The organism is Leifsonia sp. NPDC058292 (assembly GCF_042880955.1).
Classification (GTDB): Bacteria; Actinomycetota; Actinomycetes; order Actinomycetales; family Microbacteriaceae; genus Leifsonia.
Genome location: NZ_JBHVYL010000001.1, coordinates 54994 through 112220, shown reverse-complemented (window position 1 = coordinate 112220; position 57227 = coordinate 54994). Strand labels below are relative to the sequence as shown.

General features: G+C 68.1%; 52 protein-coding genes (2 of these 52 only partly in view). 24 read left to right on the top strand and 28 right to left on the bottom strand.

The window, feature by feature from the left end; all coding sequences use genetic code 11:
* Positions 1-162: the 3' portion of a Dabb family protein gene (locus tag ACFVWR_RS00535; protein WP_387207090.1), read on the top strand. It extends 141 nt beyond the left edge of the window; only the last 162 of its 303 coding nucleotides appear in the window; its start codon lies off the left edge, out of view; the stop codon is at positions 160-162.
* 94 nt (positions 163-256) lie between these two features.
* Here the strand turns inward: ACFVWR_RS00535 and ACFVWR_RS00530 are convergent, their stop codons facing one another.
* From ACFVWR_RS00530 to ACFVWR_RS00520, 3 genes are all read right to left on the bottom strand, one after another.
* On the bottom strand, positions 257-958 hold the full coding sequence (locus ACFVWR_RS00530; protein ID WP_387207089.1) for a GntR family transcriptional regulator: 702 nt from the start codon (positions 956-958) through the stop codon (positions 257-259).
* The gene (locus tag ACFVWR_RS00525; protein WP_387207088.1) at positions 958-1635 is read right to left on the bottom strand and encodes a GntR family transcriptional regulator; all 678 of its coding nucleotides are present in this window, start codon (positions 1633-1635) and stop codon (positions 958-960) included. Before ACFVWR_RS00525 ends, ACFVWR_RS00530 begins: the two co-directional genes overlap by 1 nt.
* A 166-nt stretch (positions 1636-1801) precedes the next feature.
* Positions 1802-2194, bottom strand: a complete 393-nt coding sequence (locus ACFVWR_RS00520) for a PLDc N-terminal domain-containing protein (RefSeq protein WP_387207087.1) — start codon at positions 2192-2194, stop codon at positions 1802-1804.
* A 125-nt stretch (positions 2195-2319) separates the two neighbouring features.
* Between ACFVWR_RS00520 and ACFVWR_RS00515 the strand changes: the two genes are divergently transcribed.
* Entirely contained in the window at positions 2320-4272 is a 1953-nt protein-coding gene (locus ACFVWR_RS00515; RefSeq protein WP_387207086.1) for a thioesterase domain-containing protein, read from the top strand.
* Between the two features lie 27 nt (positions 4273-4299).
* Positions 4300-5154: a polyphosphate kinase 2 family protein gene (locus tag ACFVWR_RS00510; protein ID WP_387207084.1), complete on the top strand. Its 855-nt coding sequence runs from the start codon at positions 4300-4302 to the stop codon at positions 5152-5154.
* Between the two features lie 9 nt (positions 5155-5163).
* Here the strand turns inward: ACFVWR_RS00510 and ACFVWR_RS00505 are convergent, their stop codons facing one another.
* Positions 5164-6474: an isochorismate synthase MenF gene (locus ACFVWR_RS00505; RefSeq protein ID WP_387207083.1), complete on the bottom strand. Its 1311-nt coding sequence runs from the start codon at positions 6472-6474 to the stop codon at positions 5164-5166.
* A 90-nt stretch (positions 6475-6564) separates the two neighbouring features.
* Between ACFVWR_RS00505 and ubiE the strand changes: the two genes are divergently transcribed.
* Genes ubiE through ACFVWR_RS00485 form a run of 4 tightly spaced genes read left to right on the top strand, consistent with a single transcriptional unit; the run spans position 6565 to position 10794 of the window.
* The gene (ubiE, locus tag ACFVWR_RS00500; protein WP_387207081.1) at positions 6565-7311 is read left to right on the top strand and encodes a bifunctional demethylmenaquinone methyltransferase/2-methoxy-6-polyprenyl-1,4-benzoquinol methylase UbiE; all 747 of its coding nucleotides are present in this window, start codon (positions 6565-6567) and stop codon (positions 7309-7311) included.
* Positions 7311-8390 (top strand): polyprenyl synthetase family protein, encoded by a 1080-nt coding sequence (locus tag ACFVWR_RS00495; protein ID WP_387207079.1) that lies wholly within the window; start codon positions 7311-7313, stop codon positions 8388-8390. Before ubiE ends, ACFVWR_RS00495 begins: the two co-directional genes overlap by 1 nt.
* Positions 8391-8409: 19 nt before the next feature.
* Positions 8410-9768 carry an FAD-dependent oxidoreductase gene (locus tag ACFVWR_RS00490; protein ID WP_387207078.1) on the top strand — a complete coding sequence of 453 codons (1359 nt, stop codon included), beginning with the start codon at positions 8410-8412 and terminating at the stop codon, positions 9766-9768.
* Between the two features lie 24 nt (positions 9769-9792).
* The gene (locus tag ACFVWR_RS00485) at positions 9793-10794 is read left to right on the top strand and encodes an alpha/beta hydrolase (RefSeq protein ID WP_387207077.1); all 1002 of its coding nucleotides are present in this window, start codon (positions 9793-9795) and stop codon (positions 10792-10794) included.
* Here the strand turns inward: ACFVWR_RS00485 and ACFVWR_RS00480 are convergent.
* On the bottom strand, positions 10782-11108 hold the full coding sequence (locus ACFVWR_RS00480) for a helix-turn-helix transcriptional regulator (protein ID WP_387207076.1): 327 nt from the start codon (positions 11106-11108) through the stop codon (positions 10782-10784). The genes ACFVWR_RS00485 and ACFVWR_RS00480 overlap by 13 nt on opposite strands.
* Before the next feature lie 133 nt (positions 11109-11241).
* On the opposite strand from ACFVWR_RS00480, the gene ACFVWR_RS00475 reads away from it, so the two are divergent.
* Both ACFVWR_RS00475 and ACFVWR_RS00470 read left to right on the top strand, forming a co-directional pair.
* Complete coding sequence (locus ACFVWR_RS00475; protein WP_387207075.1) at positions 11242-11688, top strand: Hsp20/alpha crystallin family protein; 447 nt, start codon at positions 11242-11244, stop codon at positions 11686-11688.
* Between the two features lie 99 nt (positions 11689-11787).
* Positions 11788-12093, top strand: coding sequence for a hypothetical protein (locus ACFVWR_RS00470; protein ID WP_387207074.1), 306 nt, complete (start codon positions 11788-11790; stop codon positions 12091-12093).
* A gap of 79 nt (positions 12094-12172) precedes the next feature.
* Here the strand turns inward: ACFVWR_RS00470 and ACFVWR_RS00465 are convergent, their stop codons facing one another.
* Positions 12173-12661, bottom strand: a complete 489-nt coding sequence (locus ACFVWR_RS00465; RefSeq protein WP_387207072.1) for a YajQ family cyclic di-GMP-binding protein — start codon at positions 12659-12661, stop codon at positions 12173-12175.
* 296 nt (positions 12662-12957) lie between these two features.
* Between ACFVWR_RS00465 and ACFVWR_RS00460 the strand changes: the two genes are divergently transcribed.
* From ACFVWR_RS00460 to ACFVWR_RS00425, 8 genes are all read left to right on the top strand, one after another.
* Entirely contained in the window at positions 12958-13899 is a 942-nt protein-coding gene (locus ACFVWR_RS00460; RefSeq protein WP_387207071.1) for a hypothetical protein, read from the top strand.
* Positions 13900-14030: 131 nt separating this feature from the next.
* Positions 14031-16040, top strand: coding sequence for a cell wall-binding repeat-containing protein (locus ACFVWR_RS00455; protein WP_387207070.1), 2010 nt, complete (start codon positions 14031-14033; stop codon positions 16038-16040).
* 124 nt (positions 16041-16164) lie between these two features.
* On the top strand, positions 16165-17190 hold the full coding sequence (locus ACFVWR_RS00450) for a LacI family DNA-binding transcriptional regulator (RefSeq protein WP_387207069.1): 1026 nt from the start codon (positions 16165-16167) through the stop codon (positions 17188-17190).
* Positions 17191-17351: 161 nt separating this feature from the next.
* Entirely contained in the window at positions 17352-18683 is a 1332-nt protein-coding gene (locus ACFVWR_RS00445) for an ABC transporter substrate-binding protein (RefSeq protein WP_387207068.1), read from the top strand.
* A 59-nt stretch (positions 18684-18742) separates the two neighbouring features.
* Positions 18743-19654 (top strand): carbohydrate ABC transporter permease, encoded by a 912-nt coding sequence (locus ACFVWR_RS00440; protein WP_387207067.1) that lies wholly within the window; start codon positions 18743-18745, stop codon positions 19652-19654.
* Positions 19651-20550 (top strand): carbohydrate ABC transporter permease, encoded by a 900-nt coding sequence (locus ACFVWR_RS00435; protein WP_387207066.1) that lies wholly within the window; start codon positions 19651-19653, stop codon positions 20548-20550. Before ACFVWR_RS00440 ends, ACFVWR_RS00435 begins: the two co-directional genes overlap by 4 nt.
* A 41-nt stretch (positions 20551-20591) precedes the next feature.
* On the top strand, positions 20592-21686 hold the full coding sequence (locus tag ACFVWR_RS00430) for a glycosidase (protein WP_387207065.1): 1095 nt from the start codon (positions 20592-20594) through the stop codon (positions 21684-21686).
* Positions 21687-21717: 31 nt separating this feature from the next.
* On the top strand, positions 21718-26079 hold the full coding sequence (locus ACFVWR_RS00425) for a polysaccharide lyase family 8 super-sandwich domain-containing protein (RefSeq protein WP_387207064.1): 4362 nt from the start codon (positions 21718-21720) through the stop codon (positions 26077-26079).
* 55 nt (positions 26080-26134) lie between these two features.
* Here the strand turns inward: ACFVWR_RS00425 and ACFVWR_RS00420 are convergent, their stop codons facing one another.
* Together ACFVWR_RS00420 and ACFVWR_RS00415 are read right to left on the bottom strand one after the other, a co-directional pair.
* Positions 26135-26698 (bottom strand): VanZ family protein, encoded by a 564-nt coding sequence (locus tag ACFVWR_RS00420; RefSeq protein ID WP_387207063.1) that lies wholly within the window; start codon positions 26696-26698, stop codon positions 26135-26137.
* 7 nt (positions 26699-26705) lie between these two features.
* Positions 26706-28514 carry a DUF4012 domain-containing protein gene (locus ACFVWR_RS00415; RefSeq protein ID WP_387207061.1) on the bottom strand — a complete coding sequence of 603 codons (1809 nt, stop codon included), beginning with the start codon at positions 28512-28514 and terminating at the stop codon, positions 26706-26708.
* Between the two features lie 141 nt (positions 28515-28655).
* Here ACFVWR_RS00415 and ACFVWR_RS00410 point away from each other — a divergent pair, with 141 nt between their 5' ends.
* Positions 28656-29927, top strand: a complete 1272-nt coding sequence (locus tag ACFVWR_RS00410) for a nucleotide sugar dehydrogenase (RefSeq protein WP_387207060.1) — start codon at positions 28656-28658, stop codon at positions 29925-29927.
* Between the two features lie 13 nt (positions 29928-29940).
* Here the strand turns inward: ACFVWR_RS00410 and ACFVWR_RS00405 are convergent, their stop codons facing one another.
* The 20 genes from ACFVWR_RS00405 to ACFVWR_RS00310 form a co-directional block, all read right to left on the bottom strand.
* Positions 29941-31104, bottom strand: a complete 1164-nt coding sequence (locus tag ACFVWR_RS00405; RefSeq protein WP_387207059.1) for a glycosyltransferase — start codon at positions 31102-31104, stop codon at positions 29941-29943.
* Positions 31104-32447 (bottom strand): O-antigen ligase family protein, encoded by a 1344-nt coding sequence (locus ACFVWR_RS00400; protein WP_387207058.1) that lies wholly within the window; start codon positions 32445-32447, stop codon positions 31104-31106. Before ACFVWR_RS00400 ends, ACFVWR_RS00405 begins: the two co-directional genes overlap by 1 nt.
* Positions 32440-33558 carry a glycosyltransferase family 4 protein gene (locus tag ACFVWR_RS00395; RefSeq protein WP_387207057.1) on the bottom strand — a complete coding sequence of 373 codons (1119 nt, stop codon included), beginning with the start codon at positions 33556-33558 and terminating at the stop codon, positions 32440-32442. Before ACFVWR_RS00395 ends, ACFVWR_RS00400 begins: the two co-directional genes overlap by 8 nt.
* Entirely contained in the window at positions 33542-34891 is a 1350-nt protein-coding gene (locus tag ACFVWR_RS00390; protein ID WP_387207056.1) for a lipopolysaccharide biosynthesis protein, read from the bottom strand. Before ACFVWR_RS00390 ends, ACFVWR_RS00395 begins: the two co-directional genes overlap by 17 nt.
* Positions 34884-35411 carry an acyltransferase gene (locus ACFVWR_RS00385; protein WP_387207054.1) on the bottom strand — a complete coding sequence of 176 codons (528 nt, stop codon included), beginning with the start codon at positions 35409-35411 and terminating at the stop codon, positions 34884-34886. Before ACFVWR_RS00385 ends, ACFVWR_RS00390 begins: the two co-directional genes overlap by 8 nt.
* Positions 35401-36552, bottom strand: coding sequence for a non-hydrolyzing UDP-N-acetylglucosamine 2-epimerase (wecB, locus tag ACFVWR_RS00380; RefSeq protein WP_387207053.1), 1152 nt, complete (start codon positions 36550-36552; stop codon positions 35401-35403). Before wecB ends, ACFVWR_RS00385 begins: the two co-directional genes overlap by 11 nt.
* Positions 36549-37643: an NAD-dependent epimerase/dehydratase family protein gene (locus ACFVWR_RS00375; protein ID WP_387207052.1), complete on the bottom strand. Its 1095-nt coding sequence runs from the start codon at positions 37641-37643 to the stop codon at positions 36549-36551. Before ACFVWR_RS00375 ends, wecB begins: the two co-directional genes overlap by 4 nt.
* Positions 37640-38689, bottom strand: a complete 1050-nt coding sequence (locus ACFVWR_RS00370; protein WP_387207051.1) for an SDR family NAD(P)-dependent oxidoreductase — start codon at positions 38687-38689, stop codon at positions 37640-37642. Before ACFVWR_RS00370 ends, ACFVWR_RS00375 begins: the two co-directional genes overlap by 4 nt.
* Positions 38686-39912, bottom strand: coding sequence for a glycosyltransferase family 4 protein (locus ACFVWR_RS00365; RefSeq protein ID WP_387207050.1), 1227 nt, complete (start codon positions 39910-39912; stop codon positions 38686-38688). The genes ACFVWR_RS00370 and ACFVWR_RS00365 overlap by 4 nt, the downstream gene beginning before the upstream one ends.
* Positions 39909-40469 (bottom strand): GNAT family N-acetyltransferase, encoded by a 561-nt coding sequence (locus ACFVWR_RS00360; RefSeq protein ID WP_387207049.1) that lies wholly within the window; start codon positions 40467-40469, stop codon positions 39909-39911. The genes ACFVWR_RS00365 and ACFVWR_RS00360 overlap by 4 nt, the downstream gene beginning before the upstream one ends.
* Positions 40466-41107 (bottom strand): sugar transferase, encoded by a 642-nt coding sequence (locus ACFVWR_RS00355; protein WP_387207047.1) that lies wholly within the window; start codon positions 41105-41107, stop codon positions 40466-40468. Before ACFVWR_RS00355 ends, ACFVWR_RS00360 begins: the two co-directional genes overlap by 4 nt.
* Positions 41104-42144 (bottom strand): GNAT family N-acetyltransferase, encoded by a 1041-nt coding sequence (locus ACFVWR_RS00350; protein ID WP_387207046.1) that lies wholly within the window; start codon positions 42142-42144, stop codon positions 41104-41106. The genes ACFVWR_RS00355 and ACFVWR_RS00350 overlap by 4 nt, the downstream gene beginning before the upstream one ends.
* A complete protein-coding gene (locus ACFVWR_RS00345; protein WP_387207045.1) occupies positions 42141-43178 on the bottom strand; it encodes a hypothetical protein in 1038 nt (345 codons plus the stop codon). The genes ACFVWR_RS00350 and ACFVWR_RS00345 overlap by 4 nt, the downstream gene beginning before the upstream one ends.
* 25 nt (positions 43179-43203) lie before the next feature.
* Complete coding sequence (locus ACFVWR_RS00340; RefSeq protein WP_387207044.1) at positions 43204-44340, bottom strand: DegT/DnrJ/EryC1/StrS family aminotransferase; 1137 nt, start codon at positions 44338-44340, stop codon at positions 43204-43206.
* Positions 44337-46208, bottom strand: coding sequence for a polysaccharide biosynthesis protein (locus ACFVWR_RS00335; RefSeq protein ID WP_387207043.1), 1872 nt, complete (start codon positions 46206-46208; stop codon positions 44337-44339). Before ACFVWR_RS00335 ends, ACFVWR_RS00340 begins: the two co-directional genes overlap by 4 nt.
* Positions 46199-47137, bottom strand: coding sequence for a hypothetical protein (locus tag ACFVWR_RS00330; RefSeq protein WP_387207042.1), 939 nt, complete (start codon positions 47135-47137; stop codon positions 46199-46201). The genes ACFVWR_RS00335 and ACFVWR_RS00330 overlap by 10 nt, the downstream gene beginning before the upstream one ends.
* A 42-nt stretch (positions 47138-47179) precedes the next feature.
* Positions 47180-47773, bottom strand: coding sequence for a low molecular weight phosphatase family protein (locus ACFVWR_RS00325; protein ID WP_387207041.1), 594 nt, complete (start codon positions 47771-47773; stop codon positions 47180-47182).
* Positions 47774-47839: 66 nt separating this feature from the next.
* Complete coding sequence (locus ACFVWR_RS00320; protein ID WP_387207040.1) at positions 47840-49183, bottom strand: polysaccharide biosynthesis tyrosine autokinase; 1344 nt, start codon at positions 49181-49183, stop codon at positions 47840-47842.
* A gap of 76 nt (positions 49184-49259) precedes the next feature.
* Positions 49260-50678 carry a polysaccharide biosynthesis tyrosine autokinase gene (locus ACFVWR_RS00315; RefSeq protein ID WP_387207038.1) on the bottom strand — a complete coding sequence of 473 codons (1419 nt, stop codon included), beginning with the start codon at positions 50676-50678 and terminating at the stop codon, positions 49260-49262.
* Between the two features lie 145 nt (positions 50679-50823).
* A complete protein-coding gene (locus ACFVWR_RS00310) occupies positions 50824-50967 on the bottom strand; it encodes a hypothetical protein (RefSeq protein ID WP_387207037.1) in 144 nt (47 codons plus the stop codon).
* 193 nt (positions 50968-51160) lie between these two features.
* Between ACFVWR_RS00310 and phoA the strand changes: the two genes are divergently transcribed.
* From phoA to ACFVWR_RS00280, 6 genes are all read left to right on the top strand, one after another.
* A complete protein-coding gene (gene phoA / locus ACFVWR_RS00305) occupies positions 51161-53080 on the top strand; it encodes an alkaline phosphatase (protein ID WP_387207036.1) in 1920 nt (639 codons plus the stop codon).
* 140 nt (positions 53081-53220) lie between these two features.
* A complete protein-coding gene (locus ACFVWR_RS00300) occupies positions 53221-53475 on the top strand; it encodes a DUF2283 domain-containing protein (RefSeq protein WP_387207035.1) in 255 nt (84 codons plus the stop codon).
* Positions 53476-53553: 78 nt separating this feature from the next.
* Complete coding sequence (locus ACFVWR_RS00295) at positions 53554-54180, top strand: DedA family protein (RefSeq protein ID WP_387207034.1); 627 nt, start codon at positions 53554-53556, stop codon at positions 54178-54180.
* A complete protein-coding gene (locus ACFVWR_RS00290; protein ID WP_387207033.1) occupies positions 54180-55415 on the top strand; it encodes a sensor histidine kinase in 1236 nt (411 codons plus the stop codon). The genes ACFVWR_RS00295 and ACFVWR_RS00290 overlap by 1 nt, the downstream gene beginning before the upstream one ends.
* Positions 55412-56083, top strand: coding sequence for a response regulator (locus ACFVWR_RS00285; protein WP_387207032.1), 672 nt, complete (start codon positions 55412-55414; stop codon positions 56081-56083). Before ACFVWR_RS00290 ends, ACFVWR_RS00285 begins: the two co-directional genes overlap by 4 nt.
* 113 nt (positions 56084-56196) lie before the next feature.
* Positions 56197-57227: the 5' portion of an acyltransferase gene (locus ACFVWR_RS00280; RefSeq protein WP_387207031.1), read on the top strand. The gene runs 265 nt beyond the window's last position; 1031 of the gene's 1296 nt are visible here — the first part of the coding sequence; the start codon lies at positions 56197-56199; its stop codon lies off the right edge, out of view.

Here is a 57227-nt window from a genome sequence, read left to right as displayed (position 1 = left end):
AACGCGCTCAGCCCTGAGGCGAACTTCGACGTGGTGCTGATCAGCGACTTCGACGACGCGGATGCGATCGCGCGCTACGTCGAGCATCCGGAGCACGAGAAGGTCGCGTCGTACATCCGCTCGGTCGTGCAGGCGCGCTCGGCTGTCGACTTCCAGGTCTGAGCCGAACGCGCCGGCCGAGCAGGCCCGCCGTGGCTGACCACGGCGGACGAGCCCGGCGTGGCTTACCACGGCGGGCGAGCCCGGCCGGTCTCGCTCAGACGATCGGGTTGGCGTCGATCTCGGCGTCGGTTCGCCGGTACTCCTCGAGGAACTGACGGCGTGCGGGCTCGTAGAGGGCGCGGATGTGCTCCGCAGCCTTCTCTCCGTCTTTCGCCTTCACCGCGTCGGTGATCTCCGCGATCTTGCCGGGGATGTCCGCGGTGTCGAACGGGAGCTGCCAGACCGAGATGTAGCGCAGCAGCTGCGGGCTGAGCCCTTCCGTGACGCCGAGGAGCACCGCATTGTCGACGGCGCGCTCGAACTCGAGGAAGTACTCGTTGAGCGAGCCCCCGAGTGCCGGGAGGTCTTTGCTCTTCGCATGCTTCTTGATGTCTTTGGTCGCTTTGTCAAGGCGGGAGACCGCCGAGGCGCTCATCGTGGGCACGCCCACCCGGGCGGCGTGCTCGTGCAGGATGCCCGTGGTGTAGATGGACTCGTCGATCGCGCGCATATCGATCGGGGCGACACGCGTGTAGCGGTTAGCCGCCATCTCGACGAGGCCGATATCGGCGAGCTTCATGAGCGCTTCGCGAACCGGGGTGCGGGAGACGCCGAGCCAGGCGGTGAGCTTCTCGTCGAGCAGGGTCTCGCCCGGTTCGAGGGTGCCGTCGATGATGCCCTGGTAGAGCCGGGTGTAGACGACGTCGCGCAGAAGCTGACGCTCGACAGGCTGAGTGTCTTTGACGGGCAGGGGCATCAGTTGTCCTTCTTCTCGGCGGTGAACGCGTCAACGAGCTCCGTGACGGCTGCCTTCGTGTAGTCGCCGACAGCCGCGGCAGCCGCTCGGGCGTCGCCACCGACCGACGCCTTCACCGCGGCGAGGATGAACGGAAGGCTGCTCTCGTGCACCTTGTCGGTGGGAGCGGCCTTGAGCGCCCGGCGTAATTCGGGGAGGTGCCGGGAGGCGACGCGAGCGACGGTCTTGTTGTCGAGGCGCCGGATGTAGACGTTGACGAAGCCTTCGGTGAGGAGGTTGTTGCGCACGAGCTGGTCGATGTCGTCGTCGGCGAAGCTGGCGGCGAACGCTTGCAGCGCCTCTTTGTCGCCGTCGGTGAGCAGCGGCGTCGTGTCGCGCACGATCCCCTGGAGCAGCGGGCCCAGGGTTTCGAGCAGGCCGCGCAGACGCACGGGGTCGATGGGGGTCACCCGGGTGCGCTTCTGCGGCAGGATCTCGACGAGACCCATCGCCGCCAGCTGGTTGAGCGCTTCTCGTACGGGGGTGCGCGAGACGCCCACCCATTTCTCGATCTCGGCGTCGTAGAGTTGCTCGCCGGGGAGCAGGTCGCCGTCGACGATGGCGTCGAGCAGACGCAGGAAGACTTCATCTCGAATCAGCCGTCGCGGGTTCACGGCCTCGGTCACGGGTACAGGCATAAATGAATATTACATCTGCCTGCCAGCTACTCAGCGCTGACATGCTTCGACACGACGTTTAGTATCCAAGACCCTGTGATCAGCAAAAAGGCCGAGGCCACCCGGCGTTCCGGATGGCCTCGACCCGGCACAGGCCGAGTGGCTCAGGCCCTGAGTGCTAGAGCGGTCAGAACTTGTGGCCGAGGGCTTTGGCCTTGAGCGCGTCGAACTCGCCGGCCGAGATCACGCCCTGGTCGAGAAGCTGCTTGGCCTTGGCGATGTCGTCTGCGGGCGACGACGACGCGGCAGTCTGACGGATGTAGTCGTCAGCCTGCTGCTGCGCCTGCTGCACGTCCCTCGACTGGCGCTCGGCCATCCCTCGTCCGCGGGCGATCAGGTACACGAGCGCGGTGAGGAAGGGCAGGAAGATCAGGAAGATGATCCAGAGCGCCTTCCACCAGCCGTTCAGCTCACGGTCGCGGAACAGGTCGCCGATGATGGCGAACAGGGCGAAGAGGTAGGAGATGAGCGCGAAGGCCCAGAACATGAGCCAGATGATGTTCCAGAAGTTGTTCCACATGCCGGGTGCTTCCCTTCGGTCGACCGTCGTGCCTCCCGTGGCCCGGCGCTTGAGCACAACGTAGCGTTCACACGGGCGCGCGCACTAGTGCCGGCGGCGCCGGGGGTCGGGGTTAGGCTGACGCCATGTTGCCCCAGCTCCGCCCGCAGACGTGGCGCGGACGTGGTGGCGGCGGCACTCTCGCCTTCGCTCTCGCTCTCGTCGTCGGCGCCCCGATCATGCTCGCCGTCGGTCTTCTGCTGCTCGTGCTCGCAGTGGTGGTGTGGGTCGTCGCGCTGGTGGTGTGGCTGGTCGGGGTGCTGGCCGCTTGGGTCTGGTTCGGAATTCAGAGGATGCGCCGCATCCCTTACCCGTTCCGGTTGCCGCCACCGATCGGTCGGCGCCGGCGCACGCTGAGTCTGAGCTCGCTCTATCTCGCGTCGGCACCCCGCGTGGTCGGTGCCGCGGCCCGGCTCACCGGGTTTCTGCTGGGGCCGCTCGCGCTGCTCGTCTCCCTGGTGGGTGCTGTCGCGCCGCCGTGGCGGGCCCGACCGTACGTCGCGGTCTTCACGCTGAGCGGAATCTTGCGCAAAGCGGTCAACCTCGGTCGGCGCCGCGGGCTGCTGCTCGACGGGGACGAGGTTCGCGTCTTGCTCTACGACGACTTCCTCGAAGAGAAGTTTCCGCACATCCGCGACTTCCTCACCTGGTGGCGCGATCCGGATGCGCCGCACGACTACCGGCCGTCGCCCGGGATCGTCGACGTGCCGCTCGACCTCCTCGGTCTCGGCCTCGAGCCGTACCCCGACCCGCTCGGCTATCCCGGGCTCGCCGCGGGCGCTCTCCGCCGGCGGCAGATCACCGGGCTGCGCGACCTGTTCGTCAGCCAGCGGGAGATCGACGACCTGTGCGATCCCGATCTGGACGACCGGGCCGATGTCGCGATGATCCGGGTCGGTTCGCGGCAGGATGCGCACGGGCTCAAGCACTGGATCGTGCAGTTTCCGAGCACCAAGTCGTGGCACCCGCGAGCCGGCGCCGCCCCGAACGACCTGACGGCCGACCTGGTGATCGGCGCCGACGGCGAGGCGACCGCCACGAGGGCCGCGCTCGCCGCGATGCGCGCCGCCGGCATCCGGGAGGGCGAGCCGGTTCTGCTCGCCGGGTTCAGCCTGGGCGGCATGGTCGCCGCGCAGGTGGCCGAACGTGCGGCGCAGAACGGGTTCACACCGACGCACCTGGTGGTCGGCGGTGCGCCGCTCGGCCGCGCGACGATCCCCGGCGACATCCGCGTGCTGGCCATCGAGCACGTTCTCGACCTGGTTCCCCGCATCGATGGGCGCGAGAATCCCGTCGCCGGCCGCTCCGGCAGCGCCGTCTCCGTCTCCGGGAGGCCGGGCTACCTGACCGTCAAAGCGGGTCCGCCGCTTCCGGCGGGCTTCCGGCTCGGCGTGCTGCACCAGTCGACCGCATACGCCGACACGGCCGCGCTGCTGGAGAGCGACCCTCCCGACGAGGCGGTGGCGGCGCTCGTGCACGAACTCGGCGTGTTCTTCGCGCCGGGTCAGCGCCTCGTCGACCACGCCGCGCTCCGGCGCAGCACGTCGGTCTCGCAGCCGTCGGTGCCGTTCTATCTGCACAGCACCGTTCAGGAGGGCATCACCCGCGGCACGCTGCGCCAGACTCTGCGCCGCATCCCGGATGTGATCGCGGTCGACGTGTACCAGTCGAGGGCGGGCTTCGCCACGACCATCCTCTGGAACGCCGACGTGCTGGTGCGCAGCCTGCGGCCGTGGTTCACGACGGTCGAGCGGATGACGGTCTACCGCGGCCTGCTCTCGCTGCTGAAGCGGCGGCGCGCGGTCGGCATCCACTTCCGGTTGCGGGCCAAGGAGTCGCCCGGCGTGACCTGGGAGGCGACGGTGCAGCGAATGGCCGACGGCCGCTGGCGCGAGACGCTCGACCTCACGTTCGAGGATGCGGCCGCCGAGGAGGAGTTCGGTTCGCTGCTGAGGCCGCCGGGCTCCGGGTCGGCGGTCACCTACTACCCGCCCGACGCTTTCGAGCCGGTGCTGGATGCGGGCGGGACCGTACTATGAACACCAGCTGCGAACGAGGAGGTTGCCGTGGGACGTGAAAGCTTCTGGAAGACGGATCCCACCGACGAGCTGCGGGTCGGTGACGGCTTCGTGCTCGCGGATCGGCCGACCGACGCGCGCATCGGTTTCGACGGTGGCAAGAGCGACGGTGCGAAGGCGCTCGCGGAAGGCGCGGCGATTCTGAACGACCTCCAGGAGAGGCTCTACGCCGCGGGCATCGCGGGGGACAGGCGCCGCGTGCTGCTTGTTCTGCAGGCCATGGACACCGCGGGCAAGGGCGGCATCGTCTCCCACGTGGTCGGCGCCGTGAACCCGGCCGGGGTGCACTACAAGGCCTTCAAGAAGCCGACGGAGGAGGAGCTCGCCCACGATTTCCTCTGGCGCGTCGAACGGGAGGAGCCCGCCGCCGGCCAGATCGGCGTCTTCGACCGCTCCCACTACGAAGACGTGCTGATCGGCCGGGTGCGCAAGCTCGCCCCTGACGACGAGATCGAGCGCAGGTACGGCGCGATCGTCGACTACGAGAAGAAGCTCGCGTTCGCCGGAACCACCATCGTCAAGGTGATGCTGCACATCAGCCGCGACGAGCAGAAGGCCAGACTGGCGGAACGCCTGGATCGGCCCGAGAAGCACTGGAAGTACAACCCCGGCGACGTGGATGAGCGGCTGCTGTGGGATCACTACCAGGAGGCGTATCAGGTGGCGTTCGACCGCACGTCGACCGACTACGCGCCGTGGTACGTGGTGCCGGCCGACCGCAAATGGTACGCGCGGCTGGCCGTGCAGCACCTGCTCGTGCAGGCGCTCGAAGGTCTCGACCTCGGGTGGCCGGAGGCCGACTTCGACGTCGATGTCGAGAAGGCGCGGCTCGCCGCGTCCTGACCGCCGGCTCTAGCCGAACGCCTCGACGATCGGCCGGAACTTCATGGTGGTCTCGGCGAGTTCGCGGTCGGGTTCCGAATCGGCGACGATGCCGCATCCGGCATACGCCGTGAGATCGCCGTTCTCGCTCACCTGGGCGCAGCGCAGAGCGATGGCCCATTCGCCGTCGCCGTCTGCTCCGACCCAGCCGACGGGGCCGGCATAGCGACCGCGGTCGAACGGTTCGAGCTCGCGGATGAGGTCGACAGCATCCGCCGTCGGCGCGCCCGCAACCGCGGCGGTCGGGTGCAGGGCGTCGATGAGGTCGAGCGAGGTCGACCCATCGCTCAGGGCGCCTTCGACGTCGGTCGCAAGATGCCACAGGTTCGGCAGTTTGAGCGTGAACGGGATATCGCTCGCCGCCAGGCCCGAGTTGTGCGGCGCGAGGGCGGCGATCACGCTCTCCACCGCGTAGCGGTGCTCGTCCTGGTCTTTGGTGCTGGTCGCGAGGGAGACCGCGGCGTCGTGGTCGGCCTCCGCATCCGCCCCCCGGGACACGGTGCCGGCGAGCACGCGGGCGCTGACCGAACCGTGGTCGACGCGCACGAGGGTTTCGGGCGACGAGCCGACCAGGCCGTCGACGGCGAACGTCCAGCATTCCGGGTAGCCGAGGGCGAGCTCGACGAGCGCACGGCGAAGATCGGATTCGAGAGGCAGGTGGCCCACGAGGTCGCGAGCGAGCACCACCTTGCTGAGGTCGTGCTCACGGATGCGCTCGACGGCTGCGGCAACGGCCTCGCGATAGCCGTCCTTCTTGAGCGAACCGGGCAGAAGGGAGAGGCGGTATTCGTCGCCGAACGGCGTCGGCTGCGGCATCGCCGGCGCCGTGACGGCCGCCGAGCCGGTGCGGCCATCGGCATCCGTGGAGTCGTCGGCAGGCTCGTCGGCCACGCGGATGCGGGTGATCCAGCTCTGACCGTCGCGGCGGCCGATCACGACCTCGGGCACGATGAGCACGCTCGGCAGCTCGCTGTCGTCGGCGAACGCGAAGGTTCCGAACGCCATGAGCCCGGTTCCGGGCCGGCCGATCGGGTCGATGACGGATGACCGCGACACGATCTCGCTCCAAGCCGTCGCCGCGGCGCGCATCCTGTCGGCGCCGGAGAACTCCAGCCGCAGGGCCGTTCCGAGCCCGGCCATGCCCTGGCCCTTGCGCAGCCAGAGCAGCGGGTGTCGTGCGTCGAGGAAGGGGAGGAGCTGGCGCACATCGTCGAGAGGGGTCGTCTCGACGACAAGCGCCGTAGCGCGCAGGGCGCGGGGCGTGGTCGCGGTAGCTGTCACCAGAACAGCCTAAGCCCGCCATGCTGGGCGCCGGATGCACGTGCGCTGGGCGTTTGAGCGACGTGCCCGGCCGCCGCCTAAGCTAGTGGGGTGAGTAAGGCCGACCTCGATAAGCAGCCCGACCAGGTCGCTGCCATGTTCGACGAAGTGTCGACCCACTACGACAGGACGAACAACATCCTCTCGGTGGGGAACGCGGCGCTCTGGCGTGTGGCGACGACGAAGGCGGTCGACCCCCGCGCCGGTGAGCGCATCCTCGATGTCGCAGCGGGCACGGGCACGTCGAGCGCATCCCTCGCCCGCAACGGTGCCCGGGTGGTGGCTGCCGACTTCTCGGCGGGCATGATCGAGGTGGGTCGTGAGCGTCAGGCCGCGAACCCCTTCATCGAGTTCGTGCAGGCCGACGCCACGAAGCTCCCGTTCCGCGACGCCGAGTTCGACGCCGTGACCATCTCGTTCGGGCTGCGCAACATCGTCGACCCGAAGAAGGCGCTCGCCGAGTTCTACCGCGTGACCAAGCCGGGTGGCCGCGTCGTCATCTGCGAGTTCTCGCGCCCTCCGGTCTCGCTCATCCGCTCGGGATACTCCGCCTACCTGCGCTACGGGATGCCCGTGCTCGCCCGCATCGCGAGCTCGAACCCCGCGGCCTACGAATACCTCATGGACTCGATCGAAGCCTGGCCGAGCCAGCCCGTGCTCGCCGGCTGGTTGCGCGAGGCCGGCTACGAGAACGTTGCCTACCGCAACCTCACCGCCGGGATCGTCGCGCTGCACCGCGGGCGCAAACCGGCACTGCACGAATCCACCGTCCCGCCCGTCCCACCCAAGGGGGAGTAGTGCCCGCAAGCGTTCCGGCTGTGCGACGCCCCGCGTCGCTGTCGAGCCAGATCGGCCTGACCGAGAAGATCTTCGCATCCGGTCAGGACAAGCAGCTCGCCGCCGCGGTCGACGCCGGATTGGCGCTCGTCGAAGAAGGCCTCCACGCGGAGATGCGGTTCGCCGACAAACTCGCGGATGTGACGGCCCGCTACCTGCTGGAGGCCGGCGGCAAGCGCGTGCGCCCCATGCTCACCCTGCTCACGGCGCAACTCGGCAAGGGCAACACCGCCGAGGTGCTCTCGTCGGCCGAGGCGATCGAGATCACCCACCTGGCTTCGCTCTACCACGACGACGTCATGGACGAGGCGCAGATGCGTCGCGGGGTGCCGAGCGCGCAGTCCGTCTGGGGCAACTCGGTGGCCGTGCTCACCGGAGACCTGCTCTTCGCCCGCGCCAGCAAGATGGTCGCCGCCCTCGGCGAGCGTGCCATCAAGCTGCAGGCCGACACGTTCGAGCGGCTCTGCCTGGGGCAGCTGCACGAGACCATCGGCCCGCAGGAGGGCGAAGACCCGGTCGAGCACTACATCCAGGTGCTCGCAGACAAGACCGGTTCGCTCATCGCGGCTGCCGCGCAGATGGGCGTCGTCTTCTCGAAGGCTCCGGTCGAGTACGAGGAGCCCGTCGTGGTCTTCGGCGAGAAGATCGGCGTCGCGTTCCAACTGATCGACGACGTGATCGACCTGTCGGCCGAGGGCGTGAAAGAGACCGGCAAGACGCCAGGCAACGACCTGCGCGCCGGAGTCGCGACCCTTCCGCTGCTGAGGTTGCGCGAGCGTGCCGAGAGCGATCAGGGCGCCCGCGAGCTGCTCGAACGCCTCGAACGCGACGTGATCGGAACCGTCGACGACGGTGCGATCACCCCCGAAGCCACCGCGGCGATCGCCGCCCTTCGCGACCACGACGTCACGGCGCAGACCCTCGCCGAGGCGCACCAGTGGGCGCGCGAAGCCATCGATGCTCTGGCGCCCCTGCCTGACGGACCCGTCAAGAAGGCGCTGACCCGGTTCGCCGACACGATCGTCGAACGCTCGAGCTGAACGAGGAAGAAACTAACGAATGACCAAATTGCGACTGGCCATCGTCGGAGCCGGCCCCGCCGGAATCTACGCAGCGGACATCCTGCTCAAAGCGGAGAGGAACTTCGACGTCTCCATCGACCTGTTCGAGCAGCTGCCCGCGCCTTACGGACTCGTGCGCTACGGCGTGGCCCCCGACCACCCGCGCATCAAAGGCATCATCACCGCGCTCCGCGAGGTGCTCGACAGCGGTGACATCCGGCTGTTCGGCAACGTGAGCTACGGGGTCGACATCACCCTCGACGACCTCAAGCGGCACTACAACGCGGTCATCTTCGCGACGGGTGCTGTGCGTGACGCCGACCTCGACATCCCCGGCATCGACCTGAAGGGCTCCTACGGCGCCGCCGACTTCGTGAGCTGGTTCGACGGCCACCCGGATGTGCCGCGCACCTGGCCGCTCGAGGCCCAGTCCGTCGCCGTGATCGGCAACGGGAACGTCGCGCTCGACGTCTCCCGCATCCTCGCCAAGCACGCCGACGACCTGCTGCCGACCGAGATCCCCGACAACGTCTACGAGATCCTCAAGGCGTCGCCGGTCACCGACGTGCACGTGTTCGGCCGTCGCGGCCCGGCACAGGTCAAGTTCACCCCGCTGGAGCTGCGCGAGCTGGGCGAGCTGAACGACGTCGACATGATCCTCTACGACGAGGACTTCGACTACGACGAAGGCTCCAAGGCCGCAATCGCCAGCAACAAGCAGGTCATGGTGATCGACCGGGTGCTGCAGAAGTGGCGCGCACGCGAGGTGGGGGCTGCATCCCGTCGCCTGCACCTGCACTTCTATGCGAAGCCGCTCGAGATCGTCTCCGACGGCGAGGGGCGCGTCGCCGCCATCCGGTACGAGCGCACGGCGCCCGACAGCGAGGGGGGCGTGCGCGGCACCGGCGAGATCCGTGAGATCCCGATTCAGGCCATCTACCGGGCGGTCGGGTACTTCGGTTCGCCGCTCGACGGCATCCCGTTCGACCGTAAGCACGGTGTGGTGCCGAACCACGAGGGCCAGGTGCTGCGCAAGGGAGACAACGAGCGCTTCTACGGCGTGTACGCGACCGGCTGGATCAAGCGCGGCCCGGTCGGTCTCATCGGTCACACCAAGTCGGATGCGATGGAGACGATCAAGCACCTCATCAACGATCAGGGCAATTGGTGGGTGCCGACCGATCCGTCGGAGGAGTCGGTCGTCGAACTGCTCGAATCGCGGAACGTCGAATACACGAACCTCGACGGCTGGCACAACCTCGACGAGCACGAGCTCGCGCTCGGTCAGGCGCGCGGCCGCGTTCGCGTGAAAGTCGTTCCTCGTGACGAGATGGTGCGCGTCTCCAACGACAAATAGGGCGGAACCCGCCAGTCTGGGGTCATGAACCGCGACGCGAGGTGGCAGCCCGATGTGCTGGGCGACGGGTTCGAGCAGACGACGCTGCCTCTCGCGCCCGACGGTGAAGGCGATGTCGTCGCGACGCTCGTGCGATATGCGCCGGCGCCGCGGTTGTCCGACCTGCACCTGGGTCGCGAAGCGGCGGAGAACACCGACGTGCTCTACGTGCACGGCTGGTCGGACTACTTCTTCCAGCGGGAGCTCGCCGACTTCTGGCACGGGCACGGCGCCCGGTTCTTCGCGCTCGACCTGCGCAAATACGGCCGGAGTCTCAGGCCGGGGCAGACGCCCGGTTATGTTGACGACCTGTCGACGTACGACGAGGAGATCGACGCGGCCCTCGCCGTGATGGGCCATGGCGAGGGCGCGACGGGACGCCCCCGCCGACTCGTGCTGCTCGGCCACTCGACCGGCGGCCTCACGCTCAGCCTGTGGGCGAACAGGCACCCCGGGCGGGCGGATGCGCTCGTACTGAACAGCCCGTGGCTCGAGTTCCAGGCGCACTCGGTCGGGCGGGCCGCCCTCAGCCCCATCATCGGCTTTCAGGCGCGCCTCGAACCGCGGGCCCAACTGCCGAACGTCGACCTCGGCTTCTACACCCGCTCTGTCTCGGCGACCATGGACGGCGAATGGGACTACGACCCGGCGTGGCGGCCGGCGCGGGGGTTCGCCGTGCATCCGGGCTGGCTGAACGCCGTGCTCGCCGGGCACGCGCAGGTCGCGGCTGGGCTGTCGATCGACGCACCCGTGCTCACGATGCTCTCGGCCCGGTCGACGATCCTTCCGCGGTGGACACCGGACATGATGAGCTCCGACATCGTGCTGGTGGTCGACGACATCGCCCAGCGAGCGATCCGGCTCGCGCCGACCGTCACACTCGCGCGGGTCGACGGTGCGCTGCACGACATCTTCCTGTCGAAGAAGCCGGTGCGGGAGGCTGCATACGCCGAGCTCGCCCGCTGGCTGAGGGGCTACTTGCGCTGATCCGTCGCCTTGCGCTTATCCGACGCCGGGTCAGGCCGATTCTCGTCGAGCTCCCGTCGCAACGCGGCGTTCTCGCCTTCGAGATCGAGCACCCTGCCGATGCCGGCCAGGTTCACGCCGTCGTCTTGCAGATCGGAGACGCGCCGCATCCGTTCGATGTCGCCGGCGCTGTAGCGGCGCGTTCCACCGTCGGTGCGCGCCGGCGTGAGAAGCCCCTTGCGCTCGTAGAGGCGCAGGGTCGCCGGAGGGAGGCCGACCAGTTCTGCGGCCACGGCCATGCTGTACAGAGGCTGGCTTTCCGGGGTGTCCACCACTCTTGAATCCTGGGCGAGAATGCCCCGTTCTGTCAAACCTCGCTGTAGAAAATCTACGGGAATTGATGTAGATTATCTGCAGTGAAACGGAGAGCCTCGCGAAGCGGGGCCCGAGACGAAAGGAGAATCTCACATGTCCATGTCATTTGATCCTTTCAGCCAGTTGGACAGGATCGCGCAGAGCATCTTCGACACGAGTCGGCAGCCGCGCACGATGCCGGTCGACCTCTTTCGCGAGGGTGACCGGTATGTGCTGAACGCCGACCTCCCCGGCGTCGATCCCGGAACGGTCGACGTGGATGTCGACGGTCACCTGCTGACCATCCGCGCGCAGCGGTCGGCCGCGAACCGCGAGAACTCGCGTTGGCTCGCCCAGGAGCGTCCGTTCGGCGCTTACATGCGCCAGTTCTCCATCGGCGACGACGTGAACGCCGACGGCATCAGCGCCAGCTACGACAACGGAGTGCTCAGCGTGGTCATCCCCATCGCCGAGCGGGCCAAGCCGCGCAAGATCCAGGTCGAATCCGCGAGCGAGTACGGCCAGGGTGCGCAGAGCGACCAGAAGGCGGTCTCCGCCTGACCCCGACCGCGCCGGTGGCTGTCGCCCTTCGGGGTGTCAGCCGCCGGCGCGCATCCCCAGCCCAACGCCACTGCCACCGACCAGGGAGCTGCACAGACCATGACCACAGCAGACCTTCTGCCCTCGCGGATGCGCGACGGGCTGCGTCGTCTTCAGCCGGCCGTCACGCGCTCGCGCCGACAGGCTTACCGGATGCGCCGCCGAGTGCGCTCCTGGGCGGAGAACGCCGCCGAGCAACTGCGGCCGGCGAGCCTCGACTCCCGTGACCTCGGCCGTCTCGTCGCGGCCATGACCTTCTCGAGCGCCGCCCTCGCGCTTCTGTTCCTGCTCGCGGCGACCTTGGTGGCCGTGCTCTACGCACCGGTCGCCCGCGACGCGCTGCGCGCGATGGGCTTCGACGTTTAGGAGCGCCGACCTGCCAGTACCTGCAACAATTCGGGGCGAAAAGCTGCAGTTACTGGCATCTCGAGGTCGTTCGGCCGCGTCAGCGGAAGTTGACGAACTGGACCGCCACATCCAGCTCGGCGCCCTTGAGCAGTGCCATGGTCGCCTGAAGGTCGTCGCGGCTCTTGGAACTGACCCGCAGCTCGTCTCCCTGAATCTGCGACTTGACGCTCTTCGGAGCCTCGTCGCGGATGAGCTTGGAGATCTTCTTCGCGTCATCCTGCTCGATGCCGTTCTTGATGCTCGCCTCGATGCGGTACTCCTTGCCAGACGCGAACGGCTCGCCGGTGTCGAGCGACCGGAGTGAGATGCCGCGCTTGATCAGCTTCGACTCGAACACCTCGAGCACGGCCTTGACGCGTTCCTCGGTGTTGGCCTTCATCAGAACCTTCTCGCCGCTCCACTCGATCGACGCGCCGACGCCTTTGAAGTCGTACCGCTGGTCGATCTCTTTGCGGGCCTGGTTGAGGGCGTTGTCGGCCTCCATCTTGTCGACCTTGCTGACCACATCGAACGATGAATCTGCCACGATAATGAACCTTTCCCTCGTGCGAAGCTTGCCGGACCAGTTTAGGGCTTGCTCCACTTTCGGGGGCCTTGACAGCGGATGGCGCGGCTGAGAGCGTTCACCAGGATCGAATCGAGGGAGTGCTGGTGGTTGTCGCGTCAGGCCGAGCAAGGCTCGCAACCCGGTGGAGCCGACGCTCGACGATCGTGGTCGCCCTTGCCTCGAGCATCGCTGTCGCAGCCGCATCCTGGGGCGTGGTCTCGGTCGTGACGACGGTCGATCACGCGAACGCAGACGCCGCGTATCAGCGCGCCCGCGTGAAGCTCGCGCCGATCGGGCACGAATTGGAGAAAGCGCGCGCTGAATTCACCGCGGTCCAGGGCTCCGTGCGTGATCTGGGCGGCCAGATCGCCGAGATCCAGAAGGCGACCGGTGACTTTCTCGACGTCGGACAGCGCGGACAACTCGCGGCGACGGCATCCGACATCGCGACGTCGTTGCAGCTGACGGAGGGCGAGGCCCCTTCGAGACAAGAAGCGGTCGGATCACCGTCGTCATCGACCGAGGAACTGAAAGCAGACACCGCGACACTCCTCACCCAGACGTCTCGAGAGACGTCCTGGCTGCAACTGACGCGGCGTTCTGTTCAGGGGCTCTCCGCTCGCGAGAAGCTGAGCACGTCGCTGTTGGATCAGATCGTCGCGGGCGTTCCCAAGCGGCAGGGTGCAGCCGCTGTCGCCGGGCTCGACGCAGAAGCCCAAGCGGTCGTGGCATCGTTCTCGCGCGCAGAGCAACCGGCGAAGGATGCCTTGATCAGCTCGGCCGCAGCCGCACTGGCCGGAGTGGCCGCGCACCGGGCGCCAGGGCCACTGCTGCTCGACTACCTTCGGAAGGCCGGGGCCGTGCGCGACTCGCAAGCGGCCGTCGATGCCGCCGCCGCGGCAGCCGCGGCAGCCGCGGCTGCAGCAGCCGAAGCCGCCCGGCAGGCGGCGGCAGCGGCAGAGCATTCCGCCACTGGGTCGGGCGGTGGTGCCGGCAGCGGGCCGCCCTACGCGATTCCCCCTCCGAATTGGGACACCCACTACCCGATACTGCTGGTGCTCGGCGATTATCAACCCGGCTGTGCGGGCACCTTCATGTACGAATACGTCGCGCCGACCCAATATGCCGGTACGACGCTCGATCCTCCCTACCCGTACAGCTACACCACATTCCCGACCGATAACGCCTGGGGCGTGCGCGTCTACGCCTGCAACTGACCTCTCCCGCCCCGCGGAGCAGGAGGAACGTCGAGAAGAACCAACCGGTATGCATGTATACGGGATCCTCGGCTAGAGTCTTCGCGCGGGGCGCGATCGGTATCCCGACATCGTTGGAGGATCGTTCACCCATGCAGAGCCGCAGGCTACTCGCCGTCACCATCACCGCTGCTCTCCTGCTACCCCTCGGGTTCAGCGTGCAGGGGATCGCGAACGCCGAGCGCGCGGCGGCCGCATCGCAGCCGGCGATCACGTCGTTCCCTGCCGGTGTCAGCCGTCTGAGCGGTGTCACGCGCTATGACACAGCGGTCGCGATCTCGCAGCGCTATCAGCCCGGTGTCGATGCCGCGTTCGTGGCGACCGGCGCAGACTTCCCCGATGCGCTCTCAGCCGCAGCGGCAGCCGCAGAACTCCGCGCCCCACTCCTCCTGACCCAGCCGTCGCAATTGCCGGCCGCCGTGGGAGCCGAGCTCGCGCGCCTTCAGCCGGACATCATCTACCTGGTGGGCGGCACCGGCGTCGTCAGCGCCGGGGTCGAGGAGGCTCTGTCGAAGATCGCCGACGTCAAGCGCCTCGGCGGGCCTGACCGGTATGACACAGCGGATGCGATCATCCGTACCGCCTTCGACGAAACCCACACCGACCACGCGATCATCGCGACCGGTCGCACCTTCCCAGACGCGCTCGCAGCGACCGGAGCGGCAGGAGCCCGGCACGCCCCGATCGTGCTCGTGGATGGCATGAAGCCGGCGTTGACGTCGAAGGAGCTGCTGCTGCTGTCTGACCTCGGCGTGACGACCGCGAGTCTGACCGGCGGCGACGCCGTCGTCTCCGCGGGCATCAAAGCCCAGCTCGCGAAAGCTGGAATCGCCGTCACCCGTTATGGCGGCGCCGACCGCTACGGCACCGCCGCGCTCCTCAACCAGGCGTACTTCTCTGCAGGCTCGTCGACGAGCGCCTTCCTCGCCACCGGACTCGATTTTCCGGATGCGCTGGCTGCCGGCGCGCTCGCCGGCGGCCTGGCCGCGCCGCTCGAACTGAGCACGCGCACGTGCGTCGAGCCGGCCGTGGGCGACCAGCTGACCGCACTCGGCGCCGCCAGCACCGTGGTGCTCGGCGGTGAGGCGGTCGTCTCCGCGTCGGCGGCGAACGCAGCGCGCTGCGTGCACCCGACAGTGACCGAACCGCTTGTGAACTGGGCGACCTCGAACTGGAACGTCGCCACCGGCGTCGCCGCACCGTACTCCGACCGCCCTCCGGTCGACGTGAACAGCTCGACGATCAAACTCGACTCCACCGGTCTGCTGATCTACACCCGCGCCGACACGCACACGCGAGCCGACCACCCGGTCGCCTACGCCCAGTACGGAATCTCCGCCCTGCTCGAATACCAGCGCACAGGGCAGAAACTGTGGCTCGACCGGGCGATCCGCCAGGGCGATCGCCTGATCGCGACCCGCACCGACAGCGGTGGCGCCTGGTGGTATCCGTACACCTTCCCGTGGACGTACTACCAGCGCACGTTGACGGCGCCGTGGTGGTCGGGCATGGCCCAGGGCGAGGCGTTGTCTCTCTTCACCCGGCTCGCCGAGGCCACTCACGACAGCCGGTGGGACACCGCCGCCGATCACACGTTCGCGAGCTTCACCCGACCGCATTCGACGACCGCTCCGTGGTCGAGCCTCGTCATCGACAAGCACCTCTACTTCGAGGAGTACGCAGGCGACCAGCCGCCCCTCCTGGTTCTGAACGGCCACGTGTTCGCGCTGTTCGGCCTGTACGACTATTGGAAACACACCGGGAATGCAACGGCGGCGCGCTACTTCGACGGGGGAGCGACGACCGTGCTCGAGCGGATGATGCCGCTCGTGCGCGTCGAGGGCGGCGTCTCGTACTACTGCGTGCAGGCCGACTATTGCCAGTCACCGCTGTGGCAGAACAAGAACTATCACCCCATCCACTCGTGGCAGCTGGACACTCTGGCCAGGCTCACGGGCGACAGCCGTTTCACGACGTGGTCCGACCAGTTGCGAAGCGACTGGGTGCTGCCGCTCACCTCGCGGTCGCAGCCGCTGTTCCCCGGTGACGGGTCGGTGGACTCGTCGCATCCGGAAAGCGCGCCGGATCTCGGAGGCTGGTAGCCGCCGGCCGGGGCCGCGAGCACCCTTGATGTACGGGCGGTCTGTGTCGCCCTTGGCTTCTCGGGCCCGCATTTCGGCATAGGATGTCGGTCGCTCGGCGACGGGCGGAGAACGAGGTGGATCGGTGACCGATGAGCGCGTGACCATCGTCGACGTCGCCAACAAGGCGGGCGTCGCGATCAGTTCTGTCTCGAGTGCCCTCAACGGGCGTCCGGGCGTCTCCGACGTCACGCGTGAGCGCATCATCCGGATCGCAGCCGAGCTCGGCTTCGTGCCCTCCCTTCGCGGTAAGAGCCTCTCGGGGCGCCGCGCGTACACCGTCGGTCTCGTGCTGCACCGCGACCCGGATGTGCTGGAGCTCGACCCGTTCTTCGGCGGCTTCATCGGCGGCATCGAAGACGCGATCGACGCTCGCGGATACGCGCTCGTGCTACAGATCACCGCCGAGTCCGACCAGGTGCTGCAGCGCTACGAGAAGTTCGCCGCGGACCGTCGCGTCGATGGCGTGCTCGTCAACGACCTGGAGATCGACGACCCACGCATCCCGCTCATCGGAAAGCTGGGGCTGCCGGCCGTGGCGATCAATCCGGGCGCCGACTTTCCCATCCCTGCGGTTCGGCAGGACCCGGATGCGGGGATCAGGGCGACCGTGCGGCACCTGGTGGAGCACGGTCATCGTCGCGTCGCCTACGTCACCGGTCGCCCCGACATGATCCACTCGGCGCAGCGCGAGAACGCGTGGCTGTCCGCCATGCGGGAGTTCGGGCTGGCGCCCGGCCCGATCGTTCCGGGCGACTTCACGTATCTCGCGGGCACGTCGGCCGCGACGTCGCTGCTGGCGCTGAGCGAGCCGCCGACGGCGGTGGTGTGCGCAAACGACCTGTCTGCCATCGGCCTCATCGCCCAGGCGCAGCACTTGGGTGTGGATGTTCCCGGCGAGCTGTCCGTCGCAGGTTTCGACGACATCCGGCTCGGAACCTACGTGCGGCCGTCGCTCACGACGGTGCACACGAGTCCTCGCGAGCTGGGCCGCGAGTCGGGCCGGATGCTCATCGATCTGATCGACGACGGCGCGGTCGACGACGTCCGCATCTCCGATGCGGGCTTCATCGCGCGCGATTCCACCGGCCCTGCTCCCGCCGTGCGCTGACCAGACGAACCTGACCCCCGAATGGGGGTTGTCTTCGCAGAAGGAGCCGTGCAACCATAAGTCACCGAAACGTTTCGGTAAACCCGCATCATCTGACCCGAAACGTTTTGGTTCCCAGCCCCACCGGCTACACATTCCCGAACTCGATGAGGAGAAAACACATGGCGACGAAGAGGTTGCTCGGCACGACACTCGGCCGGCGGATCATCGCCGGCTTCGTCGCCGCGGCCACGATCGGTGGGCTGGCGGCCTGCTCCAGTGGCAGCGGCGACACGGGCGGCGGAGAGCCCAGCGGAAAGCTCCAGATCCTCGTCTCGAGCAGCGACGCCACCGATGCCGGCTTCCGCGCGGTCAACGACGCGTTCGAGAAGCGGTACCCGAAGGTCGATGTGGTCTTCTCGACGGTCTCGAACGACAACTACCCGGCCACCAAGTCGTCGCGGCTGACCGCAGGAAACCTCGACCTGTTCGTGGTGAAAGGCCTGATGGAGACGCCGTCGTACGCGAAAGACGCCGCCACCGACGACGCCCGGCTGGCGAAAGCGGGCGCTCTGGTCGATCTCACCGACGAGCCGTTCCTCAAGAAGTACACGCCGAGCCTGCTCGACTCGCAGGCCATCGGCGGCAAGCAGTACGCGGTGCCGACCGGCGTCAGCTACTACACGGGCGTCTTCTACAACAAGAAGATCTTCGCCGACAACGGCCTGAAGATCCCCACAACCTGGGGCGAATTCACCGCCGTCGTCGACGCTCTCAAGGCCAAGGGTGTCACGCCGTTCGGCATGGGCGGCAAGGACAGCTGGCCCGCCGGCCTCCCGATGCTCGCTTCCGCGGCGTCGCTCTACCCCACGGTCGCCGACAAGCAGAAGCTGGCGAAGGAGCTCTGGACGAACAAGGCGAAGCTCACCGACCCGACCGAGGTCAAGGTGCTGCAGCAGACCGAGTACGTGCTCCAGAACTCGCAGCAGGGCGCAGCGGGCGCCGACTATGCCTCGATCCCCGCGGGCTTCGCCGCCGGCGACTTCGCGATGACCGTCGACGGCACCTGGGACCAGCCGACCCTCGACGCGGCCGTCGCCCAATCGTTCGACTACGGATACTTCCCCTTCCCGGGGTCGGACGACGCGGCCGACAACGCCCTGCTCAACGGCAAGACGGAGCTCCAGCTCGCCGTCCCGACCTCGGCGAAGAACAAGACGGCGGCACTGGCCTGGCTGAAGTTCTTCTCCGACACGAAGAACTACGAGGTGTTCCTGCAGAAGTCGGGCTTCTCATCCGCTCAGCCCGGCGTCTCGGCCAGCGAGTTCCTCCAGTCGATCGGCGACTACACGAAGTCGTACGAACCGGCCTGGGACCAGGTCTGGTTCGCCAACAACAAGGCCGGTCAGGATGCGGTCTTCCCGTTCAACTACCCGGCCCTGAACCCGCTCGGTTCCGCCACGCCTGAGCAGGCCGCCGAGGCCGCTCAGAAGGCATGGTCGGCGGCCGGTTGACCCTGCCGAGCAGGGTGGTCCGCTCCCCGCGGGCCACCCTCTCGAGAGTCGAGAGACACATGACTGAATCGTTCCCCTTCCCCCGCAGAACACCCGTGCGGATCACCTTCGGGCTCGGGATGCTGCTGCTCGGCATCTTCGGTTTCGCTCCGGCGATCGGCGTGCTGGTCGCATCCTTCACCGACCTCCGGGGCCTCCCCGGCCTTCCGATCAACTTCGTCGGCGTGCAGAACTACGTCGACTTCTTCTCGCCCGCCAAATGGGCGGACAGCGCGAACGCGCTGAGGAACACGATCATCTTCGCCGTGGCGAGCACCGTGGTGCAGATCGTCGTCGCGCTGGCCATCGCCGTGCTGCTGAACCGCCGGCTGAAGGGCCGCAACTTCTACCGCGCCGTGGTGTTCATGCCCACGATCCTGGGCGTCACCGTGACCGGGCTCGTCTGGTCGCTGATCTTCAACGTCAGCGGCGGCCCGGCCGCATCCCTGCTCGACCTCTTCGGCGGCAAGTCCGCCTTCTTCGGCGACCCGCACCTCGCGCTGACTCTTGTGATCGTGGTGCAGGTGTGGATGGTGCTCGGCGTCTCGGTCATCATCTTCCTGTCGGGGCTCCAGGCCGTTCCCGAGGAGTTGCACGAGGCGGCGGAGATCGACGGGGCGAGCGCGTGGCAACGGTTCCGCAGCGTCACCGTGCCGCTGCTGGCGCCGTCGATCACGGCGAACGTGCTGCTCGGCATCGTCAACGCGCTGCAGAGCTACCAGCTGATCTACGTGCTCAGCGGCCCCAACAACCGCTCCACCCAGGTGCTGTCGCTGCTCGTCTATGTGCAGGGCTTCGGAGGCGCCTCCGGCACGACGCTGTCGCAGTCGCAGGGTTATGCGTCCGCGGTCTCGATGGTGCAGTTCGTGCTGGTGGCGGTCGTCTCGATCATCGCCCTGACCATCCTGCGCCGACGAGAGGCGAAACTGTGACCGCGACCGCCAGCACCACCACGACCACCAGCCCCGAGCCGCTGCCGACGGCGCCGGAACGCCCCCGCGAGACCACGGTACGGCGCCGTCGACGCCGTATGCCGATCGGTGCATACGTGTGCGCGCTCATCCTGATGATCGTCTTCCTGTTCCCGCTGCTCTACCTGCTCAACACCGCACTGAAATCGCAGGCGGAGTTCGTGGCGAACCCCGTCGGCCTGGTGTCCGACCCGCAGTGGGGCAACTTCCTCACAGCGTGGGAGAAGGGCGACTTCGGCTCCTACATCCTGAACAGCGTGATCTACACGGCCGTGGGATCGGCCATCGGCACCCTGCTCACACTGGTGCTGTCGTTCCCGGTCGCGCGCGGTTACGTGCGCGGCTCCAAATACTGGTCCATCGTCTTCGTGCTCGTGCTGTTCCTGCCGAACGCCCTGATCACCCAGTTCCAGTTGCTGCTGCGCCTCGGCCTGTACGACACCCAGCTCGGCTACATCCTGCTGGTCGGTGTCGGTGTGGGCGTCGGCCCGCTGCTGCTGAGCGGGTTCGTGCGCTCGATCCCGCGCGAGTTGGACGAGGCCGCCGCGATGGACGGGGTGGGCTACTGGCGCTACCTTTTCACGTTCATCCTGCCGCTGGCGCGGCCCGCGCTCGTGACCGTGTTCATCCTGCAGGCGGTGTGGATCTGGAACGAGATCATCCTCGCGACGGTGCTCCTCGCCGACCCGACCAAGTTCCCGGTCACCGTCGGGCTCTACGCCTTCAAGGGAACGTACGGCAACCAGTGGCCGCTGCTGGCCGCCGCGACCTTCATCGTTGCGGCACCGCTGATCGTCGGCTACATCTTCATCCAGCGCTACCTGGTGAACGGAGTCGTCGGCGCCGTCAAGGGCTGACCATCCGTTCCCGCTCATCCACCATCAGCAAGAGAGGCCTCGTGTCCACCACCATCTCCGCCAGCGCCACCGCCGTCGCCATTCCGTACGCCCTGGAGCGCCTCGGTATCGTCATGGAGCCCGACCCGGCCGACTCCCGTCAGGTCGAGGGTGTGCTGAACCCCGCGACCGTCCAGAGCGCCGACGGCACCGTGCACCTGTTCCCCCGGATGGTGGCGGAGCGCAACGTCTCGCGCATCGGCCGCGCACGGATCGTGGTGACGGATGGCGTGCCGTCGGGAGTCGACGGGCTGGAGATCGCCCTGGAGGCGGAGCGCGGGTGGGAGCACGGAACCGATCACGGCGGCGTCGAAGACCCGCGCATCACGCCGCTGAAAGACCTCGGCATCCACGTCATGTCGTACGTGGCCTTCGGCCCGCTCGGACCGAAACCCGCGCTCGCCGTCTCGACCGACGGCGCGAGCTGGCGCCGGCTCGGCCCGGTCCAGTTCGGCTACGACGACTCGCTCGACACCGACCTCAACCTCTTCCCGAACAAAGACGTGGTCTTCTTCCCCGAGGTCGTCCCCGATCCGAAGGGTCGTCCCAGCTTCGCCATGCTGCATCGGCCGATGTACGACTTCGGCTTCGTGCGCCCCGACGAGCAGCCGCCGCTGCCCGCGGGCGTGACCGACCCGCGGGCCAGCATCTGGATCTCCTACGTTCCCGTCGACGACGCCGTTCATGACCTCACCGCGCTCACTCGGCCAGGCGGTCACCGTCTCGTCGCCGCTCCCGAGTTCGACTGGGAGGCGCTGAAGATCGGCGCGGGCCCCGCCCCGCTGCGTGTACCGGAGGGCTGGCTGCTGCTGCACCACGGCGTCACAGGGTCGCTGCCCGGGGGGTCGTTCGTGCCGCAGGCGTTCACCGTGCGCTACGTCGTGGGCGCGATGCTGCTCGACGCCGGCGACCCGTCACGCGTGATCGCCCGCTCGAGCGAGCCGCTGATGGAACCCGAGACAGAGGATGAGACAGCGGGAACGGTGGCCAATGTGCTGTTCCCCACGGCGATCGAGAAGATCGGCGATGAGCACTTCGTCTTCTACGGCGCGGCCGACACCCGGATCTCGGTCGCCCGCCTCGTCCGCACCTGCTGACACACCCGAAACGAACAAGGAGTTCTGCGCAATGATGCGTCACCCCGAAGAACCGAACGCTCCACGTCGCTCACTCGTCCGGCGCTCGCGCCTGTCGGCGGCCGTCGCCGTGCTCGTCGTCGCCGTGCTGACGGCGGTCGGTCTGTCCGCACCCGCGCAGGCGGCCGACCTGAAGACCGATGTCGCCACGATCGTGACCCGGCTGCAGGACTACTACCTCAGCCAGGGCGACGAGGTGCAGATCGCGAACGGCATCTATCTCGCGCAGACCTCCGACGCGCTCGACTACGTCACCTCCCAGAAGGCCGATGGTTCCTGGTCGGACGTGAACTACCAGGACACGACGAGCTCGGCGAACGGCAAGACCTGGGACGCCTACAAGGCGCTTTACCGGATGGTCGCCATCGCCCAGGCGTACCGCGACAAGACCGCGAAGGGGTACCAGGATGCGCGCCTGATCGCCGCCGAGGAACGTGCGCTCGCGTACTGGGACCAGGTGAACCCGGGCAACACGAACTGGTGGGAGACCGAGATCGGCGAGTCGATCGCCATGGGTCGCATCTCGATCTTCCTCGGCGACGCGCTGAGCCCGGATGCCGCCGCTCTCGCCATCAAGCACAACCAGGGCAAACTCGACCCGGCCGGCGCGAACGGCGCGTGGCGCACCTCCGACTATCTCTACAAAGCGATCGCCACGCGTGACGCCGACCAGATCGCGGCCGGCTTCGCGACGATGGTGCAGACCGTCGCCGTCGACGACTCCGGAACTGTTCAGGAGGCCGTTCAGCCGGACGCGACGTTCTGGGCGCACGGAGCCCAGCTGTACAGCGAGGGCTACGGCATGGCGCTCTTCACCATGGTGGCGATGTGGGCCGACGCCGCCCGCGGCACCAGCCTGGCCTTCACCAGGGCCCAGCTCGACACGATCGCCTTCTACATCATCGACGGCACCCGGTGGCTGATCCGCGGCGAGATCGAGATGCTCTACCTGCTGTACCGCCCGGCGACGACCGTCGACGGTGTGACCAGCTACGCCGCCGTGTTCCTCGATCCGCTCGACCGGATGGCACGCACCGACCCCCTCTATGCGACGGACTACCGTGAGCTGGCCGACAACATCCGCGGCTCGACGCCCAGCAACGGGGAGGTCGGCGACAAGTACTTCTGGCGCTCCGAGTTCTCCTCCCACCAGCGAGCGGACTACGGGATCGTGACCGGCCTCAACTCGAACCGCACCGTCGGCAGCGAGTACCGGTCGACCATCCGCAAAGACGTGGGCAACGAGGTCGTCTGGAACCGCACGGGCACCACGGCCATCCAGGTGACCAACAAGGAGTACACGGCCGTCGGCCCGGCGTTCGACTGGTTCCACTACCCCGGCACCACCGTGCCGTACGTGAAGGAGACCACGCTCGGAACGAACGGCCGCTCGTCCAACGGCGGCGCCTTCACCGGTGGAGTCTCCGACGGGATGTACGGCGCGAGCGTCGAGAGCCTCGACCGCGTCGGCACACAGGCGCAGAAGAGCTACTACTACTTCGACGACGAGATGGTGGCGCTGGGGTCGGGCATCCAGTCGACATCGGCCGCTCCCATCCACACGACCGTCAACCAGGTCGCGGCGATGGGCAACGCGACGGTCGACGGGAAGAAGGTCGCCGCCGGCACCGACGGCCGAGTCGTCGATGACCCGTCGTGGGCTTACAACGACAAGGTCGGGTATGTCTTCCCCTCCGGACAGTCGGTGACCGTCTCGGACAAGACGCAGACGGGCAGCTACTACGGCGACCAGCCGGAGAGCCACGACGCCTTCACCCTGTACTTCGATCACGGTGTCGCGCCCAGCAAGGCGGGCTACGAGTACATCGTGCTGCCCGCCGCGTCGTCCGCCGAGACGAAGGCGTACGCGAAGAGCCCGGGTGTGAAGATCCTGCGCAATGACACAGCGGTGCAGGCGGTCACGCATCCGGGACTCAAGCGCACGATGGCGACGTTCTACCAGGCCGGTTCGCTCGAGATGGGCGACGGCCGCACGCTCACCGTCAGCAAGCCGAGCATCGTGATGCTCGACGAGAGCTCCGGGTCTCCCGTGGTGAGCCTGTCCAACCCCAGCCAGCCCGGCATCCTGGTGGATGTGACCCTGAGCGGGGGAGCGACCACCTCGCACGGAACGTTCGTGCTCGGAACGGGCGCGAACCTCGGCAAGACGGTGACGGAGCCGCTGGCGGCAGACGACTCGGACGGCTCGGCCTACACCGCGAGCGGTTCGGCGGCCGGCCACGGGGCCGCGCTTGCCGGCGACGCCGACCAGGCCACCGCCTGGCAGTCGGCGGGCCAGGGTCCGTGGCTGCGTCAGCGGCTGACGGCCGGCTCGTTCGCGACCGGCGCCGACATCGACTGGGGCGCAGAGTACGCCTCGCGGTACCTGCTCCAGACCTCCATGGACGGAAGCACGTGGACCGACCAGAAGCTCGTCCAGAACGGCAAGGGCGGCCACGAGCACGTCGACTTCCCGGCCACTGCGGCGAACTTCGTGCGCATCCTGCCGCTGGACGGTCCGGGCGCGGGGATGTTCACCATCCGGGAGTTCGCCGCAGTGGCGAGCGTGAACCTCGCCCTCGGCGCGCCCACGACGGCCTCCGACGGAGCGAGCCCCGGTAGCGCGACCGACGGCAACATGACCACACGATGGATCGGTGACAAGGCCGGCAAGCCCGACAGTTCCTGGCTGCAGGTCGACCTCGGCAGTGTGCGGAAGGTCGGAGCCGTGCGCCTCTGGTGGGAGGCGTCGTACGCGAGCCAGTACAAGATCCAGGTCTCGGATGACGGGAACACCTGGCGCGATGCGTACGTGACCCCGACCGCCGGGAGCGACGGAGGCACCGATCTGATCACCGTCAATGCCACGGGTCGCTACGTGCGGATGCAGACCGTGAAGCGGGCACTCACCTCCTACGGCGCCTCGGTGTGGGAGTTCGAGGTGTTCGGCGACGGTGCCATCGCAGCCGCGCCGACGGCGAACGGGCGAGTCAACCTCGCGCTCGGCAAGCCCACCACGGCGGACGGCGTCTACAACAACCTGGCCAACGTGCAGGCTCCGATGGCCACCGACGGGTTCAAGACCACCAAGTGGTCTTCGCCCCGGCCCACCGGAACGGCGCCCTACACGAACCGCGACTGGCTGCAGGTCGATCTCGGCGCGAAGCGTTCGGTCTCCCAGGCGGTCGTGGAATGGGAGTCGGGCAATTCGACCGACTACCAGCTGGAAGGCTCCGTGAACGGAACGGATTGGGTGCCCCTGGCCCACGTGCAGAACACGGGCACGGCCGACCACCGGCGCGACACGACCGACTTCCCCGCGGCTGAGGTGCGCTACGTGCGCGTGATCGGCTCGCCGGCGACCAAGTACGGTCTGAACATCTGGGAGTTCGAGCTGTACGGCGGATACAGTCTGGCCTGCTCGGCTCCGGTGACGGTGGAGCACGCAGGCACCGCGACCCTGACGGCCACGATCACGCCCGTCGACGGCGGAGACACCTACTCGGCGAACGCGCTCGACCCTGGCATCGCGAGCGTGGTCGGATCGCCTCGCACCGACGCGAGCGGGAACATCGCGGTCGACCTCCGGGCGGGCGAATCCGGCGCCACGTCCATCCTGGTCGCGCACGGGAACGGCGACGAGTTCGTGCGCTGCCCGGTCACCGTCGCCGTCGACAAGAGCGCTCTTCAAGCGCTCGTCGACCGCGCGAACGGTTTGGACAGCACGCGGTTCACGCCCGCGAGCTGGGCGCCGTTGCTACCGGCCCTCGAAGCCGCGAAGGAGACGCTGAAGGCGGCCGGGGCGACGCAGGCCGACATCGGCGCCCGCGCGACGGCGCTGAAGGGAGCCATCGACGGTCTCGCCGCGCGCCCGGCGCCGAGCCTTCACGTCACCGGCGCGCTGGTGGTCGGCGGCAAGATCGTCATCGACGGCACCGGATTCGACCCCGGCACCGCCTTGACGGTCGAGCTCCATTCCGTTCCTGCCCGACTCGGCACGGTCACCACCGACCAGGCCGGCGCCTTCTCGTTGTCCGCCACCATCCCCTCAGACACGGTCGCCGGTGCGCACACCGTCGTCGCCCTCGAGGGCGCGGCCACGGTCGCATCCGCGGCTGTCCGGATCGCTTCGGCGAACCCGGGCGGGGGGACACCGGGCACAGGCCCCGGCACCGGGACGGGATCCGGTTCGGGACCGGGTTCCGCTCCCGGTGCCGGTCATACGACCGGCGACGGACTGGCCTGGACGGGAAGCGATGCGACCCTGCTGACGGCCGGCGCGGCCCTCGCGGTGCTGCTGCTCGCCGCCGGTGCGATCCTGGTGGCCTTGCGACGCAGGCGCCGACAGGCGTGACGGTGGCAGGCCGGGCGAGCGGCGCACGAGAGGCTCGCCCGGCCGCGTACCTCGTCTAGCTCGGTTGGGCGGGCGCCGTCCAGCGGAAGCGGTCGACGAGGGGCGCGGACCATCGCATCCGCGCGAGGAGGAGGAACAGGCCGTAGCCCAGTGCTCCACCGACAGTGTTGAAGATGAGATCGTTGACGTCGGCGACGTGACCGCCCGCGAACAAGCCCTGAGCTGCGAGCTGGGCGAGTTCGATCGCGAGGCTGGTCGCCACCGCCGCCGAGAGGACTTTCCACCACGACGGTCGTGCGAGCAGCAGCGGGATGAGCATCCCGAGCGGCAGGAACACCAGCACGTTGGTGACGGCGTCCTCGACTTCATAGTCGAAGAACGGAATGAGGGCCACAGACGGAGTCCACAGTCCCTCCCCGCGCGCCGGGCGGAGGAAGATCGGGAAGAGCGTGTTGCTCACGATGCCGGCAGCATAGACGGAGAGGAGCGCCGCCAGCGCGGCGCGCGGCCCGGAGAGCCGGCGCTTCGCGTGCAGACGCCACAACAGCAGACCGAAGAGCACCACACCAAGGGAGACCACGGTCGGCAGAACCGGCACTTCGCCGAAGGGGTCGCTCATCACCCGTCTACTTGCTCTTCCAGGTTCCGCAGTCGAGGGCGCCCTGGGTGATGGTCGTCGTCGAGACCGCGGGGGTGACGCGGGCCGTGAGAGCCCGAGCATCCGCGTGGTCGGCGATCAGGTCGAACGTGACCGTCTGCGTCTCGCCGGGGAGGATGTTCACCACGCTCTGCACCACCGGATACTCGCCGTCGGTGCCGATCTGGGGCGCCGCCGGGTCGTTGCTCACCGTGGCGCCGGCGACCGTGAAGCCGGGCGGCGCGTAGGTGTTGACGCGGAGGCGGATGTTGTTCTCCTTGCCCGTCACATAGCTGGGGAGTTGCACACCGGCCGGGGCGCCGTTGGTGAGCGTCACGGTCACGCGCACATCGGTCTTGCCGTCGGCCGTGCACGATGCTTGAGCGAGATCGACGCTCTGTTTGAGGTAGAGCGCCATCTTGGATGGCGTGACATCGCGGAAGTACACCCCGAACGCGTCGGTGGTGGCCGAGCTCACCGGCGGAGCGCCGTAGAACGCCGACTGCCTGATGGCCTTCTGCTCGGCATCGTCGTTGCTCCACAGCAGAATGCGATGCTGTGCCGATGCGCTTGCGACGAACGACGCCAGCTTCTTGGGATCGACATCCCCGGCGAGCAGTTTGCCGAAGACGGCCTGGGTGAGCGCCTGGTTGATCGTGTCGACCTGCTCGGCGGTGTACGTCTCGTAGAAGCCGACCAGCAGCATCCTCACCGCGTTCTTGCTGTCGAGGCTCGACCCATCGGGCAATTGCACGGGCCCGGTCACATCGAGGAACTGGGCCAACGCGACGGTGTCGATGGAGATCATCCCGTCGATGTCGATGTTCTTCGCCTGCTTCCACATCGCCTTCGCGATGTCGAATGACAGGGAGAAGCGCGGCGTCTCTGTCAGGTTCTGCACGTACCGGCCGAGGCTGTTCGGGTAGAGCTGGGCGACATCCTCCGGGATGGGCGTGACGGCGCTGTCGAACATCGGGAACTCGGCGGGAGCGGCCGACGACTGCTCGACCAGCTGGATGGTGCCGTTCTCGACGTGCAGGATGGCCATCGACCCGACGGTGCCGCCGCCGGCCATCAGTTCGCCGTTGTTCTGGAACACCAAGAGGTAGTTGCGGGGGCCGTCGGCCCCGAGCACTCCCGGTACGATCTGCAGCAGCGACTTGGCGCCGTTCAGCTGGCCGGCGATCGGGGTGAGCATGGTCTCGAGCTTCGTCTTGGCGCTCACCACCTGACCGATCGCACCGGCCGTGTCGAGGCGTTTCAGAGTCGACAGTGCGGTGTCGACGGATGCCGACGCCTTGTCGACCGGCGCTGTCAGCTTGGCCAGCGGTGCGACGTCGATCGCCCCGTTCTTCGGCTTGAGGGCCTCCAACGACAGGGAACCACTCACCTCGACCAGCGGTGTGATCGCGCCGTCGACCACGGCGTCGGTCTGCTGCGCCACCACCCGGGTCACCCGGAGGTTCGCGCCGAGCCCCGGGATGATCTCGGCCGCGCGCCACACCGGGTCGCTCGTGAGGGATCGCGCATCCGCGACCTTCGGCTCGATCTTCGCCAGCGTCGCTTTGGCGCCGGCAGCGTCTTGCGCGAGCACCTGAGTCTTCAGCGTGGTGACCAGCGGCATCGCCCGCTCGAGTTGCTGTTTCGCCAGCAAACCCCGGATGCCCACCCAGGCGACCACGAAAACCGCCACCACCACGATCGCGACGATCAGCCAGAACCACCACCGCGAGGCCAGCCGCTTCCGTGGCGCCGAGGCCGCGCGTCGCGAGCGCCGGGGTGCGGTGTCGTAAGCCATTCGGACATTCAAACAGAACAGTCTGGGGAGTCACGGCCGCCTCGCGCACGCGCTGGAACCTGGCAGGTGCGGTCTGCGGACTTTGGTAGGTTTCTCATAACGCGGGGCGAGGGAATTCCTGCGGCGCACGGATGAGGAACAATGCAAAGTGCCACAGGCAAAGTAGTCATCGTCGGCCAAGGGTACGTCGGGCTTCCGGCCGCGATGCGGGCGGTGGAGGTCGGCTACGACGTGGTCGGTGTGGATGTCGACGTCGATCGCGTCGCGAGCCTGGAGCAAGGCGTCTCCTACGTCGATGACATCCCGCACGAGGTGCTGGCGGATGCGCTCGCCGGCGGCCGCTATCTCCCGACCACCGACTACGCGCACGCCGACGCGTTCGATGTCGCGGTGATCACCGTTCCCACGCCACTGCGGGAGAGCCTTCCTGATCTGACCTTCATCGAGGAGTCGTCGAAGTCGCTGGCGGCGCTGCTGAAGCCCGGCGCCACGGTGGTGCTGGAGTCCACGACGTATCCCGGCACCACCGAAGAACTCATGGTCCCCCTCCTCGAGAAGGGTTCGGGCCTTACCGCCGGCGTCGATTTCCACGTCGGCTACAGTCCCGAGCGCATCGACCCGGGCAACCCCACCTGGACGTTCGTCACCACGCCGAAGGTCGTGTCGGGTGTGAACGCGGCCTCGTTGGAGCGCGTCCGCGCGTTCTACGACAGCCTCGTCGATCAGACCGTCCCGGTGGGCTCGCCGAAGGAGGCCGAGCTGACGAAGCTGCTCGAGAACACCTTCCGGCACGTCAACATCGCGCTGGTCAATGAGCTGGCCATCTTCGCTCACCAGCTGGGCGTGAACGTGTGGGAGTCCATCGAGGCGGCGTCGACCAAGCCGTTCGGTTTCATGAAGTTCACCCCCGGCCCGGGAGTGGGTGGGCACTGCCTACCCGTCGACCCGAGTTACCTCTCGTGGCAGGTGCGCCGCAAGCTCGGTCAGAACTTCCGGTTCGTCGAGCTCGCGAACGACGTCAACGACCACATGCCCGACTATGTCGTGCAGCGGGCGATGAGTCTGCTGAACCGCAAGGCCAAGGCGATCCACGGTTCGCGGGTGGCGCTGATCGGCCTTGCCTACAAGAAGAACACCGGTGACACCCGCGAGGCGCCCTCGCTGAGGCTCGTCGAACTCCTGCAGGAGTACGGAGCCGAGATCGTGGGCATCGATTCGCACGTCGAGGATGTGCGCTGGCCGGCGGGCGTGGAGCGCGTCGCGTCGCTCGCATCCGCGGTCGAGCGAACGGATCTCGCCGTGGTGCTGACCGACCATGACGACGTCGACCTCTCGCCGCTCGTCGGCTCGGACCTCCTCGTGCTCGACACCAGGGCGTGCCTGGAGCCGGCCGACAACGTCGAAAGGCTTTGAGAGCCGGTTTCGGTCAGCGCTCGTCCGGGCGGTGGCGTGCCGCGCCGATCCGGTCGCGGATGGTGTCGAACAGGTGCCCCGGCCGCGGGGTCGCGCGCCACCGGTCGTAGGCGTCGGCCGCGTCGGACCTGTTCTGCAGCCGCGCATCCGTATCGGCGCCTGCGAGCACCTGGAGTTCTCGACGCCACGATTCGACGGCGCGATCGGCCACCACGCGTCCTCCGCCTTCCGCGAGCACCGTCGTCCACGGCGTGTATGGGGTGGCGACCACCGGGCACCCGGCCGACAGGGACTCCGCGATGGCGTGGCCGAAATTTTCGCCCGCGGTCGGCATGAGCAGAGCGTCGTATCCGCTCAGCGTCGCGCGGACCTGCGGGTTGGGCAGCAGACCCAGGAAGCGGACCCGGATATTGCCGGGCAGCGCGTCGGCCAGCGCTCGGCACTCCGTCGTGTAGGCCTGGTCTTCTTCCGACCCGTACACGTCGAGGGCGATGTCGTCGTCGATCGACGCGAGCGCGCGCAGCACGATCGCGAGACCTTTGTGTTCGACGATGCGGCCAAGAAACGCGAAGGTCGGAACACTGTTGGGATGCTGGAGCCTCAGCGCGACCGCGGACAGCAGGGTGTCGACCGGGCGCACGAGCACCTCCGCGTTCGTTCCCCAGAGGCGCCGGATGTCTTCCGCCTCCTGCTCGGAGGTCGCGTGCCACACCAGTCGTCGGTGCAGTCCGAGCGCGCGGAAGACGGCGAGGAAGACCCGCTTCTTGGCCGAGCGGCGCTGCAGGGCTCCGGCGCCGAACTCGCCGCGCGGCGCGAGCACCCGCACGGCACCCCTCCACTGGCCGAACCGGACGAGGAGCTGCGGCAGGATAGAGAACGGGAAATTGAAGAAACTGTTGAAATAGAGCGCGTCCGGACGGGCGGAGCGCATCCAGGTGTAGCTCGCTATCAGGCGGCCGATCGGTCGCACCGAAACGAAGCGCACTCCTCTCGTCGCATTGCCGAGCCACACATCCCGCTCGACGGCCAGGGGCTCGCCGTCGAGGTCGCTGTCCCACGCGATGACACGCGTCGACACGGTCGCCGGCGCGGTGGCGACGAGTGCCTCGAGAGACCGCGTCGGGCCACCGCCGCGCACCGCCGGTGGATACGTCGGAGCGAAGATCAGGACTTTCATCACGCTGGGAGGGGCCTTTTCTGGGCAGAGGAGATCAGTGGATTCGGTCGGGGTGGCGCAGTGAGACCTTCGTTCGACTCGGCCGCGCGCGCCTTGATCTCCAGTTCACGGTTCGCGACCACGCACAGGGTGAGGGCGAAGACGAGCACCATCGGTCCGACGGGGGAGAGCAGCCAGCCCTCGAAACAACTGTGGACGACGGCGGCCAGGCCGAACGCAAAGGTTCGCACTCCGATTCGCGCGGTCAGGACGAGAATGGCGATCCAGAGGATTCCGATCACGATCAATCCCGGATACCCGGCATTCGCGGCAGCTCTGAGCGGGCTGCTGGCGATGATCGATGACTCGTTGCCCAACCCGACGCCGGTCAACGGGCTCAGCCGGAGCGCCTCGATGGCCACGTCCCACGAGCCGCCGCGGGAATTGTTGTTCCGCGTGATGGTGCTGAAGAGATCGAAGAAACTCGGCCAGACGAGGCCGATGCACACCGCGACGAGCGCGAGCCCGGAGGCGACGAACAGGCCCGTTGCCTTCCCCTTGAGGAACATGAAGACCGCGACGGTGACGGCCAGGGCCAACCCGCTGGCCCTGCTTCCAGTCCAGAGCAACGCCAACCCGGACATACCGAAAAGGGCGACCCGCCACGCGGGCTTCTTGACCACGAGGAGGGCAACCACCCCGAGCAGGAAGGCGTAGAAACCGAGCAGGTTGGCGTTGTTCACCACTCCACGGAGTCGTGCCTGTTCGATGGCGAGCTCCGGGATAACCACGCCGCAGACGATCGAAAGGCCGACGGTCACCGTCAGCGCGACGATGATGGCCTGGCTGAGCGTGCCGCTCGGAAGTTGGGGCCCGCTCGCGAGGATCACCGCACACATCAACCCGAGACCGATCGTGTACGAGAACAGCGGGTCCCACATGGAGTGAGGAACGGTCGCGAGCGCGATGTACAGGCCGATGGGGATGACCAGCGTGAGCAGCACCTGGATCACGAGGCGGTGCTGTGCGGGCGACGCGACGAACCCGTGAGATCGAGCCTGCAGCATCCCGGCGATCATGAAGATCGCGCCGACGACCCGGAGAACGATCGAGAGCGTAGACGAATCATCCGGTATGAAGACGCCAGACGCGGCGATGATGCTGATGCATCCGGCGGCGGTGAGGATCATCGTGCGCACGAGGTGATTGGTGAGGAGGATCAGCAGGGCGAACACAGCGAAAGCGGTCAGCGGAAGCCACACGTATCCCGAACTGGCCAGCAGGCTGGCCACGATGGTCACGACAGCTGCCGCGCCGACCCAGACCGCATCGCGGAGCGATCGGGAGCGCCTGGTTTCAGCCATGCTCGCCTCCAGACCGCCAGGGCGCGTTGACCTGGACGCGACCCTCCAAGCGACTCAGCATATACGCCGCGAACGCATCGGCCGAGATCGCTTTGGCGGCCCAGTGCTTGAGCTCGGCGCGGGCTTTCGCACTGAGCTTCTCGCTCGTTCTGCTGGTCAAGGCGTTTCGCAATCCGGCCGCGTCGCGCGAGCCGAACACCGCGCCCTGCAGCGCGCCGACGACGAGGTCGCTCGCGCCTGCGGCGTCGCTCACCAGAGCAGGCGTGCCCGACATCAACGCCTCCCCGACGACGGCACCCCAGCCGTCGTATGTGCTCGGCAGGATCAACGCGTCACTGCCGGCGATGAGATCCCGGGTCTCATCGTGCGCGATCTTCCCGACGAAGCGAACGCGGCCACGCAACTCCGAGGCGTTCACCGAGGTTTCGAGCGTCTGGCGCAACGGACCATCGCCGATCATGGTCAGCCGCCATTCGTCTGCCGTCAGGCCTCGAAGCGCGTCGACGATCAGGTCAGGGTTCTTCCATTCGGTCAGGTCGCCGGCGAAGACGAGTTCGACGCGGTCGGACGCGCTCTCAGGGGAATCGTGATCGTCGACCGCGTATCCGAACGGCGCGATCCGGTTGGCGTCGATACCCATTCGCGCGAACTGTTCACGCGCCTGTCGCCCGATGGTGAAGAAAGTGTCGACCGTCTTCGCTTCCCGGCTGACGGTGCGCTGTGCACGCACACGCCGGGCCAGGCCGGCGATGCCGCGGGTGTCCCACGACTCCGTGAGAACTGCGACGTGAGGGTGCAGCCGGCCGCTCGCGAGCGCGGTTCGTGCGGCGTCCACCAGAGGATAGGCGCCGATGCCGGAGAAGACATGGGCGACCGCGCCGCGCGTCTGCTCGATGATGCGGGTGCGTTCGGCCGGATCGTCGGTGACGACCACATCCGCCGCACCGTAGTCCACATCGTCCCATCCGATCTCGCGCCGGGTGTCCGAGGCACCGGCCAGGCTGACGAGTAGTACGCGTTTGCCCAGTGCGCCGCTCAGCGATCGCATCAGGGGTGCCTGGTGGGCTGAGAGCGAGTTCTGCCAGAAGACGATGTCAGCTTCGCTGTGCACGGATCCTCCAGGCGAGATGGGCTCCGAGACCGACGGCGAGCACGGCCGCGGCCAGACCGACGACGAGGGAGACGATCGCGCTCGGCAAGGCGGCCGCGACGACAGCGATGACGAAGACCAAGCACGCCACGGCGGTCATCCCGGTGGAGATCGGCGTGCGCCAGCGCAGCACGAGGTAGTAGGTCAAGAAGCCCAGCGCCACACCCACCGCCGCGCCAGTGGTGCCGTATGCCCACGCGCCGATCGCGGTCGCGACCACACCGACGATCGCGCTCGCCCACGTTCTTCTTCCCACGAGCGCCGCCTCGAAGCGGAACTGGTGGAACCAACCGGAAAGCTGACCCATCGATGCGAAGGCCGTACTGATGGTGAGGGCCGGAATGATCGCGCCGTCGACGTAACCCGGGCCGATCACGACGTGGATGACCCAATAGTCGCCGACGGTGAAGACCGCGATGGCGGCGAGCGCGGTCACCAGGCAGGCTTCGGTGAGCCAGTCGAGCCGGGCGATGGTCGCGTCGACCTCGTCGGCGTCCCAGAGCCGTCGGAGGGCGGGGTATGCGACGGTCAACGCCAACCCGAGAACGGCGCCGCAGGTCAGGGTGGCCACTTGCGTCATCGCTGCGAAACGTCCGACGTCGGAGTTGGAGACGAACGCGGGAAGCATGACGAGGGCCGAGTTCGTGAGCACGGTCACCGCCAGCGAAGCGACGGCGAGGTGCACACCGAACCGCCACGGCCACGGCGCCTGAGCCAGCGCCCTCACTCCGAGGACCTTGGGGCTGAGCACGAGCGCGGCGATCGCGGAGGCCATTCCGGCGGCGGCCAGCGCGATGACGCCGTCGGTGCCGACGACGATCAGGACGACGAGGCCTGCGGTGCGCACGCCCGTCGCGAGCATGAGGTTGATCGAATAGCGCCAGGGCTCTGCCCACATCAGCCACGCTGTCGAGACGAGCCGGCTGACCGCGATGCCGCACCCCCAGCCGACGATCGCCAGTGCGATCTTCCACTGGCCGAAGCCGAGGGCCACGCCGACGGTGACCACTCCTACGCCGGCGAGCAGCAGGGATGTACGGGTGAGCGCGTAGCGATAGTTGCGGCGGTCGGACCGTTCCCCCGGGAAACGCTGGAAGGCGAGGATGTTCGGCTCGGCCGCCACCAGGCTGAAGTAGGTCGAGAGGGCGATCGCCACGGCGACGAGTGAGTATTCGGCCGGGGTCAGCAGATTCGTCAGAAGCGGAAGCTGAACAGCGGCGCAGACGAGCGAGAAGACGCGGGCAGACGCCACGGCGGCGCCTGCACCCACGATGGCTCGCGTCGAATCAGCCACTGCCTGCGACCTCGCCGCCCTCGTCGAGCTGTTTGATGATTTTGGCGGGCACGCCGGCGAGGAGCACGTTAGGCGGAAACTCACCGCGGACAACGGCTCCGGCCGCAACGATCGATCCCGCGCCGATGGTAGTGCCTCCGAGGATGAGCGCTCGGGCACCGATCCAGCATCCGTCTCCCACCAGGATGGGCAGGTTGGTGCCCGCGCCGGCACGCTTCTCCGCCGTACCGGTCTCGTGCGAACCGGTCACGAACAGCACGTCTTGGGAGATGTCACACTGCGCCCCGATGGTGATGCTCGCGCGGGGGGAGGCCGCGAACTCCGACCTGCGGCCCACCCACGTCCCTTCCCCGACCGAGACATTCGGGTATTGGAAGACCACGCCGCCGTTGATGCGTGCACCGGGCGCGACCGAGATCTTCGCCGAGCGGTACAGGCGCCGGCGCACGCCGAAGCCTCTGGTTTGGGGGAGCAACGCCGACACCAGGTTCGCGACGTGCAGCAGAGCGCTACCGCTCATCGGAAGGCATCCGCTGACCGACGCGGGCGTGGTGGGTGAAGACCGTCGAGTGGATGAAGTCCACCGCGCGCACAGAGCAATCGTCGATGTCGTATTCGGCGGGCGTACGGGCTCGCACGCCCTCATCGAACTGGCCGAGCACCAGTCGCGCCGCCGCGAGCACGGACCGGGGGGTCACCCCAGCGGTCACGATCGCGCCCGCGTCCAGCGCTTCCGGGCGCTCGATGGCGTCGCGCAGGGTGACGGCAGGGAAACCGAGGATGCTCGACTCTTCGCTGATGGTGCCGCTGTCGGAGAGCACCAGCCTCGCCGACTGCTGCAGTTTCACGTAGTCGTTGAAACCGAACGGGGGGTGGAAGCGCAGTTTGGACTTGAGCTCATCGGGTTGCGCCTCCAGCCGGTTGCGCGTGCGCGGGTGCGTGGAGACCAGCACCGGCAGGTCGTATTCGTCGGAGAGGCGGCCGAGCGCATCCAGCACCGATGCGAGACGCTCGGGGTTGTCGACGTTCTCCTCCCGGTGCAGGCTGACCAGAAAGTAGCCGCCGGGGGTGAACTGCTGGCGTTCGACGACGTCGCTCGCGGCGATGGCCTCCGCGTTGGCCTCCAGCACTTCGCGCATGGGCGAACCGGTGAGCAGGATGCGCGACGGATGGATGCCTTCGGCGAGCAGGTTGCGCCGGGCGTGCTCCGTGTAGACCAGGTTGTAGTCGGAGACGTGGTCGACCATGCGGCGGTTGACCTCCTCCGGCACGTTCTCGTCGAAGCTCCGGTTGCCGGCCTCCATGTGGTACACCGGGATCTTCATCCGCCGCGCCATGAGAGCCGAGATGCAGCTGTTCGTGTCACCGAGAACGACCATGGCGTCGGGCTTCTCGTCGCGCAACACTGCCTCGGTCTTGGTGAGCACCGATCCGAGCACGGCGCCGAGAGAGCTGGTGTCGGCTTCGAGGAAGTGGTCGGGTCGCCGCAGGCCGAGATCTTCGAAGAACACCTCGTTGAGCTCGTAGTCGTAGTTCTGGCCCGTGTGCACGAGCACGTGGTCGGTGGTCTGATCGAGGCGTTTGATCGTCGCGGCGAGACGGATGATCTCCGGCCGGGTGCCGACGACGGTGAGCACCTTCAGACGGGTCTGGTCGGTCATACGCGCTCCGCAATCGTGTCAGGGTGGGCCGGGTCGAACAGTTCGTTCGTCCAGAATGCCGTGTACAGGTCGGATTCGCCGACGTTGGTGATCGAGTGGGCCCACATCGTCGGCATGTCGATGCTCGCAGGTTCTGCGCCGGAGACAGGGAGATCGACGCGTTCGGCGGTGAACATCCTGCGCAGAGAGATGGTCGCCTCGCCGGAGAGGACGGTGAAGCGCTCCACCTTGCGACGGTGGTAATGGTCGCCGCGGGAGATGCCGGAAACCGTCGTGGAGAACGAGCTCTGGCCAGGGCCGCCGTGCGACCGCACGATCTCGAAGAACGAGCCGCGTGCGTCGGCGTTGCGCGTGGATCGGTGGGCCGGCGAGGCGAGAAACGCCGACGCACGGTACGTGTTGAACAGGTCACGGTCGAACGGGTCGGCGATGTCGGGGATCTCGCCGCCAGCGTAGGTCGAAGCGATGGCGCTCAGCCTGCGCAGCAGCCCGGAAACCGTCTCGGCCTCGGTGAGCGACGGGATGCGCGCGGCACCGGACTCGTCGAGCAGCACGTCCGCGGCGTTCTGCGCGTGCAGAAGGGTGAGCTCACGATCGTCCACGATCTCCGGTTCGCCGCCTTCCGCCAGCAGGTGACTGAACGTGGCGACGACGGAGTTGTAGAAAGGCCTGCCGTGTTCACCGAAAAGATTCGGCAGAAGCACGCCATCGAACTGCGCGCCGACGCGTTCCGCCGCGGTGCGCAGGATGTCCGCGGCTAGCTGCTTGCCGACACCGTAAGGCGTGCCGTTTCCGGACTGGATGGAGTCGGCGAAAACGACCCTCCGAGGCGGGGTCGCCGCCGACAGCACCGCAGAGGCGAGCTGTTCGGCGAACAGCCGGTTGCCCGACACGATCTCGTCATCGGGTGCGCGGTTGACGCCGGCGAGATGGATGACCGTGTCGGCGTCGCTCACGGCGCTCGCCGCCTGCTCGGAGTCGTAGGCGTCACCCACGGCGATGAGACGCTCGGCCATCCCGGCGGAGTGTGCGGCGCACCGCACGTGCCAGCCGAGAAACCCGTTCGCCCCCGTGAGCGCGATCGTCGTCATCGGGCGGGCAGCTCGTCGACGGCGACACCGGCGTTGCGCAGCTCGTCCCGCAGTTCGGGGAGTGTCAGGAGCAGTCGTTCGACCTGCTCCACGTTCAGCCTGTCGACCGTGTGCGAGTCGTAGTCGGTGAACCGGTTCTGCCCCTTGTCGCCCTCCTCGAAGTACGCGCCGTAGTTGAGGTCGCGCTTGTCGGCGGCGATACGGAAGTAGTCGCCCATGTCTTGCGCCCTGGCCAACTCTTCGCGGCTGGCCAACGCCTCCGACACCTTCTCGGCGTGCCGGGTGCCGATCACGGCGACCTCCGCATCCGAACCGAACAGGTTGGCCACCGCACGCGCCAGGTCGCCGATGGTGCAGGCGGGAGCTTTGCGGATGAACAGATCGCCCTGTTCCGCGTTGGTGAAAGCGAAGTTCACCAGGTCGACCGAGTCGGCCAGCGACATCATGAACCGCGTCATGTCCGGGCTGGTCACGGTCAGCGGTGAACCGGAGCGCAGCTGACGCACGAAGAGCGGGATGACCGATCCGCGCGAGTACATCACGTTCCCGTAGCGCACGCACGAGACGATGGTCTCGGTGTTCGGGTTGTTGAGGCCGTGCGATTGCGCGATCTTCTCCATCATCGCCTTGCTCATTCCCATCGCGTTGACGGGATACACGGCCTTGTCGGTGCTCAGGCACACCACCGACCGCACGCCGGAACGCTCCGCGGCGCGGATGACGTTCTCGCTGCCGATGACGTTCGTCTTCACGGCCTCCATCGGGAAGAACTCGCACGACGGGACCTGCTTCAGGGCTGCGGCGTGGAAGATGTAGTCCACGTCTTTCGTTGCGCGCTCGACACTGTCGTAGTCGCGCACGTCGCCCACGTAGAAGCGGGCGCGGGAATCGTTCAGCTCGTGCCGCATCAGATCCTGCTTGGCTTCGTCGCGGCTGAAGATCCGCACTTCGCGGGCGCCGTCGGCGATCAGCCGCTTGGCGACGGTGTGCCCGAACGATCCCGTGCCCCCGGTGATCAGGATCCGCTTGTCTTCGTAACCGGTCATCGTCGGCTCTCCTTGCTCGCGCATCGTTCGAGGATCGACTCGATGCGTCGTGTTGTCGTCTCGCGTGTCATCGTGCTCTCGTAGTAGGCCCTGGCACGATCGGCCAGAGCGGCGCGTTCGTCGCCGGTGGCCGCGTGGGCCGCGCGGAACGCCTCGGCCAGCGCATCCGGATTCTCGGGAAGGGCTGTGAACCCCACGCCGTTGGCGTCGACGATCTCCGTCAGGTCGCCCGCCACCGTGGTGATAACGGGCAGGCCGAGTGACAGGCTCGCCTGGAACTTCGACGGGATCGTGCCCCGGAAGATTTCGACGTCTTTTAGCGGAACGAGCTGGAAGTCGGATCGCTCGTACACGTCAAGCATCTCATCGGCGGGGATGCGCCCCACGAATTCGACGTTGTCGCACTCCAGCTCGCGTGCGAGCGCTTTGAGTCGCTCCTCGGCGAGACCGCCGCCCACGATGGAGAGACGGAAGCCGTCGAGATCGGAGACGGCCTTCGCCGCTCGGATTGCCGTCTCCAGGTCTTGGAGGTCGCCGAGCGTGCCGGCGTACATCACGGTCGTGCCGCCGCTCCCGCGCGGGCGACGCGAAGCGGGCCGGCCGGCCCTGACATCCCGGCCCCAGTTGAGCACGACGTGCTCGCGGCCGCTGGGCACACCCCGCGCCGACAGTTTCGCCGCCATGGTCGGTGCGATCGCGATCGTCGCCGCAGCGTTCCGGTAGGTCCAGCGCAGCCACCTGGCAAGAGCGCGCTCGATGACGCGCGCCACCAGACCACGGGGCACCATCCCCGACGCGGTGATCGACTCCGGCCAGAGATCCTGCACGTGCAGCACGTAGGCGGGGCCTCCGAACCGGCTCCAGATCGAGGGGGCGGCGGCGGCCGTCATCTGGGTCGCGTACACGTAGACGACGTCGGCCCGGCGGGCGAGACCCGTCGCGGTCAGCGACGACAGAGCGAAGCTCAGGTAGTTGAGGATGCGGCCGATCGGGTTGGCCGAATGGCTGATCACGATGGGAACCCGCCGTACGGTGACGTCGCCGTCGTGCTCCACGTGCCGCCACGACTGCCGATAGCCGGGGAAGAGCCGGCCTTCGGGATAGTTCGGAAAGGCAGTGAGCACGGTGACGTCGTGGCCGCGTTCGGCGAGGGACTCCGCCAGCTCGGTGACGACGTGCGCGCCCTCGGGTTTGTAGTACTGGCTCACCATGAGAACCCTCATCGGCCGCCTCGTGGTTCGCGAGTTAGAGCGTCGTAGTCGGAGCGCAGCATTCCGATCTGGATGAGGTCGACGTATCGGCCCCCGCGCCAGGCGTGTTCCCGCAGCCGCCCCTCCTCCTGCCAGCCGGAGTTGCGCACGTATGCCGCGACCGACGCCTCGTTGCCGGCGACGATCGTGCTGTAGAGCCTGTTGAGGCCCACATCCAGGAAGGCGAAGTCCATGAGTGCCCGGATGGCGCTGGTGCCGTATCCGCGACCCCGCACCTCGTCGTCGCCACCGAGCTTGAGCGCGGTCAGCGCGGTTCGGCTCCTCCAGTCGATGTCCCAGAGGCCGGTGAGACCGATGGCCCGACCATCCGCGGTCTCGACGATGAAACGCCGGGTGTCGTGGTTCGCCAGGCTCGCCGCGAACCAGGCCTCTTGGCCGGCGAGCGATAACGGCCAATCCCAGCCGACCACGTTCTCGCGCACCTGCGGGTCGTTGGCGAGCCGCTGCAGAAAGGGCAGGTCGGCCCGTTCGATGGGACGCAGCGCGACGCTGGGGGCTGTCTCGTTCATCGTGTTTCCTCTCGATCGGCTGCCGGAGCCAAGTCATCGACCTCTGTGGCAGACTGCCCCTCGACGACCCCGTTCGAGCGGAAGACCTGCGCCACCGTTCGGATGAGAATCATGAGGTCCACCCTCGCGCTCACTTTCTCCACGTAGCGCAGGTCGAGCTCGATGCGCTTCGACCAGGGCGCGTCGTTGCGATAGACGACCTGGGCGAGGCCCGTGATGCCTTGCGGCACATCCAGTCGCATCGCCTGTCGTGGCGTGTAGCGCGCACCCTGACTCGGCAGCGCCGGGCGCGGCCCGATGAAGCTCATCTCGCCGCGCACGATGTTGATGAGCTGCGGCAGCTCGTCGAGACTCGTCCGTCGCAGGAGTCGACCGAGGGGCGGCACGAGGTTCAGTTCGTCTGGAAAGTAGCCGCCGCCGAGCCGCTCAGCATCGTTCACCATCGTTCGGAACTTCAGGATGTGGAACACCCGCCCGCCCTGTCCGAGCCGCGCCTGCCGGAACAGCACAGGCGACCCCATACGTATACGGATCGCGACGGCGACGGCCGCCATGAACGGAGAGGCCAGCACGAGCAGCACGGCCGCGATCACCCGTTCGGCCCCGGCTCGCGCCGCGAGGTAGGTCTGGGCGCTCACGCGGACACCGTGCCCGCGCGGAAGGCCGGAAAGTAGTCGCTCTCGAGCAGTCGTGCAGCCGGGGTACCGAGCTCTTCGGCCCGCAAGCGGACGAGGTCGCCGTATGCCACGGGATCGATCACCGACGAACCGACGAAGAACGGCACGACGTCGCCACCGAACGCCGACTTGAAGGCGAACAGGCTGTCGTTCGGCGTCACTCCGCCGCCAAGATGCACCTGGCCCCTGCCGTGAGCGATGGCCGAGGTGAGGATATGCCAGATCAAGAGGTTGTTGGCCCCTGCGCGGGCGCCCGCGGGTGTCGACCCGGAGAGGTGGTAGTGCATGGTGCGCGAGTCGGCGAGCACGAGCGACGCGGCGACCGTGTCGCCCGAGGCGTCATCGACGCTGGCGATGTACAACTCGTCGCACAGATCCGAGGCGAGCGATTCGAAGTACTCATCGGTGAAGTGGTAATGGGAAGCCGCACCCACACGATCCATCGTCTCTGCGTACAGCCGCCGGAACGGCGAACCCGGCGCCACGTGGTGGGGTCGCACGGCCTCGAACCGGGCAGTGAGGCCGCTCGCTTTCGCCTTGCGCACCGACGTGCGCGCCCGACCTCGCATCCCCGACCACACCTGCTCTTCTGCGATCGTCGGCACGAGCACGGTGTGGGATGCGTGGCGCAGCGCGATGCCGTCGAGGACGCCGCTTCGTTCGGCGGACACCGGATCGAAAGGCGCGAAGCGCAGAAAGAGGGAGACGACGCCGATCTCGCGCAGGCGCTCGACCGCTTCCGCCCACAGCGCCACGGAATCGTCCGGGCTCACCGAAGGGGAGATGCGGATGCCGGTGTAGCCGTACGGGCTTGTCGCCTCGTACCGCCCCGACTCACCGATGGGGGCGAGGATGACCGGCAGCTGCCACGCGCCTGTCTCGTCGTGCAAGCACACCCAGCTCGCGCCGCCACTGAGCCCGGCCGTGCCGTACTCATACGAGAAATAGACGCTCGGCGGGTTCACGCCGCGCTGCCGATCGAGCTGGATGCGGCTCATGCGAGGGCCGCCTCGATGACCGAGGCGATGCGGCGCATGTCGCCGGAATCGTATCGATGATCCACCGGCAGCGAGAGCACGTCGCTGGGCCAGTCCGTGCCGCCTTCGAGGAGCTCGCTCGGAGGCCAGTGGATGGGGCAGTACACGCCGGCCCGGGCCGCAGCCGCTTGCACCGCTCCCGCATCCTTGACCCGGATGACGAGATGAGACGGCACCAGCCGGGGGCCGGGCGGATTCAGCACAGGGATGCCGATATCACCCATCAGAGTCGTCAGCACTCCGGCGTTCTCGAGTCTCGCCCGCTCCATCGATGCGTAGTCGAGCACCTCGATCGCTGTGAGGGATCGTGTGGAGATCGCCCGTGGGATGTCGGACTTCTCCAGTTCGTGGTTCGCGGCAGCGAACGCACTGCGGGGGTCGACCGTGTCTGGCTCCCCGTCGAGCTGTCGGCGCTTGTCGTCCATCGCGGTCCAGCGCGGATGTTCGGCATATGCAGCGAGCGGTTCCCGGATGTCGTCAGCGGCGCCGCCTCGCACGTAGGCGCCGTCCGCTAGGGGAAGTGTCTTGCGCAGGCTCGCGATCGAGTAGTCGGCGCCCGCGCCGCCGGCGCGAAAGACCCGGTGCGTCTCATCGTCGATCACGACCAAGTCTTGCGCCTGCAGATCGGCGACGAGCGCCCGATAGTCATCGTCGGGTTCGCTTCCGAAGTACAGCGCGAGAAGCGCAACGACCGGGCCGCGTGTCGTGCGTGAGAGTGCGCGTGCGCGTGCGCGGACATCGTGATGATCGACGCTCAGCTGTCCGGTCATGGCGTACGCCTCGACTGTCCATCCGTGAGAGATGAACGGCTCGATCATGCTGTCGCATAGATATCCCGGCGCCAGAACAGTGCCGCCCTCCGGACGACGAAGGCGTTCCGCCAGCAGTGCGAGCGCTTGGCGCCCGGTCTCCACAGACACGAGTCGTTCATCCGGCAGTGCCCACGGCGGGAGCTGCGGCCCGGGCGTCTGGAATCGTTGTTCGACCGTCTCCATATCGGAACCGATCCCTCGATACAGCTCAACCACGCGCGGCGATGAATCGTTCGAGGGCTTGCACGACGCGGTCGACCTGCTCGTCGCTCAGCGCAGACCCGCTCGGCAGGGTGACCCCCGACTCGAACAGTCGCTGGGCGTTGCCGTTCAGCAGCGAGGGGGCGTCGGCGAACACCGGCTGCAGGTGCATCGGCTTCCACAGGGGGCGGCTCTCGATGTCGTCGCCGGCGAGGGCGGCGCTGAGGTCGCGGGCCGACCATCCGGTCACCGCGGAATCGACGACGACCGAGGAGAGCCAGCAGTTGTCTTGCGCGTCGTCGCGGCCGCCGAAGATCTCGACGCCGTCGATGCTCGCGAAGAACGCGCGGTACTGCTCGCGAATGGTTCTCCGGCGGGCGATCATGCTGTCGAGGCGCGTGAGCTGCGCCCGGCCGACAGCGGCGAGCAGGTTGCTCAACCGGTAGTTGTAGCCGACCTCGGTGTGCTCGTAGTGCAGCGCGGGCCGCCGTGCCTGAGTGGCGAGGTAGCGCGTGCGTTCGGCGAGGCTCGCGTCGTCGGTCAGCAGCATCCCGCCGCCGGATGTCGTCATGATCTTGTTGCCGTTGAACGAGATCGCCGACGCGGCGCCGAAGGAGCCGGCAGCGCGACCCGCGTGCGAAGCGCCGAGCGACTCGGCTGCGTCGGCGAGCACCGGCACCCCGAAACGGTCGGCGATGGGCAGGATGCGCGTGTAGTCGGCCGCTTTGCCGAGCAAGTCGACGGGCACGATCGCGGTGACGCGCTCGCCCGCCTCTCTCAGGTCGCCGAGCGCCTGTTCGAGGAGGTCGGGATCGAGGTTGCCTGTCTCGGCATCGCAATCGACGAAGAACGGCCGGGCGCCCGTATAGGTGATCGCGTTGGCCGTGGCGGCGAACGTCAGCGTCGCGGTGATCACGACGTCGCCCGGCTCCACGCCGAGTCCGAGCAGACCGAGATGGAGTGCCGCCGTTCCCGACGAGAGTGCCGCTGCGTGGGCGACCCCGACACGGTCGGCGATCTCTCGCTCGAAGGCGTCGACGTCGGGGCCGAGCGGAGCTATCCATCCTGAGCGGAATGCCGCGACCAGGTACGACTCCTCGAGTTCGCCGACGTCGGGCGACGACATGAGGATGCGGCCCGTCACCGGGTCGTCCTCTCCGTCGCGGGGCGCGTGACCGGCACGACGGCAGTGTCGGCGCCGCCCGTGCGGATGCGGTGGATCCACTCGGCGTGATCGACGCGGTCGGAAAGCAGCGGCGCTATCCGCGTGTGCGAGATCTTGGGGTGCTTCGGGCGTTCGTCCGACTCGCTCGCGCCGATGAGGTCTTCGTTGAGCTTCTCGCCAGGGCGCAGACCGGTGAAGCGGATCTCGATGTCTTTGCCGCTGAAGGCGATCATCCGTTCGGCGATGTCGAGGATGCGCACCGGTTCCCCCATGTCGAGGATGAGCACCTCACCGGGGTCGCCGATGCTGCCGGCCTGCACGACGAGCTGGCACGCCTCCGTGATGGTCATGAAGTACCGGGTGACGTCCGGATGCGTGATCGTCAGTGGCCCGCCCGACTCGATCAGGGCCTGGAAGGTCGGCAGCATCGAACCGCGGCTGCCGATGACGTTGCCGAACCGCACCGAGAGGTATCGCCCCACGGAGGTCTCGGCGGCGCCGGCGGTGAGCTTCTCGGCGAGTCGCTTCGAGTGGCCGAGCACGCTCGTGGGGTTGGCGGCCTTGTCGGTGGAGATGTTCACGAAGGTCGCGACGCCCACCTCGCCGGCGGCCTCGAGCACATTGAGCGTGCCGAGCACGTTGGTCTTCCAGGCTTCGTCGGGATACTGCTCGAGCATGGGAAGGTGCTTCAGGGCCGCAGCGTGGAACACCACCTCCGGCTGACGGCGGCGGAAAATGTCGAGGATCGCCTTCGGGTCACGGATGTCGGCGAGGATGACCTCGTTCGTGTCCAGAAGACCGTGGCCCGACAACGAGATCTGCGCGGCCTGCAGGCTGGTCTCGTCGCGGTCGAGCATCATGAGCTCCGCAGGGCCGTACTTGCTGATCTGCCGGCAGAGCTCCGACCCGATCGATCCACCGGCGCCGGTGACCAGCACGCGCTTGCCGGTCAGGTAGCTCGCGATGGTCGCCACGTCGGTGTCGACAGGCTGCCGGCCGATGAGGTCTTCGATGGCGATGTCGCGGATGTCCGTCAGGGTCGACTGCCCGTTCAGGATCTCGCCGAGGGTCGGGAGCACCTTCACCTGCAGCCCCGCGGCGTGCGCCGGGTCGGTGATCCGTCGAAGGAGAGCGGCGTCCACTCGCGCGATGGCGACGATGACGGCCTTGGCTCCCGTGCGCTCCGCGACTTCGGGAAGGTGCTCCAGGTCGCCGAGCACCGGAACACCACGGATGCGCCGGTGTCTGAGCGCCGGGTCGTCGTCGAGCAGCCCGACCGCCAGAAACGGGGAGTGACGGTCGGTCAGCATCCGCTGCACCAGCACACCGCCCATGTACCCGGCGCCGATGACCAGTGTCGGCACGGCGTCGGCGCCGGGCTTGGAGTGGGCTTCGACGTAGAGGCGCTTCACGTAGCGCGCCCCGCCCATCAGCACGAACGCGAACGGGAGGGCGATGAACACCACGCTGCGCGGGATGTTCAGGCTGTTGCCGAAGATGACCACCGGAACGCCGAGGGCGACGGCGACGATGCACACGCACAGCAGGAGGCCCTTGACCTCGTCGAACGATCCGTAGGTGAAGCGTCCGCGGTAGAGGGAGAACGCCCATCCGATCACCAGTTGAGCTCCGGCCGCGACGACGGCGAGCACCAGCAACGGGATGATCGACTTGGCCATGTGCGTGACGTTGAAGTCGTAACGGAGCACGGCCGCGATCGAGATGGCCACGAGCCAGGCGATGGCGTCGAGCGCGAACTGGGAGCCGAACCTGCGTAGCAGGGTCTCACCGCGGCGGCGGGTCTCTGCCCGAACCGTCTCGGTGAAGAGCGTGCGCGTCACTGCCATGTCTTCCCCCCGTCGCCGGACTTCACGACTGCGTCGCCGGCCCACACCCACACTGTGCCACTTCCGGCCGCGATTGTAACGGAGCCGGCTGCCGGAGGGGCGGTGGTGGCGCAGCCACCGGGGGTCGTCTGACCGGATGCGGCGTCGACCGTGACCGTCGCGACACCCGCGCAGTCGGGTGCCGCGGTCACGGCGAGCGTGTATCCGGCGTCGTTCGCCGTGATGGCGACGGCTCCCGTCGCGTTCGTCGCCGCGCTCCAGTTCGCGCCGCCGTCGGAGGTGCGGTGCGCGTCGTGGTTCGCGCACAGCACGGCGGCGTTCGAGGCGTCTCGAACCGCGAGACCGACGATGGCAGCGCACGGGGTCGCGACGTCGCCGCCCGGCGCGTGCGCGACGCCCGCTTTCGAGCCCTCGAAATACCAGGAGCCGCCCAACTGGTCGGCGTACGCCGCCCAGTTGTCGCCGGCGACATAGGTGCGGATGAACTCGGGCGCGCATCCCGAAGCCGACAGGGCCACTGCGCTCGCCTGACGCGCGGACTGGACGGTCAGCGCCACCAGGGCGGAGCCGCCGGTCGGTCCGACCGCATCCGACGGGATCCAGGTGGCGCCGCCGTCGGCGGTGTGCTCGGCGGTCGCGGCGGTGGCCGGGCACGCGCCCGCCTGGGCCCGCCAGGCCGTCGACGCGTCGAGCGCTGCCAGCAGGCGCGTCGGTGCGACCGCATCCTCGGCCGGCGCCACCGTCTGGTCGGGGGTCGCGGTGGGCGTGGGCGTGGGAGACGGCGTCGCGCTGGCCACGGTTCGCACGTTCGACCCGGATGCCGCCGCGCGGTCGGGCGACCGAACGGCCGTGATCGCCCACACGACCAGCACGATGTCGATGATCACCAGCGCGATGACGCCGACGACCGCCCAGCTGCGGGGGCTCATTCTCGAGCGCCCGGAGGATTTCTGCCTGGCTGCCACAGTCGCCTACCGGAAACCGGCACCGGCGCGGTGCAGAGTGGGAGAGATCGCGCGGACGGCCGGCACGAGCTGACGGACGGACTCGGCGTAGACGGCGTCGTCTTGGCGATAGGGGTCGATGACGTCGTCGTCCGACGGATCGTCGGGGCGTTCGGCGACCCCGCGGTTCGCGGCTGCGATCTCGACGAGCACGCTCAGCCGCGAGTGCTCGTCGGGCGCGGCCGCGATGTCGGCCCTGTCATCGTCGTTCAGCGTGTCGAGCAACCGCTCGAACTCGCGCAGCGTGAAGGTCGTGTGCGAGGCGCGGGGGAGCAGTTCGACGATCGCCCGGCGATGCTCGCGGCTGAGAGCGAGGATCAGGTCGCTCTCCCGCACGTGCTCGACCGTCAGCTGGCGAGCCGTGTGGGCGTCGGGGACGCCGCCGTATTCGGCCGAGTAGCGAGCGGCACGGTCGTCCATCGCGTGACCGACGAGTGCGTCTGTGCCAGCACTGCCGACCGTGATCCCGAGACCGGCGAGCTCCGAACGCAGGAGCTGCTCGGCGAGGGGCGAACGGCAGATGTTGCCGGTGCAGACGGTGAGTATACGGAAAGTGTTCATACCCGTGATTCCCCGCTGACCTTTCGCCTCACACCTTCGTCGTTCGCGTCGTATATCGGTACGTCATTACCGTACACGGCGCGACCATACGAGTCCCCCCCGCCCGGGCGGCATCATCGTCATCGCGATTCCCGCAAGACGACTGCCGACCTGGCCCAGGCTGCGCACCGCAGCGGCGAGCTCGCTCTTCTTCGTGACGCCGGACGCGGCCACCAGGATGGCGCCGCCCGTCGACGCGCTGATCACCGCGGCATCCGTCACGGCGAGCAGCGGCGGGGAGTCGACGATCACCCAGTCGAACGCGGCCGTCAGGGAGTCGAGTGTGGTCGTCATCGCGCTCGAGCCCAGGAGTTCGCTCGGATTCGGTGGGATGCGCCCCGCCGGCAGCACGTACAGGTGGCCCTGGCCCCACCGCTGGAGCACATCCGAGAGCCCCGCTCGGCCGATGAGCACGTCGGTCAGCCCGGCGGCGCCTTCGACTCCCATGAGCTCGGCGATCTTCGGAAGCCGCAGGTCGCCGTCGACCAGAGCGACGCTCGCGCCGGTCTCGGCCAGGCTGATGGCGAGATTGGCGGCACTGGTGCTCTTGCCCTCGGCCGGCCCCGAGCTGGTGATCACGTAGCTGCGCGGGCTGTCGCCGACGTTGATGAATCGCAGATTCGTGCGCAGGCTGCGAAACGACTCCGCGCGCGGGCTCCGTGGCGCGTCTTGCACGATGAGGGGGCGGCTGCCGGCCGAGGGATCGCTCCCGATCTCGCCGAGGATCGGCCTGTCGGTGATCGCCTCGACGTCGCGTCGGGTTCGGATGCGCGTGTCGAGCATGAATCGAAGGAGCGCGACCGCGACGCCCACGGCGAGACCGAACAGCAGGCCCAGCGCGATGTTCAACGTCACATCCGGACGAGCGGCCGCACTCGGCTCGACGGCCGGTTGCACGGTCTGCACGGTGACGGGGCTCGCACCTCCCGCGTGCCTCTCGAGCTGAGTGGTGACGACGTAGGCCGTGTTCTCGCCGACCGAGTTCGCGATGGCCGCTGCACGACCGGGATCGTCGTCGGTGACGGCGATGTCGATCAGCACGGTGTTCACAGGGGAGGTGACGGAGACCTTGGCGGCCAGACCGGACGTGGTGGTGTCGAGTTGCAGTTCGTCGATCACGCGATCGAGCACGATGGCGCTCGTCACGACGCTGACGTAGCTCGTCACCGCCTGCCGCGCGAATGTGGTGCCCTGCACGAGATCGGCCGTTCCCTCACCGCTGCGCACCGACACGTAGAGCTGGGTCGAGGCGCGGTACGTCGGGGTGGTCGTCAGAGTGACGGCAGCGCTCGCCGCGACGCCCAGCAGTGCGCAGACCGCGATGAGCATCCAGTGCACGCGCACGACGCGCACATAATCACGTAAATCCACTTAGCCTCCCGCGCCCGGGAACCATTGTCACATATTACTTATGACATTTCTCACGCAAGAGGTGCAGTGATGTGAGTCATGCCCGTGCGGCGCGACGGATGCGGCGCTCGACGGTCTCTTCGGAGACTTCTTCGTTCTGCACGCCGTAGCCGTAGACGCCATAGCCATAGGAGTCGGGTCCCTTGGTGGGCAGCATGGTGACGACGATGCCGACCAGCCGGCTCCCGATGTGATCGAGTGCGCGGGTGGCTGCGGCCAGCTCGTTCTTCTTCGTGATTCCGGATGCCGCGGCGAGAATGGCGCCCCCGGTGAACTTGCTGATGACTGCGGCGTCGGTGACCAGGAGGAGCGGGGGAGCGTCGACGATCACGTAGTCGAATTCCGCCGTCAGCGCGCTGAGGACGGTCGACATCGCGCTCGAACCGAGCAGTTCGCTCGGGTTCGGCGGGATGCGGCCGGAGGGCAGAACGTACAACTGGCCGCGCCCCCACTTCTGCAGCACGTCGCTGAGCTGTGTACGCCCGATGAGCACATCCGTGAGCCCGACCGCGCCCTCGATGCCCATGTATTCGGCGACCTTGGGCATGCGCAGATCGCCGTCGATGAGCACGACCTTGGCGCCGGTCTCGGCGAGGCTGATGGCGAGGTTCGCAGCGGTGGTGCTCTTGCCTTCGCCGGGCACCGAACTGGTGATGACGTAGCTGCGAGGCTGATCGCCGATGTTGACGAACTGGAGGTTGGTCCGCAGGCTGCGGAACGACTCGGCGCGCGGGTTTCTCGGATCGGCGTGCACGATCAGGGGGCGCTTCTTCGCCGACGGGTCGTAGCTGACGGCGCCGAGAATCGGCTTGTCGGTGACGAGCTCGATGTCGTGCGAGCTGTGGATGCGGGTGTCGAGCACGCTGCGCAGAATCGCGGCGGCCACACCGATGGCGAGACCGATGAGCAGGCCGAGCACCACGTTGAGCACCACGTTCGGGCTCGACGGCCGCACCGGCGCCACGGCCGGCTGGATGGTCTGCACGTTCACGAGGCTCGCGCCGCCGACCGGCTTCTCCAGCTTGTTCGTGACGATGTACGAGGTGTTCTCGCCCACCGAGTTCGCGATCGCGGCCGCCCGTGCGGGGTCGTCGTCGGTGACGGTGATGTCGATGAGCACCGTGTTGAGCGGCGACTCCGCTGACACCTGTGCCGCCAGCTTGGTGGAGGTGGTGTCGAGTTTCAGGTCGTCGATGACCCGGTCGAGCACGCTCGCGCTGTTCACGACGCTGACGTAGCTGGTCACGGCCTGACGGGCGAAGCTCGTTCCCTGAACGAGATCGGTGGTCGCGGCGGCGTCACCCGCGCGAACCGAGACGTAGAGCTCGGTCGAGGCCTGGTACTTGGGAGTGACCGCGAGCGAGTATCCGGCTGCCACTGCGACGCCGAGAAGAGCGCAGACCGCGATGAGGATCCAGTTTTTGTGGAGAATCCTCAGATAGTCCCGCAGTTCCAACTTGCCTCCCCGAGTCAGCGCGCACGCCAGCGCTCCGCCAATCTGCGAGACGCATTGGCAATACTTGCATACTCGCCGAAAAGCGGCTCACGCACCGCGCGCCACCGTGCAGTCGGGTCGGAAAACGCCGTGTGGGGCGAAAGCGTTACGCGGTCTTCTGGAGCTCGACCAGATAGGTCACGTGGCAGCCGTCGCCGGCGCACTCGACGCACAGCAGAACCTCTTCGTCGCGCTGGACCGGGTCGGCTCCGGTTCCGTCGCACCGTTCGCAAATCAACACTGTCCTCATGCCGACGATTCTGCGCCGCACCCCCGACACCCGCGTCAGGTCTGCCGGGGTGTCGCGGATTGCCCTCGCCGCCTCCGGTGATCGTGTGAGAACGTTCAGAATGCGTGCGGGAGTTGTTCACCCTCCATTCTTCTTGCGCCGCTGGGCTGGTGCGGTTCTGTTCGGCACGAGATCGAGGAAGGCCCTCCACCCCATGACCAGCTCCCACATCCCCAGGCCTCGCCGCGTGCGCGCCTTGGCCGCCACGGCCCTCACCGCCGGCGTTCTCGCGGTCGGTGTGCTCGCGGCGCCCGCCGCCTACGCCGCCCAGTCCGACAACGGCGGTGCGGCGCGTGACCCGGGCGACTCGACCGCGGCCCTGCGCGCATCCATCGCGGACGGACCGGCCAAGAACGTCATCCTGCTCATCGGCGACGGGATGGGCGACAGCGAGATCACGGTCGCGCGCAACTACCAGTACGGCGCGGGCGGCAAGCTGCCCGGCATCGACGCCCTTCCGCTGACCGGCCAGTACACGACGTACTCCCTGTACAAGGACGGCGCCAACAAAGGAAAGCCCGACTACGTGCCCGACTCGGCGGCGACCGGCAGCGCGTGGTCGACAGGAACGAAGACGTACGACAACGCGATCTCCGTCGACATCGACGGCAAGCCGCAGGCCACTCTGCTCGAACTCGCCCGGGCGAACGGTCTGCGCACCGGCGACGTGAGCACGGCCGAGATCCAGGACGCGACGCCCGCCGTCGAGGTGGCCCATGTCGCTTCTCGCAGTTGTTACGGCCCGGAGACCGCGGCCTGCGGCGACGACGCGCTCGAGAAGGGCGGCCTCGGCTCGATCAGCGAGCAGCTGCTCGACGCCCGACCCGACGTGACTCTGGGAGGCGGGTCGACATCCTTCACCCAGAAGGCCAAGGCCGGCGCTTGGAAGGACAAGACGCTCTTCGACCAGGCGTCCGCTCGCGGCTACCAGGTCGTCGGTGACGCCGCGGGTCTCGGCGGAGTCACGAAGGCCGACCAGGACTCACCGCTGCTCGGCCTCTTCACCCCGGGCAACTTTCCGACCCGGTACGCGTCGACCACGGCGACCGTCGGGGGAGCGGATGCCGCGCCCGTGACGTGCACCCCGAATCCGGCCCGCCTCAGCACCGACCTCTCGCTGAAGGCGCTGACGAACAAGGCCATCTCGCTGCTCGACAAGCCGAGCGGTCCCGGCTTCTTCCTGCAGGTCGAGGGCGCGAGCATCGACAAGCGTGACCACTCGGCAGACGCCTGCGGCCAGATCGGCGAGACCGTCGACCTCGACGAGGCGGTTCGCGCCGCGCTCGACTTCGCGGAGAAGGACGGCAACACCCTCGTCATCGTCACGGCTGACCACGCCCACACCAGCCAGATCGTCGACAGCACGCCGCCGGCGACGCTGAGCACCGCGCTGACCACGGCCGACGGCACGGTCATGAAGGTGGCGTACGGCACGGCCGCCGCCGGTGGCTCGCAGCAGCACACCGGCACCCAGCTGCGCATCGCCGGTTACGGACCTGGCGCGGCGAACGTGGTGGGGCTCACCGACCAGAGCGACACGTTCTTCACGATCGCGAACGCGCTCAGCCTGCAGCGCGACGTGGCGGCACTCAGCGCCGGGGCGAAAGTGACCCTGCCCGACACCACCCTCGCGCCGGGCGAGCCCTTCGAGCTCACGCTCAAGGGGTTCAACGGCGACCGCCAGGTGACCGGTGTGATCGAGTCCGACCCGGTCGACCTCCCGCGCACGGATGTGCTGGGCGGCTCCGCCCGCATCGCCGGCACCGCGCCGACCGAGTTCGGCGCGCACACCATCACGATCACCGGGGCTCAGAGCGCCAAGCAGGTCGTGCTCGCCGTGACGGTGACCGCTGACGGCGAGCCCGCTGCCGGCGCCGGCACCGGCGGGGGCACGGGAACGGGCGCCGCCGGCGGCAGCGGTTCGGCCGCGTCGGCCGGGCTCGCCTCCACCGGCTCGGTCATCGCGCCGGTTCTGGTCGCGGGGCTGCTGCTCGCCCTCGTGGGATACCTGCTGGTGTCGCGCGCGCGTCGCCGCGCGGCCCGCATCCTGGTGGGCGAGGTCACGCACAGCTGACCGACCCGATCGATCGATGCCCCGGCCGCCGCGTGCGACCGGGGCATCGTGCCGCCGCGCGACGATCGTTCGGGAGAGGGGGATGCGCGTGGTACGACGGTCCGACGACATCCCGCCGCGCCGTCTCTAGCCTCGAAAGCATGCGACTGACTTACGACCCCGAACTCGATGTCGCCCATCTGCGCTTCGACACCGGCACCGACCCGCTGTCGGCCGAGCGTTCACCCGGCGGCACCCCGTTCGCCGGCTCCTACGTCGACCTCGAATACGACGCCGACGGCCACCTGATCGGCATCGAGGTGCTCGGCGCCCGGCAGATTCTGCGGCCCGAGGTGCTGGCCGCGGCCGAGCGCATATCACCCCGCGGTAGGGGGTCCGCCGGTACCGCCGGGTGACGCGGCAGAGCAGCCCCTCTTTCTAGCCTCGAGCAACAGTGCGGGACATTCCGCCTGCGAAACGAGAGGAGGGCAGCCGTGGACGTCGTCAACGACTTCATCGTGCAAGCAGCGTCATCCCCCTGGATCTACCTGGTCGTGCTGGGCGCCGTCTTCGTCGACGCCTTCTTCCCACCTGTTCCGAGCGAGTCGATCGTGATCGCCGCCGCCGTCGCCGGAGTGGCGGTGGGGCAGCCGAACGTCATGCTCGTCGTCGCCTTCGCCGCAGCGGGCGCGATCATCGGCGACAACGTCACCTTCGCGATCGGCCGCCTGGTCGGCACGGAGCGGTACCGGTGGATGTGGCGGCCGCGCGTGAAAGCCGCGCTCGGCTGGGCGAAGCGCGGTCTCGACCGCCGCGCAGCGGTGCTCCTGCTGACCGCCCGCTACGTTCCGGTCGGGCGCGTCGCCGTGAACCTCGTCGCCGGTGCGTCGGGCTTCTCACGGCCCAAGTTCTTCGGACTGTCCGTTCTCGCCGGGCTCAGCTGGGCGGCGTACTCCGTTACGGTGGGACTGCTCGCGGGTCAGCTCTTCGGCGGCAACGCCCTGCTGGGTATCGTCGTCGGAATCGCGATGGGCCTCGTGACGGGCGTGCTCGTCGACACGGCCATCAGGATCGTCGCCCGGCGCCGCGAACGCGGTCTCGTGGCGTGTGAGGTGAGGTAATGATGGATGCGACACTCGGGGCTCCCGCAGCCCGACAGCGACTCGACCCGGCACTCGTGCTGCTCTGGGGTCTCGGGGGCACGGCCGCCGTCGCCGTGCTCGCGGTGGCCTCGGCGCTCGGCTCGGCGATCTACGGCATCCCCGTCGTGCTCTCCCTGCTGTTCGCGCTCGGTCAGGCCGCAGCGATCCCGTTGGCGATCGTCTTCCCTCGAACGGCGATGGGTCTCTCCGTCGTCACTCTGGTCGCCTTCGCTGTGGCCTCGGCAAGCGACGGGCAGAGTCCGTGGCCGGTCGCCGTCACGTCGATGGTCGCGCAGTCGTGCGTCATCCTCATCGCGACCGTTCGCTCCGACTGGCGCACCGGCCTGATCGGCTGGGCGGCGGGTGTCGCGGGCGGCGTGATCGTCGGGCTCAGCACGCTCGGCTCTCCGGATGCGGGAGGAACGGCGCTCGCCGACTTGATCGTCTTCGCCTCGATCACCGCGGCTGTCCTCCTCGCGGCCCTGCTCGTCAGCCAGTGGCAGGCCGTTCGGCAGCAGTTGCAGCGCGAGCAGCAGACGTCGGCGTCGGAGCTCGCGCGCCGCGAGATCGCGGAAGAGCGCACCCGCATCGCCCGTGAACTGCACGACGTCGTCGCCCACGGCATGTCCGCCATTCAGGTTCAGGCGTCATCGGCGCGCTACCGCATCCCCTCGCTCAGTGACGAGGCGGCCGATGAATTCGACGACCTCGCGGCCACAGCCCGGAACGCGATGGGGGAGATGCGGCGGTTGCTCGGCGTGCTGCGCAGCGAAGACACCGTGATCGAGACGGCGCCGCAGCCGGGCCTGCCGGATGTTCCCGGCCTGGTCGAGCGAGCGGTGCGAGCCGGCGCCGTGGTGCGGCTGGAGAATCGCATCCCGCCGTCGGACAGCGCTGCCGTGGATTCCGCCCTGTCGCTCACCGTCTACCGCATCGTGCAGGAGTCGCTCAGCAACGTGGCCCGGCATTCCACGGGCGCGGAGACGCTCGTGATGATCGCCGAGGCCGACGGGTCGATCGACGTCGAGGTGCGCAACGAGGCGGCAGCGGGTCGACCCGCGTCGGCCCCGGCGCCAGACATGGGCGGGCACGGCATCCGCGGAATGCGGGAACGGGCCGCGCTGCTCGGGGGCACCCTCGAAGCCGGCCGCACCGACGACGGAGGCTTCGTCGTGCGGGCGTCGTTTCCGCTGAAGAAGAAGGGAAGCGCATGACGATCACCGTTCTGATCGCGGACGATCAGGCGATGGTTCGAGCCGGGTTCGCCGCGATCCTCGACGCGCAGAGCGACATCGAGGTCGTCGGGCAGGCGGCCGACGGCGCCGAGGCGGTCGAGGCGGCGCGACGCCTGCGCCCCGACCTCGTGCTGATGGATGTGCGGATGCCGATCATGAACGGCATCGACGCCACCCGCGAGCTGGTGCATCCGACCCGCGGAGAACCGCACACGCCGCTCGTGCTGGTGCTCACCACCTTCGACATCGACGACTACGTGCACGACGCGATCACCGCTGGAGCGAGCGGATTTCTGCTGAAGGACGCACTGCCGGAAGACCTCGTGCAGGCCGTGCGGATCGTCGCGGCCGGTGACGCGCTCCTCGCGCCGCGGGTCACGAAGCGCCTGCTCGAAAGGTTCGCGGCGCAACGCCCGCCGACCAACCGGCACGCGCTCACGCTCGCCGACCTCACCGAACGGGAGCGCGAGATCCTCGTGCTCATCGGCCGCGGGCGGTCGAACGGCGAGATCGCGGGCGACCTGTTCATCGCCGAGCAGACCGTGAAGACCCACGTGAGCCGGATCTTCATGAAACTCGGGTTGCGCGACAGGGTGCACGCGGTCATCCTCGCGTTCGACGCCGGTCTGGTCGAGCCCGCGGATTGACCCGTACCGCGGTAGGGGTCAGCCTCGCTCCACGGAGCGATGCCCGGGCCTGAGACACACTGAGACGCTCCTCGCGCACGGCCGGAACAGGCCGAGCGGAAGGAGCGTCTCGCATGTCCACCATCCTCGCGTCCCGCCCGGCGATCGGCTCGCCGGCACCGCCCGCCACCCAGGCCGCGCCGGTCACCCGCGGTCGTCGCGACGGCACCGTCGACATCGCCCGCGCGTGGTGTCTCGTCGTCGTCGTCGCGCTGCACGCCCTCATGGTGGGCGTGAGCGTCTCCGCCACGGGCCCGGTGCTGGCGAACGCTCTGGAGAGCTGGGCGTGGTTCGCTCCCGTCTCCTGGCTCGTGCAGATCATGCCGCTCTTCGTGGTCTTGGGCGGGTTCTCGAGCCACACGCAGTGGTCGCGGATGCGGTCGCGCGGCGTGCGGCCCGCCGACTACGTCGCCCAGCGCATGCATCGTCTGCTGCGGCCCGCCGCGGTGGCGGTGTCGGCGGTGGTCGTCGCGCTGGCGGCGCTGACCGTTGCCGGCGTTCCCGGTGGCCTGGTGGCGACGGCCGGGTTCAGGCTCAGCCAGCCGCTGTGGTTCTTGGGCGTCTACATCCTCTGCTCGGCGTTCGTCCCGCTGCTCGACGTCGCCCACCGCCGCGCGCCGGTGCTCGCCGTGATCGGGCTGGTGGCGGCGGTCATCGCTGTCGATGTCGTGCGCTCGGCCACCGGCGTCACCGCGATCGGGTTCGCGAACCTGCTGTTCGTCTGGGTGCTCATCCAGCAGCTGGGCTTCTGGCTCGCCGACGGCACGGTCGGCCGCCTCGGCCGGCGCGCCCTCGTCGGTCTCGCGACGCTCGCTCTCGCGACCCTGTTCGTGCTGGCGGCGACCGGGGTGTACTCGTTCGACATGCTCGCCAACCTCAACCCGCCGACCTTCGCCCTCGTGCTCCTCGGCGTCGCCCAGCTCGCCCTGTTCCAGCTGGCGCGACCGGCGCTCGGGCGCCTGCAGGGTGTGCGGGCGGTCTCGGCCGCCGTCGGTGCGATCAACGCCAGGGCCATGACCGTGTACCTCTGGCACATGCTCGTGCTGATCGCGCTCGCCGGAGCCATCCTCTTATCCGGGATGCGGCTGCCGGTGCCCCTGAGCGG

Excerpts from the sequence above, each read along its gene's own strand:
- ACFVWR_RS00405 (WP_387207059.1), bottom strand. The coding sequence starts at position 31,104 with ATGAAAGTCCTGATCTTCGCTCCGACGTATCCACCGGCGGTGCGCGGC.
- ACFVWR_RS00420 (WP_387207063.1), bottom strand. The coding sequence starts at position 26,698 with ATGAGCGACCCCTTCGGCGAAGTGCCGGTTCTGCCGACCGTGGTCTCC.
- ACFVWR_RS00300 (WP_387207035.1), top strand. The coding sequence starts at position 53,221 with ATGCGACTGACTTACGACCCCGAACTCGATGTCGCCCATCTGCGCTTC.
- ACFVWR_RS00285 (WP_387207032.1), top strand. The coding sequence starts at position 55,412 with ATGACGATCACCGTTCTGATCGCGGACGATCAGGCGATGGTTCGAGCC.
- ACFVWR_RS00485 (WP_387207077.1), top strand. The coding sequence starts at position 9,793 with ATGAACCGCGACGCGAGGTGGCAGCCCGATGTGCTGGGCGACGGGTTC.
- ACFVWR_RS00375 (WP_387207052.1), bottom strand. The coding sequence starts at position 37,643 with ATGACGACGATCGCGCTCACGGGGGCGAACGGGTTTCTCGGCTGGCAC.
- wecB (WP_387207053.1), bottom strand. The coding sequence starts at position 36,552 with ATGACCGACCAGACCCGTCTGAAGGTGCTCACCGTCGTCGGCACCCGG.
- ACFVWR_RS00385 (WP_387207054.1), bottom strand. The coding sequence starts at position 35,411 with ATGAGCGGTAGCGCTCTGCTGCACGTCGCGAACCTGGTGTCGGCGTTG.
- ACFVWR_RS00400 (WP_387207058.1), bottom strand. The coding sequence starts at position 32,447 with ATGGCTGAAACCAGGCGCTCCCGATCGCTCCGCGATGCGGTCTGGGTC.
- ACFVWR_RS00490 (WP_387207078.1), top strand. The coding sequence starts at position 8,410 with ATGACCAAATTGCGACTGGCCATCGTCGGAGCCGGCCCCGCCGGAATC.
- ACFVWR_RS00425 (WP_387207064.1), top strand. The coding sequence starts at position 21,718 with ATGATGCGTCACCCCGAAGAACCGAACGCTCCACGTCGCTCACTCGTC.
- ACFVWR_RS00350 (WP_387207046.1), bottom strand. The coding sequence starts at position 42,144 with ATGAGCCGCATCCAGCTCGATCGGCAGCGCGGCGTGAACCCGCCGAGC.
- ACFVWR_RS00330 (WP_387207042.1), bottom strand. The coding sequence starts at position 47,137 with ATGAGCCCCCGCAGCTGGGCGGTCGTCGGCGTCATCGCGCTGGTGATC.
- phoA (WP_387207036.1), top strand. The coding sequence starts at position 51,161 with ATGACCAGCTCCCACATCCCCAGGCCTCGCCGCGTGCGCGCCTTGGCC.
- ACFVWR_RS00475 (WP_387207075.1), top strand. The coding sequence starts at position 11,242 with ATGTCCATGTCATTTGATCCTTTCAGCCAGTTGGACAGGATCGCGCAG.
- ACFVWR_RS00415 (WP_387207061.1), bottom strand. The coding sequence starts at position 28,514 with ATGGCTTACGACACCGCACCCCGGCGCTCGCGACGCGCGGCCTCGGCG.
- ACFVWR_RS00470 (WP_387207074.1), top strand. The coding sequence starts at position 11,788 with ATGACCACAGCAGACCTTCTGCCCTCGCGGATGCGCGACGGGCTGCGT.
- ACFVWR_RS00520 (WP_387207087.1), bottom strand. The coding sequence starts at position 2,194 with ATGTGGAACAACTTCTGGAACATCATCTGGCTCATGTTCTGGGCCTTC.
- ACFVWR_RS00530 (WP_387207089.1), bottom strand. The coding sequence starts at position 958 with ATGCCCCTGCCCGTCAAAGACACTCAGCCTGTCGAGCGTCAGCTTCTG.
- ACFVWR_RS00335 (WP_387207043.1), bottom strand. The coding sequence starts at position 46,208 with ATGGCAGTGACGCGCACGCTCTTCACCGAGACGGTTCGGGCAGAGACC.
- ACFVWR_RS00445 (WP_387207068.1), top strand. The coding sequence starts at position 17,352 with ATGGCGACGAAGAGGTTGCTCGGCACGACACTCGGCCGGCGGATCATC.
- ACFVWR_RS00290 (WP_387207033.1), top strand. The coding sequence starts at position 54,180 with ATGATGGATGCGACACTCGGGGCTCCCGCAGCCCGACAGCGACTCGAC.
- ACFVWR_RS00410 (WP_387207060.1), top strand. The coding sequence starts at position 28,656 with ATGCAAAGTGCCACAGGCAAAGTAGTCATCGTCGGCCAAGGGTACGTC.
- ACFVWR_RS00370 (WP_387207051.1), bottom strand. The coding sequence starts at position 38,689 with ATGACCGGTTACGAAGACAAGCGGATCCTGATCACCGGGGGCACGGGA.
- ACFVWR_RS00360 (WP_387207049.1), bottom strand. The coding sequence starts at position 40,469 with ATGAACGAGACAGCCCCCAGCGTCGCGCTGCGTCCCATCGAACGGGCC.
- ACFVWR_RS00325 (WP_387207041.1), bottom strand. The coding sequence starts at position 47,773 with ATGAACACTTTCCGTATACTCACCGTCTGCACCGGCAACATCTGCCGT.
- ACFVWR_RS00440 (WP_387207067.1), top strand. The coding sequence starts at position 18,743 with ATGACTGAATCGTTCCCCTTCCCCCGCAGAACACCCGTGCGGATCACC.
- ACFVWR_RS00345 (WP_387207045.1), bottom strand. The coding sequence starts at position 43,178 with ATGGAGACGGTCGAACAACGATTCCAGACGCCCGGGCCGCAGCTCCCG.
- ACFVWR_RS00310 (WP_387207037.1), bottom strand. The coding sequence starts at position 50,967 with ATGAGGACAGTGTTGATTTGCGAACGGTGCGACGGAACCGGAGCCGAC.
- ACFVWR_RS00515 (WP_387207086.1), top strand. The coding sequence starts at position 2,320 with ATGTTGCCCCAGCTCCGCCCGCAGACGTGGCGCGGACGTGGTGGCGGC.
- ACFVWR_RS00525 (WP_387207088.1), bottom strand. The coding sequence starts at position 1,635 with ATGCCTGTACCCGTGACCGAGGCCGTGAACCCGCGACGGCTGATTCGA.
- ACFVWR_RS00365 (WP_387207050.1), bottom strand. The coding sequence starts at position 39,912 with ATGAGGGTTCTCATGGTGAGCCAGTACTACAAACCCGAGGGCGCGCAC.
- ACFVWR_RS00455 (WP_387207070.1), top strand. The coding sequence starts at position 14,031 with ATGCAGAGCCGCAGGCTACTCGCCGTCACCATCACCGCTGCTCTCCTG.